15 protein-coding genes, 1 tRNA gene and 2 pseudogenes are annotated in these 41,915 nt (G+C 35.2%); 12 read left to right on the top strand and 6 right to left on the bottom strand.

The annotated features are described in order from the left end of the window. Positions 1-679 precede the first annotated feature (679 nt). The 5 genes from P618_RS01385 (at position 680) to P618_RS05905 (ending at position 8,815) form a co-directional block, all read left to right on the top strand. Complete coding sequence (locus P618_RS01385; protein WP_006295716.1) at positions 680-898, top strand: cold-shock protein; 219 nt, start codon at positions 680-682, stop codon at positions 896-898. Between the two features lie 1,224 nt (positions 899-2,122). Further along, the gene (glyS, locus tag P618_RS01375) at positions 2,123-4,147 is read left to right on the top strand and encodes a glycine--tRNA ligase subunit beta (RefSeq protein ID WP_162147047.1); all 2,025 of its coding nucleotides are present in this window, start codon (positions 2,123-2,125) and stop codon (positions 4,145-4,147) included. 19 nt (positions 4,148-4,166) lie between these two features. After that, positions 4,167-6,359 (top strand): transglycosylase domain-containing protein, encoded by a 2,193-nt coding sequence (locus P618_RS01370; protein ID WP_021826958.1) that lies wholly within the window; start codon positions 4,167-4,169, stop codon positions 6,357-6,359. A gap of 303 nt (positions 6,360-6,662) precedes the next feature. Continuing rightward, complete coding sequence (locus P618_RS05910) at positions 6,663-7,067, top strand: DnaJ domain-containing protein (RefSeq protein ID WP_162147046.1); 405 nt, start codon at positions 6,663-6,665, stop codon at positions 7,065-7,067. A gap of 8 nt (positions 7,068-7,075) precedes the next feature. Then, positions 7,076-8,815 (top strand): Hsp70 family protein, encoded by a 1,740-nt coding sequence (locus tag P618_RS05905; protein ID WP_021826961.1) that lies wholly within the window; start codon positions 7,076-7,078, stop codon positions 8,813-8,815. Positions 8,816-9,299: 484 nt separating this feature from the next. Here the strand turns inward: P618_RS05905 and P618_RS09085 are convergent. Continuing rightward, a pseudogene (locus tag P618_RS09085) lies at positions 9,300-9,446 on the bottom strand (hypothetical protein); the annotation flags it as partial. 618 nt (positions 9,447-10,064) lie between these two features. Further along, on the bottom strand, positions 10,065-27,551 hold the full coding sequence (locus P618_RS01350) for a sbcc family protein (protein ID WP_021826963.1): 17,487 nt from the start codon (positions 27,549-27,551) through the stop codon (positions 10,065-10,067). A 1,343-nt stretch (positions 27,552-28,894) separates the two neighbouring features. Between P618_RS01350 and dapA the strand changes: the two genes are divergently transcribed. From dapA to P618_RS01320, 5 genes and pseudogenes are all read left to right on the top strand, one after another. Beyond that, positions 28,895-29,767, top strand: coding sequence for a 4-hydroxy-tetrahydrodipicolinate synthase (gene dapA / locus P618_RS01340; RefSeq protein WP_162147044.1), 873 nt, complete (start codon positions 28,895-28,897; stop codon positions 29,765-29,767). Positions 29,768-29,840: 73 nt separating this feature from the next. Next, positions 29,841-30,237 (top strand): annotated as a pseudogene (locus P618_RS01335) (IS5 family transposase); the annotation flags it as partial. Positions 30,238-30,842: 605 nt separating this feature from the next. Continuing rightward, entirely contained in the window at positions 30,843-32,879 is a 2,037-nt protein-coding gene (locus P618_RS01330; RefSeq protein ID WP_021826833.1) for a ComEC/Rec2 family competence protein, read from the top strand. A 530-nt stretch (positions 32,880-33,409) separates the two neighbouring features. Further along, positions 33,410-34,564: a DegT/DnrJ/EryC1/StrS family aminotransferase gene (locus P618_RS01325; RefSeq protein ID WP_021826834.1), complete on the top strand. Its 1,155-nt coding sequence runs from the start codon at positions 33,410-33,412 to the stop codon at positions 34,562-34,564. Between the two features lie 894 nt (positions 34,565-35,458). Then, the gene (locus P618_RS01320; RefSeq protein WP_024161036.1) at positions 35,459-36,310 is read left to right on the top strand and encodes a hypothetical protein; all 852 of its coding nucleotides are present in this window, start codon (positions 35,459-35,461) and stop codon (positions 36,308-36,310) included. Positions 36,311-36,841: 531 nt separating this feature from the next. Here the strand turns inward: P618_RS01320 and rpmA are convergent. The 4 genes from rpmA to P618_RS01295 all read right to left on the bottom strand — a co-directional run bounded on the left by rpmA (position 36,842) and on the right by P618_RS01295 (position 38,460). Further along, positions 36,842-37,099: a 50S ribosomal protein L27 gene (gene rpmA, locus P618_RS01310; protein ID WP_021826840.1), complete on the bottom strand. Its 258-nt coding sequence runs from the start codon at positions 37,097-37,099 to the stop codon at positions 36,842-36,844. 35 nt (positions 37,100-37,134) lie between these two features. Then, positions 37,135-37,422 (bottom strand): 50S ribosomal protein L21, encoded by a 288-nt coding sequence (gene rplU, locus P618_RS01305; protein ID WP_021826841.1) that lies wholly within the window; start codon positions 37,420-37,422, stop codon positions 37,135-37,137. 178 nt (positions 37,423-37,600) lie between these two features. Next, entirely contained in the window at positions 37,601-38,332 is a 732-nt protein-coding gene (locus P618_RS01300; protein WP_021826842.1) for a pilus assembly FimT family protein, read from the bottom strand. 55 nt (positions 38,333-38,387) lie between these two features. Beyond that, a tRNA-Arg gene (locus tag P618_RS01295) sits at positions 38,388-38,460 on the bottom strand. A gap of 863 nt (positions 38,461-39,323) precedes the next feature. On the opposite strand from P618_RS01295, the gene P618_RS01285 reads away from it, so the two are divergent. Further along, a complete protein-coding gene (locus tag P618_RS01285; protein ID WP_021826845.1) occupies positions 39,324-40,427 on the top strand; it encodes an ISAs1 family transposase in 1,104 nt (367 codons plus the stop codon). A gap of 143 nt (positions 40,428-40,570) precedes the next feature. Then, positions 40,571-41,915 (top strand): hypothetical protein (locus P618_RS01280; RefSeq protein WP_156918950.1); only part of this gene is annotated, 1,345 nt, incomplete at its 3' end.

Below are 41,915 nucleotides of genomic sequence, written 5' to 3'. Positions count from 1 at the left end.
TTGAATCATTTTGCAATAAAACAAAAACTATTGTTAAAAGCCAATGTTTTAATGTTCAATGAACTTCAAATTTTGAAAGGTGCTACGTAAGATGAGTAAATAATTGTGTCAACAAAATTCTTCATGCGTAGGCCCTGCTGCCCCATCCAAATCTAATCGCCTAAACCCTTGGTTTTATGATAAAATTATCTATAAACGCCGAAATAAGATAGAACGCCTCTTCAGAAGTCTCAAAGCGTTCCGTCACATCTTTTTAAGCTTTGAAAAACTTGACTCCATGTTCACTTCCTTTGTTCATAGCGCTCTGATCATGGGGATGATCAAAAAGTGTGAACACGCTCTAAAAAACTTAGTTTAAATTATTAAGAATTTATATACCGTGTGCGCTATATCTATATATCAGAGAGCTTCTCCTTTGATTAACTAAGTGTTGCACTTCATTTTCAAACCTCAGGTTGATTAAATATATTATGAACTTCACAACATAACCGTTTACAAAGAGCTCTCACTTAATTCTATCTGTTCACTTATGAAAAATTTCGAAGATCGTAGTTTGTATTAAATAAGCTCTTGTATTTTTTAAATAGGTATGGCAAAATTCCTACACGGTGCTGAAGAATTAAGCATTGTGTATTATATCTAATTTACGCTGTAAAGCGCATAACAAAAGGAATGTTAAATGAATACGTTAAGATCGTGTGGTGTTGTGAAGTGGTTTAATCCAGAAAAAGGGTTTGGGTTTATTACACCGGATCAAGGTGGGGCAGATATTTTTGTGCACATCACCGAGGTCAATCGCGCAAAACTTGGAACTCTGTCAGAAGGGCAGCGTGTGAGCTATGAGATTGTCAACAACCGGGGACGCTCCTCTGCGGGTGAACTTGCTTTAGAGTCATAGTCCCGAAGCATCCGCGGTCTACAAAGTGAACGCAATGCTTAGGTTATGTAAGCAAAATTGAATAAGGGTAGTTCTTAATTATAGTAAAACTACCCGATAAAAATGAAAAAATAAATAAATTTAGTGTAAGGTTTTAAAAAATTTATTCACTAGGTCCTGGTCTCAATTAAGCCAAGCGACAATTGAAGCCAAGTAAATGGCGCCTAGAAAATTTGAAGGCGTTTTATTATAGCATGTGGCAATGGCGCCATACTGCCTTGAGTTTAGAAAAAAATCTCGATCAAGTGACAGAATTTATAAAAATATTTACATAATTCGAAAGCTCCAAACAGTTCTTTAGGTGGAATCACGGCCCTTTTTTTTAAGTTTTAGCAGCACTCTTTCATCGGCATTGTACGCTTTTATCGGCAAGCACCGCATCAATCTTCACAAAGCGATCCATCAACGTACCAGCCTCCTTTCAAATCATGGTCCTGACCTTGTGTAAGGTGAAAAAACGACCAGATTTTCATAGATATCACACGGCGCATGAATTTTAGTTTTGCCCAGAACAGCTTGATTATGCTCTTTTTTAAAGCCTGCGCTGTGTTGACGGAGGAGCACAATCATTGCATAGATCATCGCGCACTCATAATCAGCGTCCTGCAACAGAGATTCAAAGATTTTTTTCTATACGCTTTTTGGGTTTCAACGAGTAAAGCAAGTGTGTATGGCTTTAAAATCACAAAACCTTTTTAGCAGATTAACGCCAAGGACGGGTACGGTATAAAACAACCCAACACACAGGCCGTGATCTTTGGTTGGCCCCCCACATCCCCTGAATTTAGCGTGTTTAAAAATGAGTAATAGCCAGAAAAATAAGATCAAAAAAACGTAGAAAATACTTAATTGCGTAGTTAATGAAAACGTGATTGTCATGATTAAAATATTTTGAAATCTATAGAAATAGTCGCAAAATATTTGATCTTAAATTTAATTTTCGATATTTACAAGATGAAGTTCAGATGACAACAGCTTACGAAAAAGTAAATCTGATCTAATTGTGACTTTTGATACGTGCCTAGCCATAAAAAGTGCGTATAGAAAAAATTTATCCTAAACTTTGGTAAACTCCTCAACACATCAAGTCCTATCGAAAATGAAAAATCTTTGCGTTGCATATATGAAAAATTGTTGATAGAATCAAAAAAATTGGTGACTTTATGAGCCATGGATCAAGCATTTTTGTTTGAAGTATACAGTGATGAAATTCCTTCGAATCTTCAGTGGGATGCTTATCAGCGTATTAAACGCTATGTAGAGCAATCACTTAAATCTGAAAAATTGGTTGCAAAAGTTCAAAGCTTTTCTTCTTTGCGTCGTGTTGGTTTTTTAGTGCATGAATTGAAACAAAGCACCCAAGGTGTTTCTTTTCTGAAAGGTCCCAACGTCCAATCTCCTGTCCATGTTATTGAAAAATTTTTCCAAATTCATGGGGCTGATAGGTGTCATAAACAAGAAACGCCGAAAGGGTGTGTTTGGGTTGCAGAAATCAAAGAATCCTCGATAGAGGAAAAGTTACGTCACATTTGTTCAGATTTTTTAGAGCATTTTTATTGGCCAAAGCGTATGCGTTGGCACGAAACAGATGATTTTACCTGGATCCGCCCTATCCATTCTTTGCTATGTATGTTGGATACAAACATTCTTGACTGGACATTTAGACCCAAAGGCCTTAAGCTTTGTGCGAAAAATATGACTCTGGAACATTCGGCCATGTCACAAGATCCGTTGCGTCAAGATTGGGTATCTATAGATAGGGCCTCAAACTACGAGCAGATATTAAAAGGGAAAAATGTTTGGGTTTGCCCTTTACAGCGTTTTACTTATCTTCAGTCTCAATTGAGAAAATTAGCTCAAAATCATGGATATGAGTTGTTTGAAGAAGATTTGGCTTCTGATGGATTGTTATCCGAGGTATCAGGAATGACCGAGTGGCCAAAATTTTTTTTAGCCTCTTTTTCTGAAGAATTTTTAAAACTTCCTTCACCATTTTTGTTAACAACCCTAAAGCATCATCAACGCTGTTTTCCTGTAAAAAAACGAGAAAGTTTGGCGCCGCACTTTATTGTCGTGTTAGATGGCACAGAGCCTAGCGCTGAAATTAAAAAGGGACATCAGCGAGTTGCAGAAGCCCGATTGTCGGATGCGTTATTTTTTTGGAATCAGGATCTTCGGCAACCGTTGGAAAAGTATAACCACGACCTTAAGGAAAAAGTATTTTTTGAGGGGCTTGGAACGGTGCTTCATAAAGTTCGTCGATTAGAAGTTGTGGCAATGCACTTAGATAAATCTGGGACATTAAGTGCTGCGGCCTTGTTATCAAAATCAGATTTGGCAACTCAAGCAGTAAGAGAGTTTCCAGAGCTTCAAGGAGTGATGGGAAAACATTATGCACTAGCTCAAGATATCGATCCTGTTTTAGCGCAAGCTTTAGAAGAACAATACTTTCCTCTTACACCCCATCAAGACCTTAGTACGCAAAGCTCTCTTGGAGGATGGTTGGGAATGATAGATCGTATGGATACATTGGTGGGGTTTTTTGGTATTGGAAAATATCCTACGAGTTCTAAGGATCCTATGGGGTTGCGTCGAAGTGCTTATGGATGGGTTCGTCTTGCAGTACATCACCCTTATCCTTTTTCCATTTCGGAAAGTATTCGAATAAGCCTTGAAAGTTATCGAAGCACTCAAAGGCTTAATGTTTTATCTGATAAAGATAGTTTAGATTTGTTAGAACAATTAATATTTAAGCAATTTACTCGATATCTGGAAGAGCAAAATTTTCTTCGTGGAATAGCGGAAGCTGTAGAAACTTTTAGATTTTCTAAATCTCCGAAAGAACTGTTTGATCTTTCAAAAGAATTAAATGATTTTTTACAAAAAGATTCGGGAATCGCTTTTCTTTCCTCGTATAAGCGTGTGTTTTGCTTGCTGCATCAAGATCAAGGGTGTTTAATGGAATTTGGAGTTCCCAAAGATGCAGAAATGGTTTCCCCTAAAGAGCGTCAATTATGGAGCTATATCTCAAGCAAATGGAACAAAGAAGAATTTATGAAAAATGCTTTACCGTTTTCTCAATGCATTCAAGAATTTTTGGATACGCTTCCTGTCAGAGGATTTCCTTCTCGTATAGGACTTCTGTCAGCAGTATTGCGATATACGCGTCCGTTAGGAAATTTATCAAGCATGTTTACGCTTTCTCGCTAACTTTTGAAATTTTAGGGCTATGAGAGAAGAGCGTTTTTTGAAGCCTTTTCCAAAAAAACGTTACCGTATTTTGTTTGGATTTGTTAAATGGATTATAATTTTAGGTATTTGGGTGAGTTTTGCCTTAGGGGCTGTCGTAATTTGGTTTGGATACGATTTACCTGATGTTGAAGAAATTACAAAATTATACCGAGATCCCCACATTCTCATTAAGGATCGTTACGGAAATATCTTAGGAAGCTATGGAAGTTTTTATGGAAAAACAATTGATATTAAAACTCTAAAACCACACTCGATTCAAGCTTTACTAGCCACGGAAGATCGAAGATTTTTTTACCATTTTGGTATTGATCCTATTGGAACGTTTCGAGCGCTTTTACGAAATGTAAAGGCAAACGGCGTGATACAGGGGGGCAGTACCATCACTCAACAATTAGCTCGAAATTTTTTTGAAAGCAAAAAGCTTCATCACTACAAGTATCGCTCTTTAAAACATAAAATAAAGGAAGCGATTCTTGCAGTAAAATTAGAAATGAAATTTACAAAAGAGCAAATTCTAACAATGTATCTCAATAGGGTGTACTTAGGCGCAAATGTTACTGGATTGGATGCAGCTTCTTTATATTATTTTGGACATAGTGCAAATCACTTGACTTTGTACGAATCAGCGATCTTAATCGGGATGCTAAAAGGACCTTGTCGTTATTCTCCAGTGATTCATTATGAGCGTTCGGAATCTAGGGCGAAACGAGTTTTACAAAATATGGTAGAAGAAGGTTTTATCACCCAAGAGGAAGCAGCTACTGCAATGGCATTGCCTTCTGTACCAGGAAACTCCTCACAAAAGCAAAATTTATTTCGATATTTTACAGATTGGATTGTTACCTGTCTTCCCGATTTATTAGAAAATATCACAGAAGATGTTGAGGTTATTACAACGATAGACCCCAATGTACAAAGTATTGCAGAAAAAGAAGTGCAAAAAGTTATGCAAACTCAAGGGGCAAAAGTACGCGCTAGTCAGGTGGCCTTACTCTGTACAAAAGCTTCTGGGGAAATTTTAGCTATGATAGGAGGGGTGGATTACAGAAAAAATGCTTATAATCGCGCAACTCAAGCAAAGCGACAAGCTGGTTCTAGCTTTAAATTTTTTACATATCTTGCAGCATTAGAAGATGGCTATGATCCGGACTATATGATCAGCGATTATCCAATCGAAATAGGAGGATGGAAAGCAAGTAATTATAAGCACAGAGCAAGGGGAGAAGTATCTATTCGTACGGGTTTTGCTTATTCAATTAATGCTGTAGCGGTGCGTTTAGCCGTTTCTATTGGATTAAAACGTGTCACGCATCTTGCAAAGTTATTGGGTATTTCCTCTGATTTACCTCATAATTATAGTCTTGTTTTAGGATCTGGAGAAGTGACATTGCTAGAAATGACAGGAGCTTATCTCGTTACTCTTAATGAGGGGCAAATTGTGCGTCCTTACGGGGTAGCAAAAATTTTAAATAAACAGGGAAAAATTCTTTATCAGCATTCGAAAGCTCAAGATTCAGATTCTACGTGCGTTTCTCAAGATGCGATTCAAGAAATGCGTAGTATCATGCATAGCGTTATCACGGAAGGTTCTGCGCGAAAAGCTAGACTTCAATCTAGTCTAGGTAAAGAAGTGTTTTGCGGAGGGAAAACTGGAACTTCTCAAAGATACAGAGACGTATGGTTTGTTGGGTTTGCAGGCCCCATTATGACAGGAATTTGGTGCGGAAATGATAATGAAAGCCCTATGATAAAACCTCAAGATGGTTGGCCAACGCTGCATATATGGCGAACCTTTAATGAACGTTTATTAAAATATTTTAACAATCCTCAGGAAGAAAATTGGCAAAAAGAAGAGTCTATAAAAAATATAGAAGAAGAAAATGCAGTTATTTCTGAAGATCGTTCTTCAAACCAAAAATCCAACGACACGAAAGAAGATCAACAAGAGACAGATGATGAGGAAGAGATCGATGATGAGGAAGAGGTCGATGATGAGGAAGAGGTCGATGATGAGGAAGATGTCGATGATGAGGAGGATAAAAAAACAAAATCAAAATCTCCTTCAAACAAACGATCATCTCCTTCTGCATTGGAGGATTCTAAATTAAATTCTCAAGAAAAAAATTTAAAAGAAGAAGATCTGATAAAAGAAATTTTATCTAACATATAGTTACTGTGATTTCATTATTTTATAGAATAAGATTTATAAAATTAATATGTATGTAAAATGTTTCGTAAAAAACTCCTTAATGCATAGATTTTTTGCAATTTATCACTCCTCTTATACGTATTCATAAAAAAATTAAGTTTGTTTTTCTTTTTTTAAATGAAAGATATCTAAAAAAATTATTGTAATTTGGGCCTGGTTTTGACAACAGTAACGTGTTATAATGACTTTTAGCTTTATACAGCTGAAAGTAAAAATGTGTTGTAAAACCAAAAATAGACTATGAGCTTTCATTCTATAGAGTGTATGAGTTGGTTTCAGCTTTTTGGATTACCAGAAAGTTTCATAATAGATTTAGATGCCTTAGAAAAAGCGTACGTTCTTGCACAAAAGCGTATTCATCCAGATCGTTGGACAGGTGTTTCTTTTAAAACTGCCGAACAATTTAGCGCTCATATCAATAAAGTATATGCGGCATTAAAAGATCCTAGAAAACGCGGTGAATATATGTTAAAGTGCGTGAATTTTTGGCCAATTTCTTCTTTTCCGAAAATTATGCAAGAAATTTTTTCATTGAAAATGAATTCAGATCCTCAGGCTGTACATATACTATATCAAGAATCTTTAATAAAATTTGATAAATTTTTAAAGGAAAAAGATTTTTTTCAAGCACAAAAAGCGTATCTGTATATATGTTATTTAGGAAAATAAAAAAATAAATGCGTATTTTAGTTGATCCATTCAATAGTATTATTGAAAAAAACGAGAAATTTTTAGCGACAGAAGCCGTAGGAATTGATTTTGGAACGACGTATTGCGTCGTTGCGCTCGCTTCAAGCCCTACAGAAGCTTACGTGTTAAGTTCATCAAAAGGCACGTTAATTTCCTCTCAGATCACAACAAAAGACGGAAATAGCGTTGGATCTGTCAAACGAAAGTTAGCACATATCGAAATTTCTGATCCCATATACGATGATTACTTAAGTGCGGCAGTGAGTATTTTTAAACTTCTTGCAACGCATATTTATGAAGCCTTAGGTCGTGTAATATCGCGTGCTGTTATTACAGTTCCCGCATATTTTGACGATGTTCAGCGCTCTCATATTCATAAAGCGGCAACTTTGGCAGGATTTGATGTTCTTAGATTGATCAATGAGCCAACAGCAGCTGCACTTACTTACGGATTAACCCAAGATTCAGAAGGAAAATATCTTGTATATGATTGGGGAGGGGGAACATTCGATGTGTCTATTCTTGATATCCAGCAAGGAATTTTTAGAGTACTTTCTTCAGGAGGGGATACAGCTCTTGGCGGAGATGACTTAGATTTTTGCATCGCACAACATATAAGCCCACTTTCATTAGAAGATCAATCTTTTCTGCAACAACAATACTGGATTCGAGAAGCTCGACGTATCAAAGAATCTCTTTCCCGACCTTATTTTTGTGATGTAGGTGATTTGGAAACAAAAATAACCCCAGAAGATTTAGAAACGTGGTGTTTTCCATGGTTTCAGAGAACGTTAGATATTTGTCAAGACACATTAAATCGGGCAAATTTAGAAATTCAGGATATTCAAAAATTGATTTTAGTTGGGGGAAGCACTCGAATTCCCTTTGTATTCAAGCGTCTTACACGGTTGTGGGATGGCAAAATAGATTCTGTGCTGCATCCTGAGTATGCAGTAGCGCAAGGAGCTGCACTTCAGGCATATCAATTAACGAACACGTGCTCCTTTTTATTATTGGATGTTAGCCCACTTACTTTGGGAGTAGAAGTTTTGGGAGGGCTAATTGAACCGTTAATTCCCAGAAACACTCCGCTTCCCGCAAAAGCAACGTACAAATTTACTACTGCAGTAGATGGGCAAACTAAGATGCGTCTTCATATTGTGCAAGGCGAAAAAGAGTTTGCAAAACAGTGTAAGTCTCTTGGAGTATTTGAGCTCTCCGGTATCGATCCTTTACCTAAAGGAATTCCTCATATAGAACTTACGTGTCATTTAACTGTGGAAGGGTTATTAGAATTAGAAGCAAAAGAATGTAAACAAGATAAAGGTGGTGTAAACGCATCGCTGAAAATTAATACAATTCGCACGTTAGATGATGCGCAAATACAAGAAGAATTGTATGCACTTAATCAAAACGATGGAAGCGAAGTATTGCTTAGTATTTGGATAAAAAAACACCAACAAGCATCTGACGGTTTGCACCAGATGGAAAAAATTCTTCAGCAATTTCCCTATTTGTTTTCAAAAGAAGAGCATTGTGAAATGACCAAAATATGCAAAAATTTTTCTGATTTTTTAAACATAGAGCCTTCTCACTGTGCTGAATCTTTAAAAGAAATTTCCGAAAAATGGGAAATATTTTCGTCTCATATCCTTCCTTATATTGAACGGCACCTTACTGAAATATTAAAACAAACATTAGAGCATGAAAAAAGTGATTTTTTTTAGACCCGCTTCGAGAATATTAATTGGAAGGAAATGTGAACATAAAGTTATGGGATAGATCAAAGAAATTCTCCACATCAATAAAGTCCACCAATCTTGGAAAAAATTCAGGATAGGAGAGTTTTTTTTAAGATGAGCGTTTCCAAATTTAAAATTATAGTAAAAACAGTTGAATTATGATAAAACAAAAAAGCACTAACGGGACTGATATAAGCCCTGGCAAAACTCAATGTGCTGCCTAATCCATCCCTTCATATGTGCCCAAAATTTCTCGATTGGATTTAAATTAGGTGAATAAGGTGCCCCCCCCCCTACAACCAGCAGATTCAAGTAATTTTTTGGTTCTTTGAGATTTATGAAATGACGCATTATCCATGATCAAAACTTGTCCGAATTTTAATTCTTTTATCAAAAACTGCTCTCTCCAAGCTTCGAATCATTGTATGTTACAAGAACCGTTAAAATCAGCTGATATATATTTTATCGATTATTGGTGTGCATTTCGTTTTTCTTTACTTGTTTTCACATAAGTAAAGGATTTTTTATAACTAAAGCCTGCGCGCCTTAACCCATAACATGCACCACTGGCACTTATGCCAAATTCACGAGTAATATCTTTTGGTTTAGAATCTGGATGATTAGTTACATATTAAATAAAAGATTCTTTTTTTATAGTGGGATTTTCACTCAAACGTATTTTTGGGCGAAAATCTCCTTGGCTTTTATAACGCAAATGGCACCTGTTGATTGCCATTTTATAATGAATGAGAACACGACATTACCTAACCCCCATTACCCTCCAAAAAAATCTCTTAATTACCCACCTTACGAAAAAAATCCCTACTCAGAATTTTTATAGATTAAAGATTTTCAGCATTTTCTGAGTAGGTTCAGACATTTACTCCAGTATCCTATTATACAAAGGGGCGTTTTAAAACCCAGGGAAATAGCACCTAGTTTCGGTAAAACCCGATCATTCCTGATGCTTCTTTTTTTCGGGTCTGCTTTCCCCAGGTACGCTAGACTTTTTTTCGTCAATCTAAAGTTTTTGGACACTTATCATAAACTTACCTCTTATTCAAAATAAGTTTACAATATCACGACTGAGCAAAAAATGCGTGCTTTAATCTATGGACCAATTTTTATAAAACTACATTTATACTAAATGCCTATTAAAGAAACAAACACTATACTCCAAATTTTCAATAAAAAAAATTGAAATACCTCATTTGTCCTGTATAGACACATTTGTTCAAGAATTCAAAAATTTCACTATCTTCTTACTCACATCCTCAGAAAATATCGCTCCTCGATTCACTGAATCTACAGTCGTATAAAACCAAGAAACATCTACCTCTCCATCAGAAAGAAGAAAAGAAGGAAATTCAGGATACAGAAATCCAGGCACTGCAATAGATTGTGTCTCCGAATAAAAATCCTTATCAATCAATAATGGAGTCTTTTGATCAGGACTATAATCGTCTGGAACATACAGCGTTTTTAAAAAATCGCCTTCTTCAGAAGTCATAACATCATGGGTTTGTTCCCAATCCCAAAAATCTATCCCAGTCCACCCTTTAAATTTTTTGATATAACCTAAAAACCCTCTACTGTATCTAATCTTCTGATAAACCTCTGATACTATTGACATACATGTCCATCTATTGGGTATTTTGTTCAAATTTTTTCTTTGAATCAATAAATCATCGATAGTTTCAACAGGACTAAACTCTTTTGGAAGCGTAAACCCGGATTGATTTTTCAAATTTAAATCATACTGAGCCAAAAAATACTTATCTACAAAATAATCAAAACAAGACATATGATAGTTATAGAACTTAAGTAATTCTGCATTTTTTGAATCTTTATTTGTAATAAGAGTAGCTCCAAATTTATAACTAAAGTTTGATAATAAATTATTTAACCAAATTTTCCCTGTATCAGCTTTAACTTGTGCCGCATCAATCCACACTTGATCCACGGCAGCACCTTCAGAAGGGATCTTAGAAGGAAGAGAGCAAAATTTTAATCCATAAACTGCGGATTTTTGTAAATCTGAATCAAACTGCACGGAACCAACAAATTTTTGTGAATCTGAATCAAATTTCATGGAATCAACAAACGTCTTTAAAAAATCAATTTCTTCAGGTTTTATAAGCTTAATCGTTACTTGATCCCAAATTTCTGTTCCTAGAGCGTCTTTGCAGTCCTTAGCTAAATATAAAAATGCATCTTTTTGTTTTTTAATTTGATGATAAACTTTCCAAATTTTAAACACGCTATCTGCTCTAGCTTTATCTGTTCCTTTGTACGAACGTTTTTGTGCACTTAAAAATTTAAGGAAACTATCAATAATCTCAATCTGTGTTGGACCAGAAATGTATTGTAAAAGAGTAAATGCGAGATCATACATCGAGAACGTCGAGTAGAGACCAAAATTCAAAATATGAATCCGTTGATCAGAATCAAACGTTTGAGCAGCAATACAGACTTCCCCCAATTTAGACCCAAAATTTGACGATAAAGTACTTAACCACAACTTACCATCATTTGCTTTAATTTGAGCAGCATCAATCCAGGTCTTATCCACCACAGCTCCTGTAGAAGGCAGTATAGCAGGTAGTGCGGGGAACATTAACCCAGGTACCGCAGGTGAATCTGAAAAATCAAATTGTAGCGTATCCTGAATCAACTGTACGAAGGAGTTTTGGGAATCATCGCTTATGAGGTTAACAGAAGTGTCTTTATCCCAAATTTCTTTTTTAACGAACCTTCTGCAAGCGTCTGCTAGCTGCAAAAATTCACCTTTTTGTGTTTGAATCTGATTATAGATGGTCTTAATTTCAGACAAACTGTCTACCAGATCTTTCCCACTCTGTTCACATTTTTGTACGCTTAAAAAATCACTGAGCGTTGTAATAGAGGTCGTTATAGCTTCTGGAGCCTGAACCCCACTACTTTCAAGATCTATAGAAAAAGAATGTTTAAAATCAGCAACTAAAGTATTAAAAGTATCAATATTTCTATCTTGATCAGTAGAAAACGTTTGATCAGTAATACATTCTGCCAAAAATTTATATTCAAACGCTGAAGACAAGCTATCTAGCCACGTTTTCCCATCATTTGCTTTGATTTTCGCCGCATCAATCCAATTTGGACCTACAATTGCTCCTGTAGAAGGCAGTATAGCAGGTAGTGCGGGGAACATTAACCCAGATACCGCAGGTGAATCTGAAGAATCAAATTGTAGAGTATCCTGAATCAACTGTACGAAGGAGTTTTGGGAAGCATCGCTTATGAGGTTAACAATGTCTGTATCCCAAATTTCTTTCCCAACGAGTGTTTTGCAAGCTTTCGCTAGCCCCAAGAACTTATCTTTTTGCGCCTGAATTTGGGTGTAAATTTTCTGAATTTCAGACAAACTGTCTACCAGATCTTTCCCACTTTGTTCACATTTTTGCGCGCTTAAGAACTCAGTAAGCGTTGTAGGGGGCGTGATAGCTTCTGGAGATTGAATCTTAAGATCATTTTCAAGATCTATAGAAAAAGAATTGACAAAACTAGTCACTAAAGTATTAAAAGTATCAATATTTTTATATTGATTAGTAGAAAACGTTTGAGCAGCAATACATTGTTCTAAAAATTTAGTCGCAAACACTGAAGACAAACTATCTAGCCACGTTTTCCCATCATTTGCTTTGATTTTCGCAGCATCAATCCAGGCCTGATCCACCACAGCTCCTTCAGAAGGAAGCGCAAAAAGAAGATCAGAAAACGCTTCCCCAGAATACCCCGAAGGAAACAGTACCCCAAGAAGCGAAGAACGAAGCTCAGGAAACATTAACCCAGGTACCGCAGGTGAATTTGAAGGATCAAATTGCAGCGTATCCTTAATCAACTGTACGAAGGAGTTTTGGGAATCATCGATTATGAGGTTAACAGTGTCTGTATCCCAAATATCTTTCTCAACGAACGTTTTGCAAGCTTTCGCTAGCCCCAAGAACTCATCTTTTTGCACTTTAATCTGATCATAGATACCCTTTATTTTAGACAAACTGTCTACCAGATTTTTCCCATTCTGTTCACATTCTTGTGCGCTTAAGAACTCAGTAAGCGTTGTAATAGGGGTCGTGATAGATTTTGGAGACTGAATCTTAAGATCATTTTTAAGATCTATAGAAAAAGAATTCTTAAAGTCAGTCACTAAAGTATTAAAAGTATTAATATTGGCAAGCTGATTCACATAAAATCCTTGCTCGTCCAGACAGATTTTCCCAAATTTAGACCAAAAATCTGAAGATAACTTATCTAGCCACGCCTTACCATCGTCTGCTTTTTTTTGAGCCGCAGCTTCTTCAGAAAATACTGGAAAATGGAACATTAACCCAGGTACCGCAGGTGAATTTGAAGGATCAAATTGCAGCGTATCCTGAATCAACTGTACGAAGGAGTTTTGGGAATCATCGCTTATGAGGTTAACAGTGTCTGTATCCCAAATTTCTTTCCCAACGAGTGTTTTGCAAGCTTTCGCTAGCCCCAAGAACTTATCTTTTTGCGCCTGAATTTGAGTGTAAATTTCTTTAATTGTATACAAATCTCTCACGCTATTACTAATATATGATTTGAAATTTCCATTATTGTCAACATGAGAAAAAAGATCAAAGAAGATAGATTCAAGCGATACCAATACGTTAAATATTCGGTCCCCTCCCAGATGATAAACGTTAATCTTAAAGGTCTTATGAAAATAATCAACCATCTTACAAAAAATATCTTTTTGATTGGTCTTTATTAAATTAAGAAGATTATCACCTAAAGTTTTTAATCGAATTTTCCCCTTATCTACACTGCTTTGAGCAGAAGTAATCCAATCTTTATCCACGACAGATCCATCAGCACAAAGAGTAGAAGGAAGCGCTGGAAACATTAACCCAGGAACTTCTTGAAAAGGATCAGACGACAAACCCTTAGCCAGATACAACATGTTTAAAAAGGATGCTTCTTTGAAATTTACAAGATTTAAATTTGGAAAACACAAATCTTTAAAGTGTTGTCCAGTCTTATAATGATCCCAATTTAAACTCTCAAAATTGTATCTAGTCAAACAAGTCGCACTTCTAGGATCCATCGATAAGTCCTGAGCACATAATGTAACAGGGCTTAGAAAAGAAAACCGTTGCGCAATGTAACTTAAAATAAAAAACTTATTCCTTTGTGTTTTAATTTGCGTATAAATCTTCTCAATCTCAGACATGCTATCTATGCGTGCTTGAATGTTTACACTTGAAGGCTGTGCCCTTACTGCTGCGCTGATAATTATTCCTTTTTGACCAAGAGTCCAGTGGTAGTTAGGAAGTTCAAAATTATCAAAATCGTCTATCCATTTATTAAAAATAGGTAATTTTTTCTCCAGATCTTCCTGTTCCTTTTGTGCTTGTCTTTCTGCCTGAACAGTTGCTATTTGGTAATTGATCATATTCAATATACTGTCAACCTTGTTGTATGAAGAGTGTATGTCTACTTCTACACTCATTATACGTTCGATACTCTCTTTATCCTCAAGAGACATTAAACTAGAAGCAATTTTCATAGCGGGTGTTTCAGTAATAACGTTAATTTGCATGTTAACCAAGTCATTATTTACCAATATATCATCAAAGCACGTACTAAACAGTTGAAAAACATTTGGTGAATTCGCTTCGTCTACAGCTGTCTTAAGCGCATCGTGTGCAGCTTTTTGCCCTGGTCCCCGCTGATAAATAGATAACCTTTGCACAATAAATTGATCAACTAAACAGCTTGAATTAACATTTGATAACCAATCATCCCAAATTAAAAACCTGGGAAGATTAGACATCGAAAAAAAATTCTTAATATTTATATTAAATATCGTGAATATATCACTGGCAAGGGTTTCAAATATATCTTTTAGATTCTTATTCACATTATAAGCCGTCTTAAACTTCCCCAACCATCCCAGAAGGTTATTGCCAATTTCTAATATTTTATTTGCGCTCAATACCCAATCTTTTTTTGTGATCAGCCCAGGTAAATCAGGAATTTTGAATCCATCAGTATCTACGTTAATAATGCCTGAATTAAAAGGAACTTCTTCTTGATAATATCCTTGAGCAGTAATCGCGCTCCGATTTTTGATATCCTCGCTAAACAAATTTAAAAAATCACTTGCCAACACTTCAAAAGCATCCTTTTGCTCTTTGTGCTTATCATAAATATCCTTAAAGGCTTTTAACTTATCTATCATAATTTTGCCTTGAGACAAAATATCATTAGCTTCACTATTTAGCAAAAAAAGAGAAGGAAGAGCGGAAATCTTCAGCCCAGAAGTATCAGCTTTCGTAATATCGATATTAAAATTATTTTCAAAAAATGTAACAGTTTGGGAATCCGTAGAATTTGGGTGCTCTATATCGATATTAAATACACTCGGATCCTTAAAAGTCGTCACCAGCGCAGAAAATGTACTCTTTTGAGCTTCATGCTGATCGTAAATATACTTAAAGGCTTTTAACTGACCTATCATACTTTCTCCTTCAGACAAAGTATTATCAACAGCACTTAACCATTCAGCTATCGAAGTAGCGGCATCGGAATCAGAAAGATCAGAAATCTTCAGCCCAGAAGTATCAGTTTTCGTAATATCGATACCAAAATTATGCTCAAAAAATGTAATAGTTTGGGAATTCGTAGAATTTGGGTGCTCTATATCGATATTAAATACACTCGGATCCTTAAAAGTCGTCACCAACGCAGAAAATGTATTTTTTTGAGCAACATTCCGAAGAACTCTTACACGCTTGGACAAATCATCGATCAATGATTGACCAGACTTTACATTTGCTTCTGCACGCACAAACCAATCAAAATCCATCACAGAGTCAAGTATTTCTGGTATTTTGTACCCCACGCTCAGGCCACCTTGATTATCAGGTTTTTCAATATCTATCAAAAACTCAGTATTAAATTGGCTCTTTAATTGAGAAAATTCTTTTCTCTGATTTGAATTTTTGTTGCAAAGATCGTCAACTTGAGCCTTAAGATCCATAGAAAAAAGCTTCTTTGATAAATTTTTCAGCCACACTTTTCCCTTATTAGCGTCGTCTATAAAAAGTTCGTAGATAGGAATATACTCAGAGTGTAACCCAAAATATTCACTCCAAAAGTTCAAAAATCTAAACTTCAAACCAGGTACGACCGAAGAATTATCAAATTTACTTGATTGTGAGAGAAAGTCGATCTCATTTTTATTAAAAATATCAGTACACTCTAAAATAGCTTTTCCGTTAAGTTTATCTTTGCAAAGCGCATCCCACTTCAAAAACTCATCCCTTTGCGCTTTAACTTGCGCATAAATTGGATAAATTCTGTATAAATTCAATATTACAAGTCCAAAATTATTAATACGAAAATCTAAATCCATACTTGAATTAAAAGATATATTTTGAGCGATATCTGAAATGGATTCAGGTAAATCAGTAGAATCTTTTATTCCCATATCCTTTTCAATATCTATATCAAGGTCAGATTTAAAACTCTGCACTAACTTAGAAAATTCACTCCTGTACGCACTGAGTTCAACTGAAAATTTTTTTGGACAAAACTTCAAAAAATAAAAAGAATCAAGATCAGCTTGCGTATTTTGAAGATTCTGCATGACACCCAAAAAATCATCATAATTTTGGATAGAAGAAAGACATTTTGGTTTATGAATTTTCGGAGAATTTGAAAATACATCATCACGGAAAACTGCCCACAAAACATTAATCATACAATCAAACCAATTTCTTTGAGCATCATTTAATATCTTCAAAGATCCAAAATTTACAGGTCTTGGCACGAAATTAATAAAGCGCGTAAAAAGGTTTTCACACCAAACTTTTCCTAACTGTGCTCTGCTTTTTGCCAAATTTATCCAGTTTTTGTTCACAACGGAATCGGTAGAAGGAAAATTTTCAGAAAGCGGAACGAACTGTAAGCCGGAAACCTCAGGAGCTGTATCTAAAGAAGAATCGAATTGTACCGTATTGTTCAGTGTCTTCAAAAAATTAGCTTCTCCGGGAGTCAAAAAATTATCTTCAGAATTTGCTTGATTCTGATCCAGAATTTCTTTATTCAGAATTCTTATGAACACATAAGACTGAGCAAAGAACCTATCTTTTTGCGTCTTAATTTGATCATAGATGGTCTTAATTTCAGACAAATTCTCGATTCTATCTTTTCCGTCCTTTACGGTGTTTTTAACAACTTCAACCCAATTCGTTTGATCTAAAATGGTATCAGAACCAATTTCTGCAATCGGAGCAATTCCTAACCCATCAGGTCGTGCATCCTTCACCTTTATACCCAAATTCATTTCAAAGGAAGTCACAAAATCATCGAAACTATCCTTTTGATCTGTATGTATGCGAGTAAACAATGCATTAGCTAAATTTTTCACCCAAGTTTTTCCAGCGTCTACTTCTCCTTGAGCCGCAGTAATCCAGGCCTGATCCACCACAACTCCTTTAGCTTTAGGCGATGAAATTAAAACGAATGTCAACCCAGGTACCGCAGGGGAACTGTCAAACTGCACGGTGTCCTTATTAATCAACTGTACGAAACCTTTTTCTGAATTATTGATAAATGTAAAACCGTCATCCCAAATATCTTTGTCGAATGCATCTTTACATACATCTTTTAGTCCCAAGAACTTATCTTTTTGCACCTTAATTTGATCATAGATGGTCTTTATTTCAGACAAGTTCTTGATTCTATCTTTTCCGTCCTTTACGCTTGTTTGTGCAGAAGAAACCCAATTTGTCTGATCTAGAATGGTATCAGAACCAATTTTCGAAATCGAGGCAATTCCTAACCCACCAGGTTGTGCACTCTCCACCTCTATACCCAAATCCGTTTTAAAGGAAGTCACAACCCCATTGAAACTGGCTTCTTGATTTGTATGTATGCGAGTACACAATGCATCAGCTAAGTTTTCCACCCACGTTTTCCCATCATTTGCTTTTTTTTGAGCCGCAGTAATCCAGGCCTGATCCACCACAGCTCCTTCAGAAAGCGGTGTAAATGGAATAAACGTTAACCCATCAACCACAGTGTACGTAGAAAACTCGGAAGAATTCTCAAACTGCGCACTATCCTTTGCAATCAACTGTACGAAATCTTTTTCTGAATCATTGAGAAATGTAAAACTGTTATCCCAAATATCTTTGTCGAATGCATCTTTACATACATCTTTTAGTCCCAAGAACTTATCTTTTTGCGCCTGAATCTGATCATAGATGGTCTTTATTTCAGACAAGTTCTTGATTCTATCTTTTCCGTCCTTTACGCTTGTTTGTGCAGAAGAAACCCAATTTGTCTGATCTAGAATGGTATCAGAACCAATTTTCGAAATCGAGGCAATTCCTAACCCACCAGGTTGTGCACTCTCCACCTCTATACCCAAATCCGTTTTAAAGGAAGTCACAACCCCATTGAAACTGGCTTCTTGATTTGTATGTATGCGAGTACACAATGCATCAGCTAAGTTTTCCACCCACGTTTTCCCATCATTTGCTTTTTTTTGAGCCGCAGTAATCCAGGCCTGATCCACCACAGCTCCTTCAGAAAGCGGTGTAAATGGAATAAACGTTAACCCATCAACCACAGTGTACGTAGAAAACTCAGAAGAATTCTCAAACTGCGCACTATCCTTTGCAATCAACTGTACGAAATCTTTTTCTGAATCATTGAGAAATGTAAAACTGTTATCCCAAATATTTTTGTCGAATGCATCTTTACATACATCTTTTAGTCCCAAGAACTTATCTTTTTGCGCCTGAATCTGATCATAGATAGGCTTAATTTTAGACAAGCTGTCTATCCGATCTTTTGCATTTTTCACATTCTTTTCTGCGTTTAAGAACGTATCGGTATCCGTAATAGAATCAGCATCAAGCGCTTTGACAGGTTGAACTGATAAGGTATCTTTAAGTTTTATAGAAAATTTTGTCAAAAAAGTATTACTAAAATCATTAAACGAGCTGACATTTTCGCTCTGATTATCAAAAAGTGTTTGCACATTATCCTTAAGATACTTGTCAAAAAGATTTGTAGACAAGGTACCTAACCAATATTTCCCTTCATCTGCGCTGTTTTTAGCTGAAGTTACCCAATCAGCGTCCGCAACCTTACCTTCAGAAGCAAGATCAGAAGGAAGTGGAACAAAATTTAATCCAGAAACCTCAGGAGAAGCTTCGAATTTCGCGCTATCATTAACCGTTTTCAAGAAATCGATTTCTTCAAGAGTTAAATTAAGATCCTTGAGATTCCAAATTTTCGTCTCAAGTCCCATTTCACAAGCGTTAGCTAAAGTCAAAAATTTATCTTTTTGTGTCTTAATTTGGGTGTAAATTTTCTGAATTTCAGACAAACTATCTATCCGATCCTTTCCATCCTTAACACGTTTCTCTGCTCTTAAAAATGTATCCGTACCTGTAACAGAATCAGCAACAAGTTCTGTTACAGGTTGAATTGATAAAGTATCCTCAAGCCCTATAGAAAGCTCCGTTTGGAACGCATTCACTAAATCGTTAAACGAATTTTTATGTGCGATCTGAGTATCAAAAAGCGTTTGAACATTGTTTTTGAGATAATGATCAAAAAGATTTGTGGACAATATATCCATCCACTCTTTCCCTTCATTTGCACTTTTTCGAGCTTCAGAAACCCAATTCTCATCCACAATAGCCCCGCTCTCAGAAGCAAACACTTCAGGAAGAGATACAAACATCAAACCAAAACATTGAGAAACGGTGTCGAATTGCACAGTATCCTTAAGTGCTTTGAAAAAAGTAACTTTTTCAGAAGCAATAAGACCGAGACTTTCTTGCCAAATATCCGTCATCAACACGTTCTTACAGGTCTTAGCAAAAGCCAAAAACCTATCTTTTTGTGCCTTAATTTGATCATAGATACCCTTAATTTTAGACAAGCTTTCGATTCTATCTTTTCCGTCCTTTACGGTGTTTTTAACAACTTCAACCCAATTCGTTTTATCTAAAATGGTATCAGAACCAATTTCTGCAATCGGAGCAATTCCTAACCCATCAGGTCGTGCATCCTTCACCTTTATACCCAAATCCGTTTCAAAGGAAGTCACAGAACCATTGAAACTGGCTTCTTGATTTGTATGTATGCGAGTAAACAATGCATTAGCTAAGTTTTTCACCCAAGTCTTTCCATCGTCTGCTTTTACTTGAGCCCCATCAAGCCAGGTCTGATTCACAATCGCCCCCTTAGAAGGAAGATCAGAAGGAAGCGAAACAAATTTTAATCCAGAAACTGAAGAATTAGAAGGAGAAAGATCAGGAGCAGAATCAAACTGCACGCTCGTATCAATGGTTTTGATAAATTCAACGTTTGCAGCATCTATAAGATTAAGACTTAAATTCCAAATATCTTTATTGAATGCCTCTGTGCATACCTCTTTTAGTCCCAAGAACTCATCTTTTTGCTTCTGAATCTGAGCATAAATGGTCTGAATTTTAGACAAGCTTTCTATCCGATCTTTTCCATCTTGAATGCTTTGCGCTACACTCAAAAACGTATCAGCACCCGTAACAGAACCTGAATCAATCGCGTCGATAGGTTCAATAGCTAAGGCATCTTGAAGATTTATAGAAAAATTAGTCAAAAAAGTACTACTTACATCATTAAACGAGCTGACATTCTCGCTCTGATTATCAGACAGTGTTTGCACATTATCCTTAAGACACCCATCAAAAAGATTTTTAGACAAACTACTCAACCAATTTTTTCCTGCATTTGCACTGTTTTGAGCTGCAGTGATCCAGACTGAATCCACAACAGCCCCTTCAAAATCCAGATTGGAAGGAAGCGATGTAAATTTTAAACCAGGCACCACAGAAGAAGCTTCGAATTGCGCACTAGAATCAACAGTTTTTAAGAAGTCGATTTCTTCAAGACTTAAATTAAGGTTCTCAAGATCCCAAATATTTTTCTTGAGTACATTTTCACAGGTCTTAGCGAAAGCTAAAAATTTATCTTTTTGCGTCTTAATTTGAGTGTAAATCGTCTGAACTTCTGACAAACTATCTATCCGATCTTTTCCATTCTGAAAGCTTTTTGTTGCAACAGAAACCCATTGTGTTTGATCAAAAATACTCTCAGAGTCAATTTCTGCAATCGGAGCAATTCCTAACCCATCAGGTTTTGCACTCTCCATCTCTATACCCAAATCAGTTTCAAAGGAAGTTACGAGCGTTTCAAACTTATTTTTCCAGAACGTATTGATGAAATTAAACAGATTTTTGGATAACGCCTGAACCCAATTTTTTCCGTCATTTGCTTTTTTTTGAGCCTCATTAATCCAATTTGGATCTACAATTGCTCCCTTGGAAGGAAGATCAGCAGGAAGCGGAACAAGCTTTAAACCAGAAACTGTAGGGGTAGAATCCACCTGCAAATTTTCATCAATTGTTTTGAGAAACGCAACGTTTTCAGAGTCTATAAAATTAAGACTTTCATCCCAAATATTTATTCCAAATCCATATACACATACCTTTTCTAGCCCCAAAAACTGATCTCTTTGTTTTTTAATTTGAGCATAGATGGTCTGAACATCAGACAGGCTCTGTATCAAATTTTTTCTGTTCCGTACGTTTTCTTCAGTAGATGAGAACCAATTTGTTTGATCCATAATACCGTCAGAAATAATCTTCTCAATGGACTGAATTCCAAAGCCACCCGATTTCCTCGAACTCTTCACATCTATACCTAAATCGGTTTGAAAAGAAGCCACGAGTGTATCAAATTCACTTTCTTGATTGGTATTGATCAGATCAAAAAGATTTTTGGATAAATTTTGTACCCAATCCTTCCCTTTATTTGCGTTTTCTTGAGCTGAAGTAATCCAAGCTTTATCAACAACAGCCCCATCAGAAGGACGCACAGAAAAAAATGGCATAAGCGTTAAACCAGGCACAACAGGTTCAAAAGAATCTAATTTCAAATTTTCATTAGAATCATCGATAGTTTTTAAAAAACTCACTTCCTCAGTAAGTACAAGGCTCAAACTTTGATCCCAAATATCTTTCTCAAAGGCTACATTACAAATTTTACACAAATTCAAAAATTTATCTCTTTGCACCTTAATTTGATCACAAATTTCTTTAAGCTTTGATAAACTCTCTAAGCGATTCTCTCCATATTTCAAACTTTGACCAGCAAATAAAAATTCTTCTGAATCCGCAACAGAGTTAAAAGACTCAATAGGATCAATCTTCAAAATATCTTCAATATTTATAGAAAAATCATTCTGAAATTTCTCTAACGATTCGTTGATAAAAGTTGTTTGTTCAGTTTTTTGAGACACAAGCTGTTCAACATATTCAGAGTTTTCTTTGACTTGTGAATTAAAAAAATTTGTCGATAAATTGTCCAACCAAATTTTCCCATCAGCTGCACTTTTTTGAGCATTAATAATCCAGTCTTCATTCACAAGTGCCCCCACAGAAGGAAGCTCAGCAGGTAACGGAACAAACTTTAATCCAGAAACTTTTGGAGAAAATTCGAATTGTGGAGTATCTTCTATCGTCTTTAAAAAATCTATTTCTTTAGATTGCACAAATTTAGGACCTTGTTCCCAAATATTGTTATTGGAAATTTTTTTGCAAGCTACCGTTAAATTCAAAAACGCATCTTTTTGTGCTTTAATTTGCGTATAAATTGTCTGAATACTAGATAAACTCTCTACCCGATTTTTTCCATCCTCCACATTTTTTTCTGCCTTAGAAAACCAATTAGAATCTGTTAAAGGACCAAGTACTTCAAGAGACCCCACTCCAAATTCATCTTGAATTTTTATCGAAAAATTCACCTTAAAAGATTCTATCAATACATCAAATTTAGCCCTTTGCGCATTGTCCTGATCGTAAAGTTTTTGAGCTTTATTTTGAAGATCAAGAAATTTTTGAGATAGCAGATTCAGTTTAACTTGTCCATTTTTTACACTTTGTTCAGCATAAGAAAACCAATTTTTATCTGTAATAGGATCAAGAAGTTTAATAGATTCAAATCCTAATCCTCCAAAATCTTCAGATTGTTCAACTTTCAAGAAGAATTCTTTAAGAAATTTTTGATCCAAACTTTTAAATTCACTCACTTGACTCGTATTTTGATCACAAAGTTTTTTAGCACGAGCTTCAAGAATACAAAAATGCTGAGATAAAACTTCTATCAATTTTTGATCTTGCTGTACACTTTTTTCTGCCCACCAAAACCAATCTGTATCTGTAATCACACCAAGAGGCTGAGGAGTTTTTATCTCTAAACCAAAAAACTTCAAACTCTCAATTTCTAAAAAAAATTTTTCCTTAAAATTTTTAGCAAGCTGAGAAAAATTTTCTATTTGTGTTTGATTTTGAGTACAAAGCTTTTGTGCGCGATCTTGAAGATCTGAAATATTTTTGGATAAAGTATTGAATTTCGTATATCCATCTTCCAAATTTTTATTAGCAAGCAAAAACCAAGCTTCATCTAATACACTCCCTGTAGGACGAATAGAGCTTTTTTGTATGACCGTATTTTCAAACAAAGCAACATTTATACCTAAAGACTGCAAACTCTCTATGCTCAACCCAAGTTTTTCCAAACACAGCGCAGACAAATTAAAAAATTTGTTCTTTAATTCTGTTCCTTGTTCATAAATTTTGAAAATTTTAGATAAGCTCTCTACTCTCTCTTTTCCTCGCGCAAGCTTTTGTTGGGAAGACAAAACCCAATCTGCCCCCGAAATAGGACCTAAAAGCTCTGTTGGAGCGATTTCACCTAATTCCGTCTTCACAAACTCAAATGCTTTAAAAAATTCTTCTTTTTGAACTTTATTTTGATCATAAAGTTTTTTGGCTTTATCTCGAAAACTAGAAAGTTGTGTAAACAAATCGCATATTTGATCATGATCTTTTTTTACACTCTGCTCGGCATCTAAAAACCAATTTACGTCAGTTACAGAGCCCAAAAGCGTTGGAGGGACCATTTCTAATCCCCCAGAATTTTTAGGTTTTTCGATTTCTAAAAAGAATTCCTTTTTAAAAAGATCAGCTAATTTAAGAAATTCTTCTACCTGTTCCTTATTTTGAGCAAGAAGACTTTGCTTTTTAGATTCGAGTTCAGAAATTTTGGAAGTCAAGCTCTTTAACTGTGTTTCATTTTTTTGCATACTCAGTCCAGCACAAGAAAACCAATCCATACCAAAAACAGAGATCGCCTCAAGCAATTCAAGAGGAGTCACATCCAAACCTAAAGAGCTTAAGTCCTGTATTTCAAAACCAATTTTTTCTTTACAAAGAGTAGATAATTGTAGAAACTCATCTTTTTGCGTATTTTCTTGAGCATAAAACAAATGAACCTGAGACAATTTGTTTAACTTTTCTTTTCCAAGCTCAATACTTTTATCAGCACTTGAAAACCAATTTACATCTTTAATTTGACCAAGCAAAGCAGGTTCAGTAATTTCCAATTTACGAGATGACTGAAGTTCCCTAATATTCACCCCATACTCTGTTTGACAAAGATCCACTAATTTAAAAAATTCTGCCCTTTGTTCTTTGTTTTGCGTAACAAATTTCTGAGCCTTATTTTGAAGATCATCAAGCGCCTGAGATAATCCATGCAACTTTTTTTGACCTTGCTGTATACTCAACCAAGAGCGCGCAAACCAACCCGCATCAGAAACCGATCCCAAAGAGCTCGGAGGATCAACATCTAAATCAAGCGATTTAAGATCCTCAATCTTTAGACCAAGAGATTCTTTGCACTGTTGCGCTAATTTAAGAAATTCATTTTTTTGCTCAGTTTCCTGTTCATAAAAACCCTGAACTTTATCCCTGAGATCAAAAATAGCCTCTGATAAAACCTGCAATCGTTCCTGGCTTTGCTGAGCCTTTTCGATACGAGAAGTCAAATTTTCAAAAGTGATAGGTTCGAGATTTTGAAAAGAATCAATTTTTAATCCAAGCGATAAAAGAGCATCTATTTCTAAACCAATCTCATTTTTACAAATTTGAGTTAATTTAAGAAACTCATTTTTTTGCTCTGCTTCCTTAGTATAAAGACTTTGTGCTTTTTCTTGAAAATCAGAAAGAATTTGGGACGAGTACAGTTTATCAAAAACTGAAGTACTGGTGATCTGAGTTTTGCCAAACATCCAAGTATGCCCTTGAAGACTATATAAAATATTCCGATACTTAGAAGCTAAATCTGCAAGAAAAACTTGACTGCGCGCATCGAAATTTTCGGGAGCGCTTCCACTGATTCCAGACGTATCTGGAATCACTTTTACTAAAACAGACTGAACGAAAGCATCTTCTTCTTGGCCTCTTTCAAAACTCGAGTTCCAATTTTCAGTCTGTTTCAACAAATATTTCCGACGACATTCTTGAGGATTTTCTAATAACCACTTTGATGAAGGTAAATATTGAGTTCCAAACGACATAAAATAAGGGGAAAAATACAGACCTTCCCCAAGTTCTTGCACTGTATTAGACAAAAGCACTCCACCCAACACAGTTTCTGGCATCAAGACTTGTTTTCCCAAAAACGCAGCTTTAGATTCTCCAAATAATGTCCCAGGAACTGCTCTCAACCCACTTCTTTGCGTATTTCCAGAACTAGGCAATAGCGCGATACTTTTTCCTGAAATCGAAATTGTTCGTTGATCGATCAAACCATGAAGCGCAAGAAATCCTCCCCGATTCACTATACTAGATCTCGTTTGACTTTGATTTTGAACGCGATGAATTTCCACAAAAGCTGGAGGAGTAATCACTAACTCACCAGAACAACTTTCCGCAGTCTCAAAAACCCCACGCTTATTATAACGCATCTGACCTTTGATCCACTTTAAAGATACCGACGCAGTTTGTGGTCCTGCCACAAAAGTTCCAGCCAATTGAAGATACCCAATTTCTGTGTTACCAGAAACTTGCAAAGTACCAGAATTTATAATTAATTTATTTACGACCAGACCATCTCCAACAAAGCCCGACCCCCCTAAAAAAGTCATACAATCTATGGTACTTGTCTTAAAAAATCCAAGACTAGGCAAGCAAGAAAGATTAGAAAGAGCCGAAAACAATGGATAATGCTGAGTGCTTAATTCAAGATGAGTATCACGAATACATCCGTAGTTTCTTAATGCTGTAGATCCCCAAGATTCATTTGTAATATCCACCACGTGTTGTCCCCAATCCACGCAACCGCTCCATTGATACCATGTATCTAGTTGCAATTTCGCATCTTTACAGACCATTTTCCCCATATGTAATAAACGTTTTCCCTGAAATTCCACGCTTTGTGCACACACATCGCCTACAATTAAGAGTTCGTCAAAATTTTTGAATACGATGTTCGTTGCTGTGGAAGGCGCTAATACAATACCTTTTTTTAAATTTCCCGATGCTCCCCACACGACTTCTCCGCCAATATCTGGAGCCCAACTTTGAATCCATACTCTATTTCCTTGAATAAAGTTAGAAAAATGTCGTTTTCCTGCTGCATCCATCCAATCTGCATCCTGAAGGCGATGCTCTGCTGTCTTTATCCAGTCTGCATCCTGAGGGCGCGCTTCCACCCTATTCATCCAGTCAAGAATGGCAGAATCGGGACTTTGGATCCCCTGATCAGGCGCCACCAAACTACCTACACATCCCCCCATTATCCAGCGTCCTGAAAAAAGATTTGCACTAGATCCTGTGATGTTTCTTTGTAAAACTGTTCCCCCTACAAAAGTCCAAGACTGCCAATTTCCAAAACCAAAACCAAAATTAGGACAAGACACATCAAGCTTGACAGGCAACACTCCAGAGTTGCCTAGATACACCATTCCTCCTTGGTTGCTTATCACTCCTGTACCTTGGATATCCTTGATGTAAGCGGCGCCAGGATTCGTTATCGGAAACTTGCCTTGAAGACACTCCAAAGTCAACCCTTCAACACATACACTGGCTTGATCTAATACCACATGCTGTGCATCCAATCCTCCACTGAGTTTGAGAACACTGTTTGAAAGAGAAAGATTTTGAACCTGAAGTTCTCCACACAACCACACCCGAGCACACTCTTTTAGCTCCAACGCCCCAACACTCCATCCTTGGCTAAGATCACTTTTCCATGTAGATAACCTAAAACCTGAAGGTGCAGAAGTTTTTGTCTGGCCCTCGCCTCCATAAACGGAAGTCAACGTTAAAGGAAATACTCCGTATTGATGCGCCAAGAGCAAGCTTGGATCCTGATTCTGCCAAGACCAGCTTAACCCACCACTGCCTTGATATACCTGTTGCGCTCCCGATCCAATCCACGCATTTAACACCTCTATGTTCACGTTTTTAGACACAAGTTTATGCTTACTTACCAAAGTTTTTGCCTGCACACGAATATCCAATGCGTTTAAAATAGGACTATCTAATATGATCGTTTCAGCATTTTGCACCTCTAACGTTTCCACATCCTGAAGTCCGGTTAAAATTCCACTTCCTCCCTTAAAAATAACATGCGTTTGTCCTTTAAAATCATAACTCTCAAGCACAGGAAGAGAAGGCAAAGGCGCTCCTGTAATTTGTACCAGAGATTGTAAAGCTTCTCCCGCCCCATAACTAGGAAACGCTCCGAACATCAAGGAAACTTTAATACTTGCCAAAAGAAACTTAGTATCAATCTTCATAAAAATACGCTCATTATTGTAACGGTTCTAATATATCCCCAAGATTCACAAACTATTTGATCTTTTTAAAAAAAAAATATTTTTTTTGTGTGTGATTTAGAAGCATCAATCCTTCAATACCTTTTGTGTAAGTAATTTTTGAGAAAGAGAGCAGTGTTTTATTTAGAAATTTATCTTTTTCAAATTTTATTTTAAGCAAGGGCAAATTTGTTTTTGAAGAACGATACCCGAAACACTATTATGGTTTGTTACAGTATTAATCAGAAAGAATTTTGAAAATTTTTATTTAGGAGAATATGTGTTCAATTTTATTCTTTTTCTTGTAGATCCAAAGTTTTATTTTTTAACCTTTTGAAACTTTTTTTCTGGATGATATCTTTTCAAAGCTTTGATACTTCGAATCTACGTAAATTCTGTCGTGTTTAGAAAGAGAAGATCCTAGTTTAGGAAGCGTAAAATCATATCTGGAATCAGGTGCGGTATTTGACACATGCTCAATTCTTCCCTTAAAGGATTTATTTTTAAGAGCGTGGCGTTTCTTCTTACCTCTAATAAAAGGTTTCTTGGTCATTCTGTGCCGTCAATAATGAACGACTCCACCTCTTCTTTAGGTCAATGTCTGTCTTTTCCAATGGCCATAACTTGAGCCAAAATAAGCTCTAATTTTTGGATAATTCGGAATGAACTACCTATAAATCCTTGCGTTATAACCTGCTGTACTAGAAAAAAAGCATTAACACTCTTTCATTAATCTTAAGCTTATTTGGACGTTGATAACGTTCTATCACTCGCTTTTTTCACAAAAAACAAATTTTGCTGAAAATTTCCTCGAATTTATAAAAAGTTAGGCAAAACAAACGTTCAAATGTGATTGGATGTTTGGGAATATTTGCATATCTTAGCAACATGAACACTTACTTTAGACCGTCAATCCTATATTTTCTCATAAAATTTACATAAAATCATACTTACGCATCAGGTCTAGTAAAAAAATTCTTTTAACACAAAAAGATAAAAAAATCGAACTATTCTCAGCAAAAGAGTTGTAAATAAAGATAATAATGGTGATGCTTAAACGATTAAAAATCATAGTAGATACATACAAAAACAGACGAAAAGATGAATTTTTCCTTAGTATAATTTAATGGAATTTTTCGCATACTGTGGAGTGAGCACAATGACAGTTTTCGAAGAGGTCTACTGAATTAGCTACATTCACTTAAATTTTAGATATACGCATTCACTACGCCCTCTTGATTTTAGTTGTTTGTGCACATTAGAATGTGGATGATTGATTTTATTTTTGATAGATAGTGAGATATAGTCCTTTTAAAGTGCCTTTGGTGTGGACAGCGTGTGTTACACCTTTTAAAGATCATAGCTTGAACGTAGATTATGAAGGATTAGAACGTGTTCTTCGCAAACAAGTGTCTTGTGAGAATGGTGTTATTTTGTTTGGAAGCACAGGAGAAGGAATTTCCTTAAGCACGGAAGAAAAAAGAAAAATTTTAGATTTTATTATGCGTTTAGACCTAAATATTCCTATATTTTCCGCAGTTCCGACCTATAACTTGGATTCAGCAATGGATTGGATCAAGCAATGCCAGGACTATGCATTACAAGGATATTTGATAAGCACTCCTTTGTACACTTGTCCTGGTGATGAGGGGCAGGCTCAATGGTTTCAAGCGCTGCTTACGATCTCGCAAAGACCTGTAATGCTGTACAATGTTCCACGTCGCACAGGTGTTTCTTTGTCTGTTGAAGCTCTGAAAATTCTTAAAGATTATCCTTTTTTAGTCAGTTTAAAAGAATCAAGTGGGTGTTTAAAGAGTGCATTTTCTTACGCGCAAGCAGCTCCAAGAATCGATCTTCTGTGCGGAGACGATCATTTAATGCCCGCTTACAGTACACTAGGAGCCAAAGGATTGGTTTCTGTTCTATCTAATATATGGCCAAATCTTGTAAAACATTATGTGCAAGAAAGTTTAGAAGGATGCTGGAAAAGATCATTTTTTTGGGAAGCCCAACAAGCTCTCAGCAAGGCTACCAATCCGGTCTCTATTAAAGCGTTATTGCGCCTTGCGAATATTATTTCTTCAGATATGGTGCGTTTGCCTTTGTCTAAAAACGATCTTTCCGATTTACAATCTTTGCGTGTTTTGCAACAATTAGCTTTGGAAGAAATAAAATGTTTAGGAATTTTTGAAGAATGATTAGATAGTGTAGTCACGAGATAAGAAGTATGATATAAGTGATGCAGTTATTTCATGAATGCATAAGTATTATATGTCAGAAGCCCATCGTCGCCACGATATTTCAGATCGCGTATGGAGTTTGTTAGAGCCTCATTTACCAGGACGAGAAGGTGTTTGGGGCGGGAGAGCTAAAAATAATCGCCAATGTATTAATGCCATTTTCTGGATCTTAAGGACAGGATCGCCATGGCGAGATTTGCCGCCAGATTATGGAAGTTGGAGCAATACGCACCGTCGTTTTATCAGATGGAGAGACAAAGGTATCTGGGAGAAGTTGCTCGAAGAATTAGTTGATGTTCCGGATTATGAATGGCTGATGATTGATGCAAGTCACATCAAAGTACGTCTTCATGCAGCCGGTGCGAAAGGTGGAAATCAAGAGATGAGCCGCTCAAAAGGGACTTAATACAAAGGTACATTTGCTAGTGTTTTTGCTCGAGTGTTGTTTGTGATATTTGAAGTAATGATTTGAAAAAAAATCAAGTCAGTTAAAAAGTTTTGTTTGTTCAAGTTAAAGTAAGCAAAGTTTTTTTGTTACGTTTAAGATCGATAAACGCTTCGTGTTTTGTAAAATTCTGGGCACACGTAAAAATAAATAACATGACACACATCACGTAAAGAATGCAGTTAAAATTTTTGTTGACGATTGATGCTATATTTTTTTGTTAAGTAAATTTTTGTCATTTTCAAGAATGAATACCGTGTAATAAATTTTCTAAAAAATGCTTCTTTATAAAAAATATGTATGTCAAAAAATATTTAAGCTTTTTAGTTCCCGTGATTAAATTAAAAAAAATTTAAGCGCTAACACTGCGGTATCTTGCGTGAATAGAATATTTTTTTAATAATAAAGTTTGATTAAGGCAAGTTACAGTATTTTTTTACAGAAAAAAGTTCTCAAAATAATTAACGCGGCACTGTGATTTTTTTAGGCGAAAATCAAATAAAAAATTGAGGATCAACATGATCAAGAAAATAAATTAATTATTTACAGATTTGAAGTAACAAGCATCCGTAAAGCATAAAAATAACAATGACAAGAGGTAGTGTGAAAAATTTTTGGATTTGGAAAGCAAAAAATCTAAAAAAAATTAGAGCCACTTTGTATTCACAATTTATTCAAGAACACGACCGACATGTTTTATGGGTTCCTTTTGGAATTGCAATAGGGATTTACAGTTATGTAATGTTACCTTACGAACCTAAAGCAATAACTTACGGAGTGATATTCATTGCTTTTTTCGCCAGTTTGTACGGACTTTTTCAAGAAAAACGTAGAATTTTTAGAGTATTTTTTTGGGCAATTGTATGTTTTGCGGTAGGATTTTTTAGAATCGGGATGTACCCTCAGCATATATTGCTTAAAAAAGAGTTAGGTCCGTTTTGGATTAAAGGACAAGTCACTGCATTAGATCATACGGCTTCTAATTCAGGAAAAATTTATCCCAGAATATGGCTTAAATCTTTGCGATCCAAGAAGGGAGCACTGTCATTTCCCTGTGTTCGATTAAGCATCCGAACACAGTGTAAACAAAAAATTACTCCAGGAAACTGGATAGAAGCTAAAGTTAAACTGCTTCCTTGGGCCAGACTAACTGTCCCAGGAGGGTATGATGCGCAATTTCATCAATTTTTTCAAGGTGTTTCTTCTTACGGTTTTACTGTTTCTGATGTTCAGGTGACTTGCGAAAAATCTGGATTTTTAACAAGAATGAGACATTACTTAACAAAAACGTTTCACGATAAATTACCTTATCCTTTAGGAGCCATCGGTAGTGCGTTGATTACTGGAGACAAAACAGCGCTTCCCTTACAGTTGCGTAATGATTTTTCTGTTTCTGGTCTCTCTCACATTCTTGCAATATCTGGATTGCATTTATCCATCGTGGCAGCAATGTGTTTTTTCGTATTTCGATGGTTACTTCAAGGTGTTCCTAAATTAGGATTAATCATTAGTTTGCAAAGCTTAGCAGGCATATGCTCTTTGATTGCAGGGGGAATATACGTATGTATTTCTGGAGCAGGTTATCCAGTACAACGCTCTTTCATTTTAATGTTTGGAGCTCTGATAGGTATGTTTTTGAATCGTTGGCCTTCTTCGTTACGCATGTTATCTTTGTGTGCATCAGGGATACTCTTCATAGAACCTCATGCATGTTTTAGCTTAAGTTTTCAGCTTTCTTTTATAGCAACAGCTAGCTTAATGACTATTCCCAGCAAATTTTGGAGAAAAAGTATGTCAGAAACTCAACAACCTTTTTGGAAACGTTGGGCAAAAAGTTTTTTCATGATGAATGTGACAACCATTTCAGCCACATGCTCTACTTTACCCTGGATAGCTTTTTATTTTCATCAGTACTCTTTTCAAAGCGTAATTAGTAACGTGTTTGCGGTAAGCTGGACGAGTTTTTGCGTTATGCCGATGGCAGGAATTGCATTACTTTCTTTGTTAACGCCGTATTCAAAAAGCGTATTTTATTTATGGGGATTAACACTTAAAGGATTAGTAAGTATCGCGCAAAGCTCTTCATATTATTTAGGATTTTTGTTATTTCATTGCCCTCTTTATAGCCATTGGTATTTTTTTGCACAAGTTTTTTGTGTGTTTTGGTGGTTGATTTGGAAAGAAAATTGGAGATGGTGGGGAATTTTTGCTTTAGTTTTACTTCAATTTTTCGCATGGTACGGGGCTTTCAAACCTAAAATTTTAGCAACACCTGACTACATAGGAATCATTCAGGAAGAAATAAGCACACTGTGGGTTACAGAAACAAGAAAAGGCAAACACGTTATTTCACAATGGGCCAGAGTTTTTAATCTTTCTCACATTTGTCAAGAAAAAATGTTAAAGGATTCAAAAATAAAAGCATTATTCGAAATAGGAAAAAAATTAAGAAAACAGTATCCGAAAGCGCTGACCTTTCAGTATAAAAAAGGTGTATGGATCCCTGGAACGTTATCGGACGAACAGCGTCCGTGGCGTTTCTTATATTTTGAAAAAAAGCGTAAAAAATTTTATAAAAAAAGATATCGGATCACCTCAAAAAAAAATCAGTTGTCGTTAGATTAAATCAGGTCAAGAAAAACACCATAGTAAAAATATTAAATTTTACGAATAGAAGTAAATCCTGTCACTCAAAGATTAAAGAAAGACGTTCTTTGGTATATGATTTTAGAATTTTTTTTCTAGAAATAACACCCATCTTTGTAAACGTTAACCTAATTGACTATATATCAAAAAATATCCATTTTTATACCGATTTTTCTCTACACAAGACTGCTTTTATCTTCTTTATACGCTTCCTAAATAAAATACGTTCTAAAAAATTTGTAATTTGCGGCGCGTCAATGCTTCCTTCTTACAGCTGCGAAAAATTTTTCACGTGATCAAAAAATATTTGTATCCATCTTGACAGCCCTCTAAATCAGTAGACAAATACTTAAAAATACTTTATCATTTTCTGGAATCTTTTTTGAAAAAATGTAAAACTCAGCGCTAAAAATGATTTTAAAAATTACAGTTAACTTAAAGCAAAGACTTTAATTTTTTCAATGTATGCAATAAAAAAATTTTGTTTCAATATAAAGTGAGGTAAACTTATGACATCGCCTAAAAAACAAATTGAATCTCATTCTCTTATGCCCTTCATAGACTTGAAAGCGCAGTTAGCGCGCTTGCGTTCTAACATAGAATCTGCAATTAAGCGCGTGTTAGATCATGGAACTTTTATTATGGGACCAGAAGTTTATACACTAGAGGAACAATTAAAAACTTTCTGCGAGGTAAAGCACGCGATTGCATGCTCTAATGGAACAGACGCTTTGAATTTAGGATTGATGGCTTATCAAGTAGGTCCAGGAGATGCAGTCTTTGTACCTTCTTTCACCTTTGCAGCAACCGCTGAAGTTGTGGTATGGAGAGGGGCTGTTCCTATCTTTGTTGATGTTTTAGAATCTAGCTATAATATGGATCCTGATAGTTTAGAGCAAGGTATCCGTTATGCAAAAAGTTTAGGCTTGGCTCCTAAAGGGATAATTCCCGTAGATTTATTTGGTCAACCTGCAGATTACGATACTATTCAGTCTATTGCTCATAAAAATTGTTTGTGGATTATTGCAGATTCGGCGCAAAGTTTTGGAGCAACATACAAAACAAAAAAAGTTGGAAATATTGGCAATATAGCTACTACAAGTTTTTTCCCTGCAAAACCTCTAGGATGTTATGGAGATGGGGGAGCGGTTTTTACAAATGATGATGACCTTGCTGTGTTGATTCAGTCGTTACGCATACATGGTCAAGGCAAAGAAAAATATGATAATGTTCGGATTGGGATCAATGGGCGATTAGATACGATTCAAGCAGCTATTTTAATAGAAAAACTAAAGGTTTTTCCTGATGAATTGATCGTTCGTCAAGAAATCGCAGATACGTATTTCAGGGGACTTCAAGGTATATTAAAGACGCCTTTCCTCCAAAAAGACGTTACTTCTTCTTGGGCACAGTATACTGTGTGCTTACCTGAGACAGTGTGTCGTAAAAAATTAATGGAAAAATTGCAATCTGTAGGAATTCCTACAGTTGTTTACTATGAAAAACCTTTGCATTTACAAACTGCATATAGGCAATATCCAACAGCAACAGGAAAAGGATTGCCTCAATGTGAAAAATTATCTCACGTTGTTTTAAGTCTTCCAATAAGCGGGTATATGCACGAAGCAGAGCGTATAATTTGTGCCTTAAGAAAATTTATTTAAATAAATGCATGTAAATAAATTTTATTTACAGCGTTTGTATTTTTTTACTTTCAGTGATTCATAAATTTTGTCGTTGATGCGAAAAAAAGTAAAGATTTAGGTTTTCTATTATGAATCTATTGAAAAAGAATGCTAGGAGATTTTTTAAGGTAATCAAAAAAATTAAGGTTTGAGTGAGTCAAAAATTTCGCCTTAATTTTATGTACGTACACAAATTTGAAAATTTAATAAGTCTTGTATATGTGTTTCTTAAAGATTTTAATTATGTTCGTATTTAAAAAGTAAAACGAACATAATTACAGCGTAAAATGAATATTTAGAAATAAAAAAATATTTTTTGTTTTCTCTTTTTTTGTTTTCCGTTCATTAAGTTGAGCTTTGTTTTTAAGCTCAATCATTTTCAAGGCACACTGTTAGATCTTCATCGTTAAGGTTTAAAAAAAATTACATTTGTTAATAGTATAGAGTAAATATAAAGAAAGTTCATGCATCAAAATTTACACAAAACAATGGATACGCAAATCTCAACTGAATTTATTATAAAAAAATGCCAGCGTTAATTTTGTTTTTTGGGTAAATGCTCTCTGAGGCTTATTTAGAATTTAAGGGCAAAGAGATAAAAAATGATGTATTAAGGACAAAATTTCAATTTAATATATTGTATTATTTTTTAGTTCAAAAGCCTAAACTTAATTCATTACCATTATATATTTTTTAAAATAACTGTGTTTAAAATAGAAAATTTATTACAACCATTATTTAGCTTAATTGATGTGCGTGTGTTAAATCACAAAAGATTTAGATTTGTAATTTGTTTAAAAAACTTGACTCTTTAAGAACCTTCCATTAGCATAGTCTTATGGTCAGGTAAGCGTTAGAGCAGGGAAAGTGTATATGCATAAAAAAATGTCTTATTTTGTATGGTGTTTAATGGGAGTAATGGGCTTTAGTGGAGAAAGTCAATCTCGAGACACCTTAAAAGATAAAAATAGCGATGTTAAAGACAATAAAGTTTTGTGTATTATTGGAAAAAGAGTAATTAAACAGTCAGACATTGATCAAATATTACAACAAATATTAAAAAAAAATAAAGAAAAAAAATTTTCGGAAGAAGACAAAAATCGTCTGAAAGATGATTATATCACAATGTGTCAATTAAGTGAGTGGGCTAAGAGTCAAAAATTAGATGCACTTCCTGAAACGGTATCCGCGTTGGACCAAGTTTACGTTTCTGCGGCTTTACGAAAATTAGCAGAAGGTTCAGAGCAGGTTGGAAAATCAGAAATTGAGCAAGAAATAAAAACGCTTAAAGAAGATCCCGACGTAATGGAAAGCGTAGCTATTGAGACGGTCATTGTAAATAAAGCGGGAAAAAGCAATATCGAAGATGAGTTAAAAAAATTAAAAAATTTGGGAAATGATTCAGAAAAAGTATTTCCAGTATGGGCAAAAAAATTTCAAATTGATGAGCCTAATGGAGAGTACAAAGTTAATGAATTTACAAAAAAAATGCTAAAATCTAATTCTCATCTTAATGGTATTTTGCAAGAAATGCAGGTGGGAGAAATAAAAGTCGTTCCGTTAAACAAAGACAGTTCTTTGGTTATGGTTGTACGTTTTATGAAAAAAGGTGTGCGCACCTCTGAAAATGTGGTAACTCAACTTGCAGTTCAGAATATGAGATCTAAAAAAATGCAGGAATTACTTGCAAAAATTAAAAAAGAATTTCCTGCTAAAGAACCGTAAGTTATTTAATTGTAATGCGCTGTGCCTTTACGAAAATATCTTTTGAAAAGCTGAAAAATTTTACTTATTTTGTTTTGAGTGTTTTTAAAACTTAATTTGTAAAAATAAATAATATTTTTTGTTTTCGAAGTTCATAGAAAAAGTATCCTTGTTTTGTTTTAAACGTTTTGTATAAGAAGGTTTTGTTAATTTTCGATGCTTTTAAAAAAACCTAGAAAATATTACAGTGGTAAAAATAAAAACGTTACAGATGCAATTTTTAATATTGCATCTTATTTTTTAAATTTTTTTAAAAAAAGCAAGCCCACTTAATAAAATAAAAAAAGAATTTCTTTAATTTCTTTCACTGATAGATTTAAAATTTTTTGACATTTCTTTTAAAAAAATTATCTAAATAAATAGAAAAATCTTTATTTATTGTTATGATGACATAACAAAAAAACCAAAAAAACAAAAATACTTTTGAATTTTGTTTTTTTGGATCGTTATTTCTGAATTTAAATATTTTTACTTTTCTATAAACACAATAAATCAAATTCTATCTTTAAAAACCTTTACTATTTTTTTTCCCTTCCGAACACAAAACTTCACATAACCAGAAATTCTTGAAAATAGTGTATAATCTTTTCCGCACCCAACATTTAATCCTGGATGAATTTTCGTTCCTTGCTGACGCAAGATGATGGTCCCAGCATTAACCATCTGTCCATCAAACCTTTTAATTCCCAACCTACGACCAGCAGAATCTCGACCATTTCTAGATGTTCCACTTCCTTTTTTTTGTGCCATGACATTCTCTACTTTTTCTTTATCTCAGAATATCACTAAATTTCGATAGACTCAATACGAACTCGAGTTAAGACTTGCCGATGCCCACGTTTTCTACGATAATTGTGTCGACGCTTTTTCTTAAAAATCAAAACTTTTTTTGATTTTATCTCCCCCAAAGATACCGCTAAAATTTTTGCCGGAAGCACTGCTCCTTCAAGCTGAATAGACCATCCATCTAAATTCAAAACATCACCAACGCTACACGGTAAGCGCTCTACGTCTAAAAAGCGCCCTTGCTCAACACGATATTGCTTTCCCCCAGTTTTTAAAACTGTGTACATACTTTCAACCAAACTTTTCTTTTATTTTATCACAGTACTGTTTCCAGAAGCAATACCTGCGTTTGGGATAGTCCTTAGCGAATGACGAAAATCAAGCGCATGTTTGTACTTTTTCTAAAAAATAATTTGTTTTCTTATATAAATTTACTTTAAAAATAAAAAATTAATAAACCTCTTTTTATCGTACATTTTTATAAACATGTTGTGGAAGTTCAGGGGATTCTAAGGGAAAAAAGTAATCGCTACACTTTACTCCCATCTCTTTTAGCAAGTGCGTCTTTGTCAAAAACGCAACTTGATCATTCCAAACTCCAAAATCAGTTGTTGATGGCGCGTAGCAGTATGTGTTGCTTTCTTGCCTATTCATATGTGAACACGCTGACATTTGGAGTCCTTTTTCTGAAAAAAAACGACCATGACTAATGAGAATAACAATGATCCCGTCTTCTTTTGCGTGATTCATAATAGATACATCTTTTTCCAACAAAGAAAGCGTAGATGGAGAGCTAAACAAAAAATGGCACAACTCTACCGAAGAAATACTATTTTTTGATCGATATTCTGTTAAGCTTGGTTCCACAACAAAACTCATCCAACGGTTAAGACCATCTTTTGCGATACGCTCTGAAAGTCCCAAAGTTCGAAAAGGGACTAACCCTTTCCAATGTTTTCTGCAATTATTTTGTTCAACTCCCTGACTTTCTATTGACGCAGGGCACGGAAGCCTTTTTTCTCTTAAAACAAACCACATTACAGCACTCAAAATCTGTTCTTGATGTGACCGGGTGCACATACATTCTTGTCTTCGATAATACCCTTTCAGCAACGCTCCACACGTTCCTATCAAAATTCCAATAACACTCAACACTATACAGAGCTCTATCAACAAAAACCCAGATTGAGCACGCAAGGAGAAAATTTTTCTTACTAAAAAAATGAGCATAGTAATACTAAAAACTATTAAGCGCGCCTGAAGAGATTCGAACTCCTGACTTTTGCCTCCGGAGGGCAACGCTCTATCCACTGAGCTACAGGCGCTTCTTCTCAGCCAGTATACGCATATTTTCATTTTAGATCTAGAGGTCATCACAACCGTTTATTCATATATTTTTGTACGTTGAACAAAATTAAAAAACACAAATCATCAAAACCAGATACAACAGGCCTATTAGAAAAATAAGTTTTAAATAAGATGTAAATTAAAAAAGATATGTAGGTTTTTGCAAAATACGAACAGATCAAAAAGCTGTAGTCATTTAGATTGAACTGGGAGATATTTAACCAAAGAATAACAATTCGGTCATATATAAACTGATATTTTTTGGGTTGTTTTGAAGGTAATGAGACAGTTTCATTGTCTTATGAAGCATATCATGACTACGAGAAGATAATTTTTTCTTTCTTTTAAAGCGTACCGATCCATATAGAATATCACTGTGTGTTGATTCAATAGAAAATGTAAGATCTTTCTCACGAACATTCTTTTCTTCAGGAAGACGTCTAAAGCTCCTATTCATCTGTAACACATTGACCTTTTAATGCGTTTTGTCAAGATGGTGTCGCTGCGATCACCAAGCTATCAGTCGATAGAGTGACGAAATACCACGTTAATGACTCTCCAGATCTATAAAGTATTTTTTTCCATGGACAAAATGCCACACCTCGTACATTTGAATACAGTTGCAAGCGTCTGTGTTTTTCAACTTGAATATTATCTTCTTTTTGCTTGATTCACTTGAAGACTACAATTTCACTGACTGTAAAAAGTTTAGATATGTCCAACATGGAAACGCAGCAATGTCAATTTCAAGTTGTTTCGGTGAGAAAGACACGCTTTTGGGGGGGGCAGGGCCTGCGCATAAAGAAATTTTATTCTACAACTGTGTTTAAAAGATGTATAGATGTATATTTGCCTTAAAATTATAGAAAGCCATTTTAGTTCATTGGAAGATCCCCGTTCCTCAAGGAATCAACGCCACCCTTTTATGACTTTGATAGCAACCAGTTTGTTAGCAGTTCTTTGTGGTATCGACAGTTTTAGTGGGATGCAGGATTTTGTTGAGATGCATAGGGAAGCGTTGAAAAAATATTTCGATTTTCCGTCTGGTGTGCCAAGTCACGATACTTACCAACGGCTTTGGGATAACTTATTCCCCAATCAATTTAGAGAGTGCTTTGGCGCTTTTGTAGAAAGTCTTCAAAAAATAACGAGTGACATTATGAATATCGATGGGAAAACGATCCGGAATAGCTCTTCAAATAAGCTTTTTCATAGTGTAAGTGCTTGGTGCCATAAGAATAAAATGGTTTTCGCTCAAGAGAAAGTGAATGAAAAAAGCAATGAAATCAAAGCCATTCCAAAAATGTTAAAACTTTTAGATCTTGAAAATAAAATCATTACGATCGATGCCATGGGAGCTCAAAGGGACATGTGTCAGCAAATCGTTGAGAGGAAAGGTGATTATGTTATTTCACTCAAAGACCAAGGAACATTGTTTGAAGATGTTAAGCTCTTTTTATCTGAGTTAAATAACCACGAATTCATTAACGAAAATAATGATAAAGGCCATGGAAGAATTGAACAGCGTGTGGCCGTTGTTTCACATCATACAAAGCGGCTGAATGACATTCATCAATGGCCTGGTTTAAAATCCATAGGTCGCATTACCTCAACGGTGCTTCGTAAAGGGAAAGAATCGAAAGATACCCGATACTATATTTCATCAAAATTATTAAGTGCTTTTGAACTGAATGAGATTGCCCGTCAGCATTGGGGAATTGAAAATCAACTTCACTGGGGTTTGGATGTTGTTTTCAATGAGGACAAAGCCTGCATTCGGAATGATTGCGTTACCGAAAATTTGGATATACTCAGAAAATGGGCTTTAACCATACTGCATAAAGCAAAAAATAAGCCAGAAAACTCGATCAAGTCTATCATGCGCAAACATTCTATGTCTTTTAAACATCTTATTCATTGTGTGAACACAATTCTTCATGCGTAGGCCCTCGCTGTATTGACAAATATATAGAAGTACCTTCAGTTTTCGGTGTTAATTTATAATTCAATAAAATTAAGGAAGGCTTGATATTTAATTGTTTTTTTGTTAAAGTGACCTTCGTAAACAACTAAACCGTAACAATGTCTATGAATAAAAAAATTATTTTATCTTTAATATGCGTGCTTTCTTTAGGAAGTAAAAGCTTTTCCGTGAAAGAAAGCCAACAACATCTTGTTCAAGAAAGCCAACAGCCAATTGGTTTTGAACCCAGCAACGAAAATTTATCTAAGATCGTTAATCAGCTTAAAGGCGTAGAGATTATGGATGCAGATAGCTATTATGATGCACTAAGAATATTCGGATTAGATTCATTATATAGCGATTATGGAAGAGCTCCTTTGTTCACTAAATCTTATGCAAGTTTTTTATGTGCGCTAGAATTGCTCTTACGCAACTGTTATAACTTTAGTATTGAGGCTGTTAAAAATGTACTTCAAGATATTGATTTAAAAAGTAAATTCAAAGATAACACTTATTATGTGATGAATTATATGATGACCTGCTTAATGTCAAATAAGAATAATTTAGATATCGCAAAAATGGTTATCAATATTTTAGATTTCAGCTTTGTGCTCAACGAAAATTTCAGCACAGACTTACGAATTCACTCCTTGATAAATACGATTTTGCGCAATAAAGAGGAGCATTCGGACAACGCTGAGTTGGCTGAACTTTGCCTAGAACGTATGAACTTGAATGCATATAAAAATTTTGACCCTCAGACAAGATCGTTAACGCTTATTACTTCTATTTTGAATCCAAGAAATGATCCTGTTTGTTCTGAAAAATGTTTTAAATCTATGATATGGGGGGACGATTTTTTAAAGGTACCTCTTTTTAAGATTTTAGATACATTAAGAAGTGAGGAGATTCCAAATAATAATATAGTCAAAGAATTTCTTCAATTATCAAATTGGAGAGAAAGGATTCAAAAAGAAAAAATCGACATAAGTGTTTATAAAGAAACATACAACACAAGTCCTAATAATGACAATTTTTTGTTCCGGTTAGTATCTGATAATCCGTTGTTAGAATTACTCTTGGAGGGCGTTGAGTTAAATCATTGTTTCGTTGGGGAAAAGTTTCATAGAGAATATACTGACGCTTTATTAAAAAGCTTGATCTACGTTCAAAGTAAAGAACTTGTAGAACAATTATGTTCACGAATACAATTTTTCAATGAGGATATTCCAAAAATATGGGATCTGTGTGTAGACAAATTAGATTATTTAAAAAAGAATCAATTTAAAGACGCAGACACAACAGGTATTCTGTCTCTTTTATTAGATCAAGGGGGGGGGGAATTTAAAAATTTTTATGAGGACGAAGATTTGCAAAATAGATATAGGTTTTTATTTCCACGCTTTTATGAGAACAAAGATTTGCAAAATAGATATGGGCTTGTACCTCCAAAATCTCATGAAGAAAAAA

Origin of the sequence: Holospora obtusa F1, assembly GCF_000469665.2 — a bacterium.
Taxonomy (GTDB): Bacteria; Pseudomonadota; Alphaproteobacteria; order Holosporales; family Holosporaceae; genus Holospora; species Holospora obtusa.
The sequence above is the reverse complement of the archived record's forward strand: the minus strand, read 5'-3'. Positions and strand labels throughout refer to the sequence as shown.

Bases quoted from the DNA above. Each gene is read 5' to 3' on its own strand.
- P618_RS01385 (WP_006295716.1), top strand. From the start codon at position 680: ATGAATACGTTAAGATCGTGTGGTGTTGTGAAGTGGTTTAATCCAGAA.
- P618_RS01370 (WP_021826958.1), top strand. From the start codon at position 4,167: ATGAGAGAAGAGCGTTTTTTGAAGCCTTTTCCAAAAAAACGTTACCGT.
- P618_RS05910 (WP_162147046.1), top strand. From the start codon at position 6,663: ATGAGTTGGTTTCAGCTTTTTGGATTACCAGAAAGTTTCATAATAGAT.
- P618_RS05905 (WP_021826961.1), top strand. From the start codon at position 7,076: ATGCGTATTTTAGTTGATCCATTCAATAGTATTATTGAAAAAAACGAG.
- P618_RS01350 (WP_021826963.1), bottom strand. From the start codon at position 27,551: ATGAAGATTGATACTAAGTTTCTTTTGGCAAGTATTAAAGTTTCCTTG.
- P618_RS01330 (WP_021826833.1), top strand. From the start codon at position 30,843: ATGACAAGAGGTAGTGTGAAAAATTTTTGGATTTGGAAAGCAAAAAAT.
- P618_RS01325 (WP_021826834.1), top strand. From the start codon at position 33,410: ATGACATCGCCTAAAAAACAAATTGAATCTCATTCTCTTATGCCCTTC.
- P618_RS01320 (WP_024161036.1), top strand. From the start codon at position 35,459: ATGCATAAAAAAATGTCTTATTTTGTATGGTGTTTAATGGGAGTAATG.
- rpmA (WP_021826840.1), bottom strand. From the start codon at position 37,099: ATGGCACAAAAAAAAGGAAGTGGAACATCTAGAAATGGTCGAGATTCT.
- rplU (WP_021826841.1), bottom strand. From the start codon at position 37,422: ATGTACACAGTTTTAAAAACTGGGGGAAAGCAATATCGTGTTGAGCAA.
- P618_RS01285 (WP_021826845.1), top strand. From the start codon at position 39,324: ATGTATATTTGCCTTAAAATTATAGAAAGCCATTTTAGTTCATTGGAA.